Genomic DNA, 57,671 nt, shown 5'->3' on the forward strand with positions numbered 1-57,671 from the left:
TGCTGTGGTTTTAATAGTTGCTAAAAACAAAATTTAAGAATAATTTAAAAGATATATTTCATTAGTAAGTGATTTTAATGGAAGTCAAAACAAAACCTGTTGAACTGATTGAATTATTTTACGATTTGATTTTTGTATATGCAATATCAAAGTTAACAGCATTAATTTCAGAACCGATAAATGGTGTAATTCCACCATATAACTTTTTTGCTTATTTGATTACTTCATTTGTGATTCTGCAGGCATGGCTTTATTTTACAAACTATGTGAACAGATATGGGCAGTGGAAGTGGTATGACTATGCTTTTGCCTGCGTAAACATGATTTCAGTAATTTATATGGCAAATACGATTTCCAATGATTGGGCTACAATGGCGTTTCCATTTGACCTTTCAATGCTGGTGCTGTTATTGACTGTTGTGGCATTGTATTCCATTCAGGCTCAAAAAGAGCATTCAATGGATGGTGCGGCAGGTAATTCAATAACAATACTGTCAGTGGTTTGTACAATTTATGTAATAGCCATTTTATGCACTCTTTTTAATTTGACAGATTATGTTATCTGGATAAATGTCGTTGCGGTTTTAACCGGTGCCTTTTTACCATTCTTTATCAGAGGCAAGTTTGACAAAAGTATTATCAGTTTCCCGCATCTGGTTGAGAGATTTGAACTGTTGACAATCATAACATTCGGTGAAGCGATTGTCGGCCTTACACATTTCTTTGACACATCAAACTTCAATCTGGTTCCAATATTAGTGTTCTTTATAATTTTAACAATGTTCGGCTCATATGTTATTCAGATTCATCGTTTGATGGAACATCAAAGAGTGGAACGGTCACTGAGACTAATGTTCAGCCATTACTTTATTGTAATCAGCATTAATCTGGTCACTGTGGCTTTGGAGCTCGTACACTCCGGTGAAGTAAACCATTTATTTGCAAGCGGATTGATGATTGTATCGCTGGTTATTTTCTACTTGTCAATAATGGCAAATAAGGAATATTATAAGCAAAATATCAAATTAACAAAAAGAGATGTACTGATGATGATAGGAACCACAATTGTGGGAATTGTCGTTATTTTGATATTCATTTCAAATTTATACGCTTTCTTAATCGGAAGCTTAATCATTACATTCGGCAATTTTGAAGTATTGCTTGTGAAGTATAAAATGTTTTTAAGGAACTGAATAACAGTTAATTATATTTAATTACAAATATTGTTTTAAGGTGATAGTTTGAATAAAGATAGGATAATGGCTTTAAGTGACGGTATTGTTGCAATTGCGGCAACAATAATGGTTTTGGAATTGGCGGTTCCTCAAACAATTTCTATTGATTTCCTATTATCTCAAGTACCTATTTTTTACTCATATGTGGTCAGTTTTTCATTAATCTATTTGGCTTGGAGATCACATCACAATGCATTTGAAAAAGCGGATTTAATTGACGGTAAAGTATTTTTGGCTAATGGAATCTGGTTATTTTTCATTACATTGATTCCATTTACAACAGCGCTTGTAGGTAATGGGTCAGATGTAACATTAGCTGAAGCCATTTATGTTATTTCATTGATTTTATGGACTGCATCATTTCAATTTTTAGATATTGCAATAACAAAAGCAAACCCCCAAGCACCGAAAGATGAAGTACGTGACAATAAATCAAGGTTGCTTCTTTTTGGAGGTTATTTCATAGCTTTAATCGTTGCATTCATCATTCCTGAACTGACTACTATAATTATTGGGGTGGATGTTTTAATAATGGCTGCAAATCTTTTTTTGAATGTAAAAAGCGGTTGAATATGGGGATTTAAATGAAATACATTAAATTAGGAAACTCTGATTTGAAAGTCAGCAGAATATGTATGGGTTGTATGGGTTTTGGAGATCCTGAAAATGGAATGCACACATGGACCTTGCCTGAAACAGAATCAATAGAAATAATTACAAACGGACTCGACAATGGAATTAACTTCTTTGATACTGCTATCGGTTATCAGAATGGAACTTCGGAGCAATATGTTGGAAAAGCAATAAGGGAGAACGCTTCACGTGAGGATATTGTTGTCGCAACAAAGTTTTTGCCACGCTCACAGGAGGATATTGAAAACAATGTATCTGGAAGACAGCATATCCACAATATGGTTGAAAAAAGCCTGTCAAATCTTGGACTGGATTACATTGACCTTTATATCTATCACATGTGGGACTACAACACGCCGTTATATGACATTCTTGAAGGCCTAAACGAGGTCATTGAGGAAGGTAAAGTTAAATATATTGGAATATCAAACTGTTTTGCCTGGCAGCTTGCAAAGGCCAATGCACTTGCTGAAGCGGAAGGTTTTGCCAAATTTGTATCAATTCAAGGCCATTACAATTTGATTTTTAGAGAAGAGGAACGTGAAATGATTCCATTATGCCGAACTGACAACATTGCTGTAACACCTTACAGTGCGCTTGCTTCAGGAAGACTGTCCAGATTTCCTGGTGAGGAATCCAAAAGACTGAATGAAGACTTTTATGCAAAATTGAAATATCAAAATTCCGAACAGCAAGATTTGGAGATTATCAAAAGAGTTGATGAAATCGCTCAAAACTATGGTGTGTCAATGACTGAAGTGTCTTTGGCATGGCTGCTTACAAAAGTGACTGCACCGATTGTAGGAGCCACCAAAATGCATCATGTTGAAGGTGCAGTCAATTCCGTTGATTTGACATTAACAGATGATGACATTGGCTATTTGGAGGAACCATATGTGGCTCATGATTTGGTGGGGGTAATGGCAGACAACAAGGTTTCAGCAGGGGATAATGAGAAAGTTTGGATTAAACACACTAAAAATAGGATTTAAATCAAATTATTCTCGCATCTTTTTAATCATTTCTTTTCTGTTTATTCCCATGCCTCCATAAACTTGTGAACTTAATATCATGAAACTTATAATAAACAATATTGTCCCGATTAAATAGTCTATTGGGCTTGCAAGGTTAAATTTGCTTAATTGGATAATTGAGTATATTGCAGCTATTGCTAAAATCCATGCCGTGACAAGACCTGGTGTGTATGGTTTATCTAATTTGTGGATTTTAATTCCAGCTGTGTGTACGAACGCTTCAAAAACGGATAATACGATTGTCATCATGAAGAAAAATACAAAGTTATCAAATATGTATCCCAACCCCAGATAAACTAACCAGAATATAAATACTGCTAAATTGGCTCTTCCCACATCAACATCATTGATATTTATTTCCAGTTTCTTCAACATTAAATCAAAAAAACCGCCCGGCCAATATTTTTCTTCGATTTCATGCAGAATCGCTAATATTGCAAATAGATTTACCAATTTCCTTACAATGGAAATGCCGTCCCAATTCAAAAAGTCATAAACTGTTAAAATAGCAATCAAAACAATGAAAATGTGCAGGTTATATTTTTTGATAAACTCAATCATGAAGAACACCTATCTTAAAAACTTAAATAATTATTTAATTGTCATTCTTTAAATTATTTTTTTTCATTTTTTCGAAAAGTTGTTTAGTAAATAGCATATACTCATGACTTACAGATAGATATTTATGAAAGCAACCGCATTACTTGAAGAAATAAGGGGAAACCTAAAGGATTACCCTATTGAATACCTGAGAAACAAGGTCACAGACGACAGATACAAGGATCCCATAACAAAAAGCCTGGCCAAATACAATTCACAAGCATGGGATGAAATATTTACCCTGAACATTACAGACGACTTTGAAATAGCGGACGGAGTGGTTGAAAACCTCAAAAATGACATTGACTTTTACTTTGACACTTATGCAGGAGGAGATGAGGAGACTAGGGAATTTACAAAATATATTTCACTTTATCTAGCACTCATTGCAAAAAGACCTCTACACCCTGTTGGAGACAATCCGACAAAAGACCAGGTGTTCATGCAAAATGGTGAGTACAAATGCAAATCCCGAATAATGAGTATTAAAGAGGAAAATTCAATGTGCAGATATTGTGTCTGCAAAAACGCAGGTTTAGCTTTCGGATTCTAGGAGAAGCATAATGACAGATGAATACCTTGAAATGTACGCTGAACTTTCAAATCTCATCATAGATGACAATATCCCCACTGGCAGTGATGTTTTGGAAATCCTTAAAAAGTATTCATCAACAATTTCAGTCTTTGACATGATGGATTTCACCTCACATGTAATCGAAGAAAACAAATACGTCCAGGAAAGCTATCGTGAGGATAGCCAAAAATCCTATATCGAATCATTCTTGTTTCGAATAAAAGACATTTTAAACGACAATAACAATTATCCTCAAAACATTGATAGGGAATCATTTGGCGAAGCAGTTGAAGTTTTAAAAACCCATTATGAAACAGGAATACAGGAGACCAAAACCAAAGCCCCATTGATTTTTGAGATAGCTTCAATATATGCAACATTTATTTTACGGGAACCCATACATCCTGTGGGCACGCCGTTTCCGGGATCTTTGAAAGTCAAAAAGGAAAACGGCGAATTCCTATGTCCTGTAAAAGAAGCCAATATAGACACTCCGAATGCAGTATGCAATATCTGTCTTGCTGAACAGTTGGAATTTTAAGGAAATATTTTTTCATCATGACTAACATTAACTATTGCAATTTAAAGCTTTTTTTCCTTGAACTGCAATATATGCTTCGAGAGCAAAAGTACTAAATATTTTGTACATTTATTGGAGAATATTAAAAAATAGAATTTTAAAAATTGAATAAGGACAAATTTGTTAAACAAATTTTGACACATCCTCATTCAATATTCATATCTATTGGTCGGCATTATGCCTGCCAAACATCCTAAGATGTTATATGATATTATGAATTTCAAACTATATAAAAGTTTCATTCATCACTTATTATCAAATTAAAACAATATTTCATTCTAAAAACAATTTTATATTCTTAAAACAATCTTTATTTTAAAAAATAATAAATTATAAATAGTTTTAAGATAAAATATCAAATTCTAAAACACTAATATAATAACTCATATCTTTTGGTGTTTTTATGAAGTGGAAAGAGCATTCAATTAAAAACACTCCAATTAAAGTTGGGGGAATTGGCATCCTGCTTGTTGAAAATATGGTGCTTGCTGTCTCTTATTTATTCCTAGCAAGTTACTATCTATTGTTGACCATTAACTTGTTAATGTAAAACAATCTATGATGTCGAATTGGAAGCCTAGTTGGATTTCATCCGAAATTTTCTAATTTGATAAACTGACAATTTAAATGACGATTAGCTTTAATATGTGTTTCATAGCTTCCTTTTTTACACATGCTCAAAAAAACAGTTATTAATCACACTTTTAAAGCACCAAAATATTTTGATAAGATTTATATGAACTGATACTAAATATTATAATCTAAGAGCTAAAAGTAGTAAATATTTTGTATAGTATACGGGCAAAATAAAATCTATATTATTTTCAAGTTATTTGACTTATTAATCATTAATATTATGTTTATTTTTTATTAACTTGATATATATTATTTAATTAGATTATTAAGTGTAATTTGTTGATATTTTTAAAAATTAAGTCTTTTTTTAGGAATAATTTTTGTCTTTTTTTCTAAAGAGTATTATATTTTGTATAGTTTTTTCAGGATATTGACTTTAAATTCTTTGAAAAATTATCCATGAAAAACATTAATTAACTATTCATATTCTATGTTTCCAATATAATCATGGACTAATAATTTGAAAAAAAGGGGGATTAAGAGTAAATACACTATAATCCATATTTAAATTTGATTCTGTATTCCTGGTTGACTGATTCTGTTTGGATGTATTCTCCTTTGATTAGTTCTGAAATCTCAGCTAAATCCTCATCTGAAATCTTTTCATCATCAGATAACGGCAGGAAGAAAGTAATCTCATCATCTACAATCAAATAGTTTAAAAGCTTAGCTTCCCTTTTCTGGTATTTGCCGATAATCTCTTCAATCTTTTCTTCAATATCATTGTCTAAATTTGCCATTCTATTCACTTTTTATTGATTTTGCAAGTTCAACTCCTTTCTGGAATGCTTTTGCGTAAATGTCTTCATCTGGTACGAACACTGCATCCAATGTATCGAATATTGTAAAGCCTGCACTTTCCAAATCTCTTTGGAGTTTAGCAATAGCTCCACCGCCCCATCCTTTGGATGAAAATACAAGTGCATTCTTTTCGCTGGTTGTGCCCTTGAAGTTTAGGCAGTCAAGCCAGTACATCAGGTTCCCGATTCTTGGGAAAGGCTTATTCATCATTGTCGGAGCACCTAAGGCAATTGCTTTTGAATCAAGAATGTCTGTTACCACTTCTGATTCATAGTCGCTTTCCATATGATACATTACAGCTTCAACGCCTTCACTCATTATTCCTTCGGCTATCTGGTAAGCCAGTTTTTCTGTTGAGTGATGCATTGTATCATAGACAATTGTGATTTTGTCTTCACAAACACCGCTTGCCCAGTTTGAATATGCTTTAACAATCTTTGATGGGTCTTTCCAGATTTGACCGTGACAAGGTGCAATCATTTTAATTTGTTCTACAATTCCTGCATCGGTCAGCTCCTGAAATTTCATCCTGAGCATCGGTGCACCTAAAACCACCAGATTGGCGAAGAATTTTTTAGCAGCTTTCAAAATGAAGTCTTCAGAGTAATCTTCTGCATATCTTTTGGATAAGCACAGGTGCTGTCCGAATGCATCATTTGAGAATAGTATTCCTTCTTCAGCATACATTACAAACATGCTGTCCGGCCAGTGAAGCATAGGTGCTGAAACTATATTCAATGTTTTACCGCCCAAATCAATGCTGTCACCAGTTTTCACAGTTGTAATTTCAACATCAGAGTAAGTGTGGTATTGCTTTTCCAAAAAGTCGGCTCCTTTTGGAGATGCATAAACTTCAGCTTCAGGATATTTGTCAATGGTTTCTTTAAGTCCTATTGAGTGATCAAGTTCTGTGTGGCATTGAATGAATACATCTATTTTGTTTTCACGATTTTCTTTAGCGAATGCATCTTCAATTCTTGCATTCAATTGATTTATCATGCCGTCTGAGTAGACATTGTCAATCAATGCAACTTTTTCATCACCAAATACGAGATAACAGTTGTATGTTGTTCCAGGTATTGCAAAACCGTGGAAACTTCTTGTGTTCCAATGAAGTGCACCAACCCAGTACACGCCATCGGCTATTTTTACGGATTCCGCTTTCATAATATATCACATCATATTTTTCATTTTCATAAATTGTCTTAAAAAATGATCGTTAAAGTTTTTACATATTGCAGAGTACTTGTTGTTTACTCCGATTGCCGTTTGGGGGATGACTGAATTGTATTCACCGTTGAACTGTGCGAAGGTTCCTATAAGTTCCTTTTCATCACTTATTAACATTTTCATCATTGGCAAATCTGTTTTTATGATTTTAAGGTTAGGCAGTTTAGCTTTTTTAAATGTTTCAACGATTTCTATTTTTTCATCCTCCACATAGCAAATTGGGTTTGCAAGGATTTTGATATCAATATTGTTGGGATTATTTCTAATTGCTTTTATCATTGCTTGTGATTCTTCATTAAGAAGAAAACCGGCACGTAATGTTATGGATTTTTGAGTCTTTTTAATAAGGTCCACTTCTTTTTCAATAATCTTTTCAGGAGTATGTATTAGCCATACTGGGGCCTGCACTTCAGCTATCTCGTCAGTGTAAATGTTTTCCAGTTTATTTTCAGTTGTTTCTAACTCTTTGATTAGTTTTTCTTTTTGTTTTTTAAATATCACAGATGGTTCAACTACTGTGTATTTCAAAGGTCTTCCTCTCTTGATTTCAACAAAACCCTTTTCTTCAAGACCTTTTAATATATCATAAATTCTTGAACGGGGTAAATCGGAAACTTTTGCAATTTCATCCGCCTGGCCGGTGATTATTTTGTTCAAACCGATGTAAGCTTGTGATTCATATCTGCTTAAACCTAGCTTTTTGAGAGAATTTATCATTTTTTCCATTTGACGACTTCCATACTAATTAACTATGATTAAAATTTCAAGATTATTTTATTAATAAATTTTGTAACTAATCATACAAATTTAGTGACATTTATTATATGTGCATTAATTCAATAGAAAAATTTCAAAAAGACAAACTGAAGATTAACAATAATACAATATTTCAATAACGTGTTTTTCCATTAACATAATGTTGATAATTCAATAGCTGCTTTTTTAGATTTGATTTAATTGGATGGTTTTGACATTAACGACCAGGATATTGGAAATCATGTCTGGTTTTAAACTACAGTATATATGCAGTTGTTTCAGAATGTAAGTTTTGAACAACTAATGCTGATGTTAATGTTAAAAAGGGAGGTTATGTTTCCATTTGGATTATATGTTATCTGATTCTTAATGTAAAATTTAGATTTTATTATCCTTCAATTTTTTAGAATCAGTTATAATACTTAAAATACATAATATATATTAAAGTGGTTTTTTATGATTGATTTAAATTCAGGCGATGAAAGAATACCTTTCACACCGGTAGCCCTATATATTGATTATATTAGCATTCAATACACCAAGTATTTAAAAGACAATTATCCTGAAATTACTCCTCGTGATTTCACATATTTGAGTACCATTCATCATAATCCCGGTTTAACTCAAAGGGAATTGTCTGAAATATTATTTGTTTCAGAAGCTAACGTTGCTCAAATAATTAAACGGCTTGAGAAAAACGAATTGGTACATCGTGGCAGTGATGAAAATAATAAGTCTAAAAAGATTCTCAATGTTACTGATAAAGCTAAATTAATTATTTCTTCACTATTAAAAGAAATGTATGAATTTGATTCTAAATTTTTTGAGGATTACAGTGATGAAGAGGCAGAAAAATTCAAGAAGATGATTCATGCATATTACGATTGGGCTAACTTATTCGTTAATTTTAAATAGTATAGTTCAGATATTCAATTATGCACTTAAGAATCTTAAGTAATTTAACTAAGGTGAAAATTATGTCTGATAAAGAAAAAACAATTGAAGCACTACAGTTAATTGTAACCGAATTGTCCGCAAATTCATTCGGACACAGGATTCAATCTAAAATATTTGCAGGTCTAGGTTTCCAAGCATTAGGAGACAAATATGCAACTCATGCAACTGAAGAAATGGATTTCGTAGAACAGTTCATGGACCGTATTCTTGATTTAGGTGGAGAAATCAAACAGGAAGCACAGGATGCACAACCAATCTACACTGATATCATAGAGTTCATAGAACATGACTACAATGTATCTGTTGAAGGAATTAAATTATTAAACGAAATGATGGATTCCGGAATATTTGATGCAACAACCTATGACTTAATGAAAGTATATCTCAAGGATGAAGAAGATGATATGGGCTGGAGCGAACAACAATTAGACTTAATTAAAATGATTGGAAAAGAAAATTACTTGACCCAATTATTAATCAATGGCGTATCTGCCGAATAAACACTTAAAGGGATTGCTGAATCCCTCTTTTTATATTATTTCTACAAACTATTTTTCATATTCATGTTTCCAATAGTAATTGAACTATTGTTTACTTATTATCAAAATGTTTTCGTGATTTGTGATTTATATTGTTATTTTGAAATTTGATATGTCGTTATAATTAGTAAATTTATTATTTTTCAGATAACTTTATATTCTCTGAAAATATAATATTAATTAAATGAAATTAAAGGAGTCTGAAGATAATGGATAATATAATTGCAACAACAACTTTATATAAAAATTATCAGTTAGCCATCCCTAAAGCTATACGTAATAAACTAACAGATTTAACTATTGACGATACAATCATTGATTGGTCTATTAATGAGAATAATGAAATTGTAATCAAACCAAGAAAAAAAGTAAGTCTGGATGATGTATTGGGAATTATTGAAGATGATGATCCGAGAGATGCTGTTGAACTAAAAAGGAGTTTATACAAATGAAAAAAATTTTATTGGACTCATCATTCATCATTGCAATATTCAGAAAAAATGATCCTCTACATCAAAGAGCAATAGAAAACAAAGAAGTTCTAGATAATGATTGTTATATCTCAAATGGGATAGTATCTGAAGTAATAACGATATTGGGCCAAAAAACAAAGGATATTACGTTAGTTAGACTAGCATATAACTATATGAAAGATAATTTCACAATAATCGATGAATCCAGCATTAACATGTACAATGATAATGTATTTGCAATTTTTGAAAAATACAATAAAAACAAATTTAAATTGGGATTTATAGATTGTTCGGAAGTTGTCATATATGAATATTATAACTTAGATTATGTTGCAAGCTTTGATGGGGAATTCAAAATATTTGATGAAATTAAATTACTTGACTTAAAATAAGAAAAAATTTAATTATTGGCGGATTTACATAAAATACGATAATCTTATAAATTTAAACTGATATGTTATATGTGAATGGACATGTCTTTTGATTCAAAGAGTGGTAATAATGAATTTTTATTAAAATTTATTCTTTTTTTTATTTGAATTTACCGCCAAAATACTCGTTGTTCTTGTATAAACAATATTATTATTTCCACTTTAAAAACACCAAATATTATTGATAAGATTTATATGGACTGATACTAAATATTATGTTGTAAGAGCGAAAAGTAGTAAATATTTGTATAGTATACGGGCAAAATCCCTTTTAAGAATTTATTTTAAATTTAAATTAATGTTTGGTCAACATAAGATAGATTACGGATAATATGTTTGATTTTGATGGAATAGAAATTGATGAAGGATTACTGGAAAGAACAAATCCTATATTTAACACTGCCAAGATGACTCTTTTTCAATTAGCAGCAGCAGGTAATGATGATGCCAATGATGTAGTTGAAAGGTTGGGCCTTACACTGGAAAATACTCAGAATAGTGATACAGTTAATGTCGATGATGCTGACCTTTTCTGTAACGGCGTTGTTATGGAAGTAAGATATTTTACTAATGGAAAACTCGCAATGGAATCTGGTTTTACAGAGGTTGACTTGCCGTGCGGTTTTACACCTCGAGCCCTTGAATTTGCAAAAAGCGGCAAGAAATTTGTTGGAATGGATCTTCCCGCAACAATTAATGAAGTTGAACCTGTTATCATGTCACTTCTAGAAGAAGATCAAAAAAACCTTGTTAATTTCGAAGGTGTTGATGCAACCAATTATCAATCACTTAAGTCTGCATTTGATAAGATTGAAGGGAAGGTATGTATAACAACAGAAGGACTTCTGATGTATCTTACAGATTCTGAGATGGATGCAATGTGTGACAATATTAAACGGATTCTTGCAGAGCATGGAGGATGCTGGATTACTCTTGACCCTGAGATGTCTCTTCTCTACCTTTTGATAGTGAAAGCATTCTATGGGGAGCGAACAAGAGAGATTATGTGGCAGTCCAAGTATAGAATTGATGATAAATCTGATGTAAATGCCATAGAGAATACAATAACCGTTAGCGTCCGGGGAAACGTTCGGGAAAATATGATGAATGCAATAAATTATATTAAATCCAAGGGATTTAAGTTGGAGAGACTTCCATATGCAGACCATGTACCTGAATTTAAAAGTTTGGATAATGCAGACCCTAAGATTGCAGCTCAGATTAAGGAAGGATTTAAGAAAATATGCATATGGAAAATTACAGTTGATGAATCTATTGATATTTTCGATGCAAAGACAGAGTCATTTAATGCGGATGCATCAATTGATGGCAATAGGCTTAATTTAATCTTGTCCGGAAATTTAGATACATTAAGCGCACCTAAGCTTCTTGCTAATTATGAGAAGATTAAAAAAGATAATGCTGTAAACAGTGTGGTCATTGATTGTTCTAAACTGGAATATGTATCATCTGCAGGGCTACGCGTTCTTCTTATTATGCAAAATGACTGTGATGATGGAGTTATAATGAAGTCATGTAATAAAAAGGTCACTGAAAATTTATCAAATCATGATATAATGATAGTGTAAGAGATAGGTAATAAATATTTTGTATAGTATTTTTAGTATATTGCCATTATATTTGAGTAAATTCTTTGAAAAATTATTTAGAACACATTCATTATCTATTCTATGTTTCCAATTGTATTGCACAATTCCATATTTTGGATATTGGAAAAATTTTTTTATATTTATAAATAAAAAAAGAGAAATCCATTAGGATTTCTTAATTTAAGCAATTATTCACCCAATTTATAAAGCTGCTGGTTGAGTCACCATTTCTTTCAGCTTGAGTGTGGCCTTGTCCCCAAACTGTTGAAAACTCAACATTATCAGAGCCTGCTTTTTGATTCACTGCCAAATAAAGATTCACATCAACACATTGTGAGGTATCTCCCTGTTCAATACCGGTGCTAATTCTCCAGTATTTGGCAACATCAGATGAACCTGCACCGTCATAATAATCACATAAATAAAACATTGGATTGTACATGTCAACCCTTGTTTTCATAGTATTGTTTAAACTGTCTATCTGTGCTAAATCATCCTTGTATTCACTTGCATAATTTGATGAATAGTCGATGTACTTGGAGTATTTATCACTGTTATTGTTAAGCAAGTCAGATAATATTTGATCAAAGTGGGATGAACCGTTGGCATCAAGACCAAATAATCCGTTTTCAGCCTGTGAACGATTCAAGTCATCAAAAGCGGCAACGGATTTTGATGGATTTTTGCAATGTTTCACAAATGCCTCAAGACTTGTAATCTTTGCAGTGTTTGTATTTGAATCATATTCAATCCAGGTATCATTGCCGTTCAGTGAATCAATATAGTCCTGTGCTGTCTGATAAGTTTGTGAGCTATCTGAACTGTCACTGCTTTGAACATCACCGGTTGGCATGGACCCGCTATCGCCAGGTGCTTCACCAGAAGGCATACTTCCAGAATCGCTTGGAGCATCACCGGAAGGCATTGCTCCCATATCTCCGCCGGATGATGGAGTGTATGGGAAAGTTGTATCTGATAGGAAGTTATTCAATGATTCTTCTGTTACTTCCATCATGTAATCATAGTAGCTTCCAGAGGTATAAATGCCTGAATCGCTTTGTTCAAGTTTTAAGGTGTTTCCATTTGGATCTTTCAGGCCCAATTCATTTATGTATGTTGCATATTCTGTTGCAAGGTCATCACTTAACGCACCTGTAAATGTTGAGTTTTCCCGTAAGTATTGTCCCATATTCCATTCATAAGCTTCATCAGCAGTGTCAAGGTTTGTTATAGGACACCAGCACATTGCTCCTTCAATGGCATTTGACAATATGTTTCCATCCTTATCCACCATTGCAGCTCCTATATTTTCTAAATAAGGATTGTATAGTTCGCTGTTTCCTGATGCACCCATTATTGCGGATTGTGCTCCTCCGCCACTATGGCCAAAGGTAAAGACTTTCTCTGCATCTCCAGGTAACACATCTCCGTTAAATTTATAGTAAGTAGTTGCGGCTTTCAAGTCAGTGACTCCATCTGGCGCTTCTGCATTGTCCCTTCCTCTACAGCCGACATCCAGATAAATAAATCCTGCATCAGCATAATCTTTCACTCTATCTCCACTAAAACTGGTTGGCGCAGCACATGAAGAGTAACCAGGAGTATTCACAGGCATTACAATCGGTGCTGAACTTGCAGTGTAATTTCCAATTTTGCCTGCATCATTTATTGTGCAGGTATAAGTTCCATTTGAGTTTTTCTCTCCATTGAAGTACTTTCCAGGAATGTAAATTCCACAGGATTCATAATTTGTATCTTCAGGGTTAGTACAATAAACCAATCCTATTTGATAGTAAATATCATTTGTTTCATCATAATTCCATTTATTCATATTAATTGAGAGTTTTTCAGAAAGTGCTGATTCGTTATATGAAATTCCATCACCTTTTTGTGGGGAATTACTTCCAAACATTAAAAAACCCCCAACAACAATTAAAAGAATTAAAATAATGATGAGAATTTTATGCATATTTTTCATAATATCACCATTATGCATAACATTTATAATTGAAAGTAAATAATGCTTTTTAAAAAATTTCAAAGAGTTGATTTGTATTTGGTATTGATATTTTAATCAAAATAAATTCATTAATTTCATATATTGTGCTGTATTTAAATATCACTACATTAAATATATGCTGTAAGAGCTAAAAGTAGTAAATATTTTGTATAGTATACGGGCAAAATCATTTGTACATAATTTGGGCATTATTTTACTTATTAATCATTTAATATTAAGTTTTTTTATTCATTAACTTAATATAACTTCTTTTATGATTTTGTTAAGTGTAATATGTTTATATTTTTAAAAAATAAGTCTTTTTTTAAGGAATAAATTTTGTCTTTTTTTTTAAAGAGCATTATATTTTATATGCTTTTTTTCAGTATATTGACTTCACATTCTGAGTAAATTCTTTGAAAATTATTTAGAACATCTTCATTAAATATTTCCTGTTTTTATATGATTTAATATACATCAATGTTATGGGATTATAATTTGAGATATGTGGTCGTTAATGTTTTTTAAAAAGTAGTGGGATTATCTTTGTTTTAGATGGCATTGATGCCACATTATCTTTAAATATGAATTTTCATTTAGATTAATCCATGAAAATGAATGTTAATAATGAAACTGTTAGGATGACCACATTTTTGGCCGCTTTGTTTGCCGTATGTTCTGGTCTTGCAATTGGAAATCTGTATTGGGCTCAGCCATTGCTGGTTGAGATTACAAACGCCTTTGGACTTTCACCCGCCAGCGGTGGACTGCTTGTAACAGCAACTCAAATAGGGTATGCATTGGGAATTTTATTTATTGTACCTTTAGGAGATTTTGTTCGAAGAAAAAGACTGATTGCTATCGTAATGGTCTTGTCCATTGTTACTTTGGTTGCATGTGCATTGTCTCCTTCATTTGTAATATTGGCGCTTTCACTGTTCAGCATGGGTATTGTAACAATTTCCGGTCAGGTCATATTGCCTTTGGCAGGTGATTTGAGCAGTCCTGAAGAGCGCGGACATATTGTTGGAATTGTGGCTTCCGGAATAACAACTGGAATTCTCTTTTCAAGATTTGTAAGCGGTATTCTTGCAGGAATGTGGGGCTGGAGATCAGTATATCTGATTGCAGCCATATTGAATTTGATTATGGCTCTTGTGATGATTTATGTTCTGCCGGACATTCCAAGAAAAAACAAGCTGGAATCATACAGTGGTCTTATAGTCAGTGTATTTACAACTTTTAAAAGACATGGCACTTTATATAGGATTTTACTTCACAGCGGATTATTGTTCGGTTTGGTTTTCAACATATTCTGGACTTCACTGACATTTTTATTGTCCGGTGAACCATTCAATTACAATACTTTCCAGATTGGTCTTGTCAGTCTCGCAGGCCTTGTTGCAGCAGTATGCGGACTGTACTTCGGCAAACTGCAGGATAATGGTTTGGGCGTGCCGGCTTTAGGAGTATTTGTAGTCATGATTATCGCAACAATGATTTGCGGTCTGATGTTTTCAGATTCCATAATTGCAATTGTCGTCATTGCAGCTGTATTTTCAATAGGTGTTCAGGGAATAACTGTCCTGTCCCAGGCAAGATTATTTGCGTTATCTAATGAGGAGAGAAGCAGGTTGAATACTGTTTTTGTTGTTAACAATTTCATTTTCGGCGCCATTGGAAGTGCATTGGCTTCATTTTTATGGTCACTTGGCGGATGGTCATATGTAATGATGGGAGCGATTTTAATTTCAGTAATTGCGCTAGTTGTGTGGGTCTCATCAAGAAAAGCATTTCATGAAGTTGATAGTGGAGTTTAAATATTGAATTGATCCGAGTGGAGGTATTTGCAATGAAAAATATTTTAGTTTTAAACGGTTCACCAAGAAAAAAAGGTAAAACAAACAAGCTTGTAAATGCATTTTTGAAAGGTGCTGAGAATAATCATATTGATCATTTTCATTTGTATGATATGGAGATTAGGGGATGCAGAGGCTGTGAATCATGCAGGCAGAACGATACAAATAATCCATGTGTACAGAAAGATGATATGAATCAGATATATGATTCATTTAACCGTGCAGACGTTATAGTATTTGCATCACCAATATACTTTTGGACAATATCTGGGCCTTTAAAAACTGCTGTGGACAGGTTATATGCAATGCTTACAGCTAAAGGTTATGGGGAGTTTAGAAAAGAAAGCGTTTTGATAATGACTGCAGGTGGTGCTGATTACACTCAGGCACAAAAATGGTATGAAACTTTCGAAAAAAATTTGAACTGGGTCAATCTTGGAGAAATACTTGGAGCACATAAGATAAAAGAAGCAGAAGAGCTAGGAAAAACTATTCAATAAGCATAGTAAGTTTTTCTAATGTATTATTAATCGGGTGGCATTGATGCCACAATAATCTTTTATATGCTTAATTTAAAGTTATTAGTATAAAATGGAGGTAATTAACATGCCAGTAATTAGTTTTGATATTGTAGAATTGGAAAAAGAACAGAAAGAAATTTTAGCAAAAGAATTTTCAGAGTCAGCTTCAAGGGTAACAGGTTTACCTATTGAAATGATTTATGTCCTGTTCAATGAAAGAAAAATGGATAATGTAGGTGTTGGCGGAGTTCTTTTAAGTAATCAAGAATAAGATTATTATTCTTGATTCAAATCCAATATTTCAAGATACATTTCTTTCAATTCTTCTTTTTCATGATCGTTGTAGTGTTCGTTGTTTTTATCGTTGTTTAATGCGAACAATAATAGTTCGTAGAATACTTTGTTTAGTGAGTGTCCCTTTTCTGTCAGATGGTATGTGATTTCATCATTTTCATCAAGTCTTTTGATAAGGCCGTTGTTTTCCATGGTTTTTAAGCATCTTGTCAGTGATTTATTGTCAAGTGTTTTTCTGTTTGTCTGGAATTCGTTGAAGTGTGTTTTTCCTAAAAACAGGTCTCTTAGTATATGCAGTGTCCATTTGTTGCTTATGTCCTTGATTGCATCTTCAACAGGATTTCTCTCGTATTTTTTTTCATAATACTTTAACTTTTTAGCATCCATATTTATATGTTGGATATTGTAGTTTTTTAATTTTTCTTGTTTGATGAATTAAAAAAAGAGGTGTTATGTTTCCATTAACATATGGTTGATAATTCATTATCTACTTTTTTTTAGTTTTGATTTAATGAGCGGGCATTAACATTAACGACCACTCTTTTTAAATTCAATCGAGGTTTTCCGATGAGATATATACAGATCTTCGCAAAAGAAATTTTGAATGGCTGAATTAATTGTTAATGTCATGAATAATTTTTTATTGTTTTATGTTTAAAGCCAATATTGTTTAATTTTGAAAAATTGTTGTCATTTTAAAGCAAAATTACTTAAATGTGTAAGTATAATGTATTTCTGTTCTAATCTGTGTTGTCGATTATGTTAGATAATCCTTGAAATTAATAATGTTTCGATTGTATTCGAAATTATGTTGATATTGATGATTTTGTAGAGTATGTGGCAAATCTATTGTACATAAATTAGTCATTATTTAACTTATTAATCATTAATATTAAGTTTTTTCTTCATTAACTTAATATAACTTTTTAATGATATTATAAAGTGCAATATATTGCTATTTTTAAAAAAAGAGTCTTTTTTAGGAATTAATTGGGTCTTTTTTGACAGATGTTTATATTTTGTATACTTTTTTTTAGCATATTGATTTACATTTGAGTAATTTTTTTGAAAAATTATTGAGAAAACTTTCATTAATTATTTCATATTCATGTTTTCCAATTGATTTTGGAGTAAGTTTACACCTTGGCTTTGAAAGAGTCGTTTTGAAAGAGTCAGTATATTTATTAATTATAAGAATATAAATTATAAATTAAATGATAATTTAAATTCGAGATATATATATAATTTATATATGTTCAAATAAGTGAGTCTGAGAATAGGCTTAAAAAACTTTTTGATAATAAAATATTTATTTTCTTATTTACATTCACTATTAGAGCAATATGTTGTTATGTATATGGATATTTGACTATTGCAGGATGGTTTATAGTCCCTGATATCGGACTGGGCCCTGTTTTTGCTTTGATGTTTGGTCCGGTTGGAGCATTAGGTCATTCACTTGCCATGTTCTTTTTCGAACTTAGCATAGGTGGTGATTTACCTTCCTCAATTACTGACTTTTTAATCACGTTTTTCATTTCCATTATTGCATATAAACTGTGGTATACTAAATTCAATAGAAAATCAGTGAGCACCCCTAAATTTGATTCAACAGAAAATATTTTGAAATTCATAAAAATAATATTCATTATTTCTGTTTGTTACTGGTGTTTTGTTAATATCGCACTTAAAGCATACCCTCCATTGGGCTATCTGTATCCATTAACAACAGCAATTAATGTATTTTCATATTTTTTAGACATGTTTAACTTTGGAATAATCTTCGGTTTATTGCTCATCAGTCTCTTTAATATATTAAAAATCCCATTACAAACTCCAAAAAATGTAATTAATGGAATTGAAATTAAATACGACTATTTCGCAGTAATGTTTATATTTATGCTCTTTTATACTATTATAATTTTAGCCACATCTTTTGACAATACTCTTGTGAACATGATCTTTCTTTTAATATTCCTAATCACTGCAACATTATTTGTTTTAAATAAACTTGATACAAATATTGAAAGCAAATGGACTAATTATTCAATCATCGAACAGATAATCATGATATTTTTAGCGATATTGGTTATAGTGACATATGTAAACTTCGATACAATTACATTATTAATTCAACATCTTACTGGACGGTGGGTTGCGGATATCAATTTTGCATATATGATTGCTATTGCTTATGGAAGCGTATTAGTTTTAATCTTTTTAATATACCACATTATCAATATCGAAAAAATTCTAACAAATCCAATCTATGATTTAATAAGTGCTTTAAAGGCATATAAGAAAAATAAAGAAGTGGAAGAAAATACTGAACTAAGCAAAAGATTGGGAAGATATGGCAAAAGAGACGATGAAATATCCAAATTAGTTAATTCTTTTGTCAAAATGATGAAATCTATTGAAAATCATTTATCTGAAATTAAAAAAGCAACTATTGAAAAAGAAAGAATTGAAACTGAGTTCAATGTTGCAAATAATATCCAAACACATATGTTAAAAACAGATTTTGATGAATTTTCTAAAGATAAGCCCTTTGAAATTTCTGCGTTTATGAATCCTGCAAAAGAAGTTGGTGGGGACTTTTATGACTATTTTGACATAGACGATGAACATATAGGATTTGTAATTGGGGATGTCAGCGGAAAAGGAATCCCTGCAACATTATTTATGGTTAAGACCATGTATCTGATTAGAAATCACAGTAAATCCCACGATAATCTTAAGGAATTTTATGAAACTGTCAATGATTTATCCTGTCAAAGGAATGAAGAAAATTTATTTATCACATCATGGTTTGGAAAATTAAATATAAAGACCGGAAAACTAAGTTTTGTAAATTCAGGTCATGAAAAACCATTGATTAAAGAAAAAAACAAAAATTTTGAATATTTGGATACCAATCCCAATTCTGTTTTGGGACTAATGGATGGAATGACATATGACGATCAGGAATTAAGTTTAAACCCAGGAGATTCAATATTTTTATATACTGATGGAATTACAAATGCAAATAATAACTATGAGGGATTCTTTGGTAGTGACCGTTTAAAAGAAACTATAAATAAATATGAAAATGAAAATCCAAATGTAATACTCGAAAAAATTAAGAATGAAGTATATGAATACTGCAATAATGAAACTCAATTTGATGATATGGCAATGTTAATAATCAGATATAATGGATGTGAGAATAATGGAAAATAAAATGGAACTTTTTAAATCAAGGAAATTTATTGTATTATTCTCAATTGTTTTAACTACAATTCTTTTTGGGCTCTCCAGAATTTTCCCCCAATTGGGTGACGTTCATATAATAATGCTCCCAGTTTTAAGTTTAATTTTAGGGCCTTTTGCAATTTTAGGATTTGCACTGATGGAATTTATTTATTTGATGATATCCCATCCAGAATCCATTTTATTAAATTTATTAATTGTATTCATCTTTTTTATCAGCAATTTTGCGATATGGAAATTGTGGTACTCAATTATGAATAAAAATGGATTGGAAAGTCCGAATTTTCCAGGATTATATAATTTAATTAAATTATTCATCATATTCTCACTATATGCCATAATGATATTGATTTTCTTTGATTTTATCAGTGCAGGAGTAATAAACTATGAGTTTAAATTTGATTTTATTTCAACAATATTCAGTTTCTTTATTGTTATAATATTCACATATGTTATTAATTACTTCGAAATACCAATGTATATTCCAAGAATACAATTTAAACAGTTTTTACCTAAAAAAAATATATCCTATTTTTTTAATATTGTTCTTCACTATAGGATTAATTCAAACATTTTTCCTAGATTCCAATTATGACATATTAATGTTAGTCATCACAATATTTCTTATAATCTATTTATTAAAACCATATGATGGTGATATTTTCAAAATTAAACACAATACTGTACCAAACGTATTTTCAAAAGTAAATATTTCCATAGTATTGATAATCTTGATTATCTCAATTATTACAGTAATTATGGATTACATTTTGGGTTTGGGCTACAGTGAAAGTTATTTAAATATCGCCAGAACTACCATGTTTTTATTTATCATAATATCAATTCCACTAGTGTTTTACTTATATTACTTAGAAAAAAATGTAACAGAACCATTGAATAAGGTATCTGAAATCATAACTGAAGGTATTACAACAATTGAAGACCATTCAAAACATGTGGAAAAATTGGAAAAAATCAAGGTAAATAACGAAATAAGAATACTGATTGATTCATTGCGAGACATGGAATATGATGTAGTAAAACATGCACAAAACTTGAGAAAGGTAACCTCTGAAAAAGAAAGATATGAAACTGAACTGAAATTGGCCAGCGACATTCAAAATTCAATGATTCCAAAAGATTTTGAAGAATTCCATGATAAATTTAGTGAAAACAGAGATAAGTTTGAACTTTGGGGAATAATGAAAGCTGCCCGTCAGGTAGGGGGAGACTTTTACGATTATTTCCAAATAGATGAAGACAATATAGGATTTGTAATTGGAGATGTCAGCGGAAAAGGAATATCAGCCGCATTAATAATGGTTAAAGCAATGACATTAATTCAGGATTATACAAAGCAGTATAATGATTTATCAAAAGCATTTTATAAAACAAATAATGATCTTTATGAAGAGAATGTGGATGATCATTTTGTTACCTGCTGGCTTGGAAAAATTAATATGAAAAGCAACGAATTGTCATTTGTTAATGCAGGCCATAATTCTCCATTAATTAAATTAAACAATAATGATTTTGAATATATGGATGTTAAACCAGGATTAGTATTGGCAGCCATGGAAGATACGGATTATAAAACCCATACTATCTCATTTAAAAAAGATGACACAATATTTTTATATACTGATGGTGTGACAGAAGCCAATGAGGATTATAAAGAATTTTATGGTGAGGAAAGACTAAAAAATATTATAAATAAACACAAAAACGATAATGTTAATAATATAATAGAATCCATAAAAGAGGACATTAAAGAATTCTGCAATTATGAAGAACAATTTGACGACACAACAATGTTTATTATCAGAGCAAAATAAGAGGATGGGTTTTATTTAATCAAAATAAAAATCATTCCCTAATAGTTTAAAATTAAAGCTCACGGCCGTGAATTTCATTCCGTATTCATGGATTTTTTAGATTTGATGTCAACATTTGTATTTCTTTAAGAAAGTAGTTATATGAATATTGTTTCATTTTTAAACACTTTGATAAAAGATTAAATAGAAATTTAATATAATATTTAAATATCATGATAAAAGAAGTTGAAGATAAATGGGTTATGGTACTTGGATGCCTATTGTTATTTTGAGTTCAATTTATAGCCAACATGGTTACGGTAGCACTTCCCACAATAGCATCGGATTTACATTTGACTGTTGAAATGTTAAATGCTATAAATTTAGTTTTTTTAATAACGTCCGTATCTTTGATGTTACCATTAGGAAAATATGTTTCGAAATATGGGATTGGAAGATATCTTAAATATGGTATTGTATTAATGACAGTTGGCCTGTTGCTTTCAGCTTTCTCAACCGATATTAATGCCCTTTTACTTTCCCGAATTCTTCAAGGAGTTGCAACTGCAATCATTAATGGGGCAATGTATGTCATTGTTGCAATACAGCTCCCTTCAGACAAGTTAGGTTATGCCTTAGGAATAATGGGGTCCTGCGGATATATGGGATTATGCCTATCAAATACCGTATCAGGATTGGTTGTATATTATCTATCTTGGAGGGCGGTTTTCCTGATATTAATTCCAGTTTATATTGCCACATTATTGATATTAATCAAATTGGATAAGGAGTGGCGGACTGAGGATGTAAAAGAAATAGATAACATTGGCTCTCTTCTTTATGCTCTTTTTATGGGACTGTTCTTGTATGGTATTGTCAGATTAGATAATAATAATATTTTCATTTTAATTATCTCTTTTATTATTTTAATCATGTTTTTAAGAGTTGAAAAGAATAAAGAACATCCAGTATACAATTTAGGACTTTTAAAAAATTTTAAATATGTCTTGGGTAATTATTCGCATTTGTAATGTATTTCATGACATTCATAGCATCATATATTCTGAATTTCTATTTACAAAATGCTTTAGGATATGATGCTCGTTTTACAGGACTATTTTTACTTGCAACACCTCTTGCAGTAGTATTTGTTTCATATTTTGCCGGAAAACTGTCTGATAAAAGAGATGAACGTACGATTTCAGCAATTGCTTTAACATTCATTTTAATCAATGTTGTAATATTGTTTTTCATGGATTCTGTCCCAATTTATGTTCTGTTACTTGCATGTGTCCTCCAGGGAATTGGTCATGGATTGTTCTCATCACCTAACAATCGTTTTGTATTAACAATTGTCGATCAAAAAGAATTGTCAGATGCATCAACAATGCTGTCCACAAGCAAGGATGTTGGAAAAAGCATGAGTCTTTCACTATTTTCCATAATTTGTGGTTTTATTTTGGGAACATCAAAAGCCCTTGAAAAGAATATTCCTTCATTCATAACTTCATCTAAAATTATGCTCGGAATGGTTATATTTTTAGGAATATCTTCAATAATATCATTGGCTTTAAGTAAACTTAAAGACAAACCAGTGTAGTTCTGGTTTAAGTTAAATCTCTTTGGCTTAAAGAAACCGAAAAATTCTTGCACAAATGTTAAAAGTAGTATATGATGTTAGAATTTTTCTAAAATTCTTGCATATACTGCTTTTAAGTCATCATCTGATTTTTCATATATTCTTTTTAGAATCAATTCGGGAGTACTTTTTGCAAGGAAATTCATTTTAGGTGTTCTATCGACAATTAAATTGTAATTTTCATCTAATCCTTTAGCTTCAATACCATCTACACGAATGTCGGTGTAGTTCATCAGCTCTCTTGCCATGTGGGTTACGATAATTCCATAGGAATTGGATTCTTTAATCATATCTATGAATGTGGATATGATTTTAACTGCAGCATCAAGTTCTGTTATTCCTTCAAGTTCATCTAAAAGTACTAACTTTTCACTATTTGTGGTGACGATTGGTATGAACACATTTAAGAATGATTCGAATGCTCCTGCATCAAGTGATCTTTTTTTAGAGAAATGATAAATTTCATCAAATAACTTTATTTCTGCTTTGGTGGCACTTACCGGAAGTCCCATTTGAGCCATTATTGAAATCTGTGTCAGTGTTTCAAGAAGGGTTGTTTTACCTCCGCTGTTTGCTCCGGTTAAAAGTGCTATGTTTTCATCTTTTGTCAGCTGGTAATCAACACTTTGAACATAGTCTTTATCTCTTTTAAGTGCCAGTTCTAAGTGCAGTGCTCCGTTAAGTTTTATTTCATCTGTGAAATCTGGTCTGCATAAATCGTATTCGTATGCAAAACTGCCCAAACTGAATTCATAATCAAATTTAATTGCATCTTCAACTTCTGCAATTGCTCTATTTTTAATTGAGTTTAACTCGATAGCAGCACTTTTTTTAATATCAAAAATATCATTTTCTTTTTTAGAAGACTGTTCAAGGGTCACTCTTTGGATTTCTGTTTCATCAATTTGTATAGGGTATGTTCGCAAAAACGGATCAAAACTTAATCCTGTCTTTTCACGAATAATTTCTTTTCGTTTACTGATAATGTCGTCAAATATTTTACTTATCTTTGGAGGGAAGTTATTGTTTAATAGGTTCAGGATTTCATCTCCTTCAAGGTCAACCTTCTTAATTGATTTTTCCAACTCATCATCCATATCATCTTTTAGAGAATTCACAAGTTCTTCAATATTCACTTCCCTTTTATCAATGATGTTCAGCTCATCAATGATTGGAATAATTTCACCTAAAACACTTTCCTTGTTTCTGATTTTTTGTATTTCATGAACTCTTAAAAACAAATCTTTGTTTTGTATGAAAAAATTAATTATTTTTTCAGGAACAATTTCATAGTCATTTTCCTCAATATTAATCATTACAAGGTTAGGCATACCTTCAAAATCAAGAATTCCCTGTGAATAAACATAAAATACCAAATCATAATTCATCATTTCTTCCTGAAGCAATGGTGAATCGCTGGCAGTAATTATTGGATAATATTGATTTAGTCCCAAGTCTGTTAGGTATGCATTGTCTTCTTCTCTTTCCACCAAAATGGCTTTACTTGGATCATATTCTGGTTTGGCTTGTTCAACTTCTTTAAGATTTTTCATCAGTCCTCTTAACTTAATTATTGGAAGTTGTGAGACATGCTCTTTAGCATTCATTACAAAATCAAGCTGTGAGTTAATTTTTTCAACATCTTTTGAAGGAGAAAGCAGTAAAATCCTATTTTTGGAATATGTTGTGTTTGAATATGACAATATCTTATTTATGATGTCTTCATAAATTTCCATTGCTCTGTCGCTTTTGATAAATTCATATTCCGGATTGTTCAATAGTTGATTCATTATTTCAATAGCTTTTCTTTGGCTTATACCTTCAATATTTGCTATTTTTTCCACATCAACATTATCAACTATTTTTTGGAGTTCTTCTTCTCCGCCAACGCTGTTGATAATTTTTTCAGAGATTTTATCTCCTATTCCTTTTATATTCTGCAATGTTATTTTTTCCCCTTTCATATTTACCAAACCCTTTTTGTAAATATAGTATTTATTTTAATATATATTCGATATTGCCGAGAGAGCATTTGAAAAGTAATCTTAATAGTTGGCAGTTGTATTTTTAGGACTGATTTTTAAAAGTTCTTTTTCATCAATTGTACCTTTAAGAGCATTTTTATAAATATCAATCATTTTGATGTAGGTGTCATTTTTATATCGTCCGTCAATTGCAAAATTAGTGTATCCCAGTTCTTTTAGGTGATTAATTTGGGATAATAATGAAAGTTCGCTGTCGCTGAATATGATTAGTTCCTCTTCGGATATACTTTTGTGAACTGCAAATCTGTTGTTTTTCCAATCAATTAAGTAGTTTTTATATTTGCTTTTAAGTTCGCTACCATAAAGAAGTGGATATCTTGTTTTCATAAGTTCAACAGATCCTTGAACTATCAATTCAACTTTTTCAGGATTTCTGCAGTGTTTTATGATGTTTTCATAGTCAGTTTTGCGAAGTTCCGGAGATACTGTTAATATTGTGTAATTTTCAAGGCTATTTATTGACACGTTGTTGGTAATATTCATGGAATGGGGTCCGTATTCTGAATTGAAATTATTGCTCATAACGGGAATGGAATAGTTCATCTTGTTTAATATTCCTTTTACCTTATTTAATACTCTTATTAATTTGTCATGGGCAATATCCGGCCATTTCCATATTAATTCATAGTCTTTTTCATATGAAATCTCATAAGCTTTTTTAATAAAGTTAATCATGTAATTAATGTTGTAGTTGGGTCTATTTGAAATATCTAATGTGTCATCTTTGGGAGGAATTTCCAGATAAACCCTTTTAACACCACTGATATTTTTTAAATGATTCAAATTATTTGTATAAAAGGAAATGTTGATGTCATTGTCTTTTGATGTGTTTTCAAATTTCTTTAAAGTAATTTTTTTGGCTTTATTTTTGTGGGATGAAATGACTTCATTTTCCAAACTTTCAAATAAATTCCGTCTAAGCTCATTAATTTTACTTATTGGAATGAATAGTGTTCCGTCATAGTTAATGTTGATTTGTGTAATCTGAAATGGATAATTATCCACTTTTGAAAGTTGTTTTTTAATTGTATCTGAATCTACGGTTCGTTTAATAGGTTTTTCAAAAGGAGTATTTCCTCTCACTTCACACTCAATTGTTTTATGGTTGTTAAGTGTTAGCCGACCTTTAAGATTTGGAAACTTGTTTTTTAGAGAAAACGTTAAAATCAGTTTGGATTTAATGTAACTTGTTGATTTAGTTTCAATTTCTTTAACTTTTTTATTCAAGTTATTTTTCTTTGTTAGGTATACTGCAGATTCATTTAAATTAAAATCAGCTTTTTTGTTTTGCCAGACTTTTTTAATAATTAACACTTTATTTTTACGAGTCAAATCCCTAACTGGTTTGTTTTTACCGTTTTTGAAGTGATTGACTGTAGTTATTATAGGGTCCTGGGATATTTCAAATCCATAATCCTTATCATTTTTTACAATCAGTAACCCGTCGCCCCTTTCGGGAATGGTGTTAACTGAATCGTCTATTCTAATTGCAAGTTGATTTTTCTTACTTTCAACAACTTTTCCAATTTTTAGACCGATGTGGCCTGGGCGTATGCTTCTTTTTGAAGTGTTATTAAATTGCCCTTGGCTGAAACCTCTGTTGAAAACTAGGTTAATTTCTTCTGTGCGGATTTCCTTTCCGCTTTTTAGTTTATTCAAAGCTTTTCGGTAATTGCTCACTACAATAGCCAGGTATTCTTTTGACCTCATTCTACCTTCAATTTTAATGCAGCTGACATTTAACTCTGATATTTCTTTCAGTTGGTCAAATAAGCTCAAATCGCAAGGGGATAAATAGTAATCTTCTTTATCAATGCCATGAATTTTGTATTTTTGCCTGCATGGTTGGGCACAGGTTCCTCTGTTTCCACTACGCCCTCCCTTAAAGCTGCTCATCAGGCATTGGCCGGAATAAGAATAGCATAGTGCGCCATGAGCAAATATTTCAAGTTCCATATTTGTTTTAAGATTTTTAATCTCTTCTTTTCTCATCTCACGTGGAAGAACAACTCTTTTAATCCCTTTACTTTCAAGATAATTTAATTTCAATTGGTTTTCACAGGTCATCTGTGTTGAAGCGTGAATTTTTAAGTTGGGCAAATGTTCGTTAATCAGCTCAACTAATCCCAAATCCTGAACTAAAACGGCATCTGCTCCGATTGCATATAGCTTTGAAAGATAATTTATCACGTTTTCAAGTTCATTCTCTTTAATTAGGGTATTGACGGTGACATAAACCTTAACATTGTGCATGTGGGCAATGTTTACTGCTTCGGCAATTTCATCTAATGTGAAGTTTTCAGCAAACTTTCTTGCCCCATAATTTTTTCCGGATAAGTAAACTGAGCTGGCCCCTGCATTAATTGCCACTTTGAGATGATCCATTGAGCCAACGGGAGCAAGCAATTCAGGAATTCTCATGCAATCTTCCCTCTATATAATTGCCTTTGTTAATGTAGGATTGTGAGAAATCCATAATCTGATATTTGTATTTTGTTAATTCTTCATCATCTTTGTTTTGAAGACTTTCATTATAGATTGACACGATTTGTGATGTATATTTTTCATTTGAGTATCTGCAGTCCAAAATCAATGAATCAAGACCAAATCCTTTAATTTCATTTATCTCTTCAATTAAGCATAAACAGTCTTTGTTGATTATGTGGCTTTGCCGAGTATAGTCGAAAAATACTTTATATTTGAATTTTTTCCTTTTTTTATCTTCTAAAGTTGCATAATCCGCATCATTGGAAATTATGAAGTCTTTTCCATCATTTAAGTTTGTAAAGTCATCTTTACTGACGATAACTTCCAGATTTCCGTTGACAATCATTTCCAAATCAATATTTCTGTCATGATTTTTATTTATCAGCTCTTGAATTTCACTGCCGGAAAGCTCAGAGGACAATATCAATGATTTAAATCCGGCCTCATTGAGGTTCCGTACGCAAAAGCTGTTCCAAACATTCAGATTGTGGTTTCCATAAATCGGACAGTCGAATATTTCATCCATTCCTGGGAAATCTCCCATGACTGAAATTATGATTCCTTCACCTTCAAGTTCCTTAACGATTTTATTGCATCTGATGGCTTCGTCTTCACTTATAAATGAATTTAAAACCCAAACAAGTTCTGTTGGTGATGCTCTTAAGCTTGCATTTTTCAAGGTCTCTTTAATGTTTGCGAAGTAATCATCAGGGTTATTATAGTGGCAGTTTCCATCAAAATAAATTCTTTTAAGATCAAAACCAGACAGCGCCTTAATCTGAGCAATATCATCAATAAACACAGATAATTTAGGTGTTTTCTGTTTATTTTTTGGTTTTATATTATTATAATCCTCGAAAAATTTAGTCAAATCTTTTCTAACTTTTTTAACGGATTTTTTTGTAGGAGTATAATGGTTGATTAACAGTTCAGTGGCAGTATCTAAAATTTCACGTCTTATCTGGTTAATCTCTCGAATTGGTATGAAAATATCATTTGGCATATTGTTGAACCGAATACTTTCAATGTAAAATGGTGTTCCTCCAGTTTTTTTAAGTTGTTTTTCTATTGTTTGCTCACTTACAGGCTTATTTTTAGCTTTTTCAAATTTGTCTAAGCATTTGTGTCTGAAATTAATCAGTTCATCATCTAAATGATATTCAACTTTTGTAAACAGATTCAGATTCTCATCCCATGTTAAAGACAGATTTATGCCGACATTGCTTTTTATTGTCTCATTTTCAAACTGCTTTAAATAATCGTGAGTGGATTTGGAATAGCTGATGAATACTTCAGTTCCAACTTTAACAAGTCGTGTTGTGTCTATAATGATTTCATTTTCGTCCTGTTTTATGATGTTTTCTAGATAAATTCCCTTAATTTTGCCGTTGTATTTAAATGCAATTCCGTCTCCAGGCTCAAGAATAATTGGAATTTCCTTATTTTTTATCTCAATAGTTACTTTAGTACCTTCTATGTTTGTTATATCTCCAATATATAAACCTTCATGGCCGGAACTCCCCCTTCCAAGTACTTCTCCGGGTTTGTCTCCCATAATGTAGCCGTTGGTAAATTGTCTGTTAAAAACAAGGTGTAAATCTTTTTTATAATCTCCAGGATTGCCGTCAATTAAGTTTCTGTAACTGTTTGTTATTGTTCCGATGTAGTCTCCTGATTTCATTCTGCCTTCAAGTTTCAATGATTTTACTCCTGCATCTGAAATTGCCTGCAGATTGTTGTAGGTGGCCAAATCGTGTGTTGATAGGAGATATCCGTTTCCTATATTGTATCCTCTGTATTTTAAACGATACTCTCTTCTGCATGGTTGGGCGCATGCTCCTCGGTTTCCGCTTCTGCCGCTATTGTATGAAGACATGTAACATTTTCCACTAACGCAATAACATAGTGCTCCATGGCCGAACGCTTCAAGATCCATGTCGATGCTGTCGGCTTCAAGTCTGTCATGAGTTTTCTTGATTTCTTCAATATTTACTTCACGAGGCAGCACCACTCGTTTAATATTATTCTTTGATGCCCATTTGATTGAGGGGTAATTGTTCAATCCCATTTGTGTCGATGCATGGACTTCCAAATCCGGAATAAATGTCTTTAAAAGCCAGATTAATCCCAAGTCCTGGACAATAACTGCATCCGCTCCAATCTGGTATAATTTAAAAAGATATTTCATGACATCAACGATTTCAAAATTATTGACTAATGTGTTTACGGTCACATGAACTTTAGATCCGTTTAAGTGAGCATAATTAACTGCTTTTTCAATTTCTTCTAAAGTGAAATTTTTAGCGTAGGCTCTTGCTCCGTAATTCTGCCCAGCAAGATAAACTGCATCTGCTCCTGCGTTAATTGCAATTACTAAAACATCATAGGAACCTGCAGGAGCTAATAATTCTTCTAAAACCATATTATTAATACACCTTGTTTAGATTTATTCATTTAATACTTTATACTTAATTATATATTAAAGTAAAACATATTCTATTTTATGTATATTGTTTTTGAAGGAATTGACGGTGCCGGAAAATCCACACAGATTCAAATGTTGAAAGAATGGTTGGAAGCCAATGGATTTAGTGTAGAAACACTTGTTGAGCCGACTGATTCTGAAGTGGGACAGTTAATTAGACGTATTTTACAAAGGCCTGATGCTACATCAGATAGGGTTCAAAAAACTTTAGGGCTTCTTTTTGCAGCAGATAGGATGCTTATAATGGATAAACTTGAGGATGAATCTAAAGTAATCATTTCGGACAGGTCATTTATCTCTTCTCTTGCTTATCAGGAACCTGCCGACTGGATAGAAGTCTTAAATAAATATGCAAAAAAGCCGGATTTGCTGTTACTTTTAGATTTGGATGTTAAAACATCTGTTGCAAGAACCTCTGGTGAAGACACTTTCGAAAATGAGGAATTTTTAGCAGGTGTTAAAGAAAATTATTTAAAATTGGCAGATAACTTTACCTGTGAGATAATTGATGCCAATAATGGTGTAAATAAAGTATCTTCAGATATTAAAAAAGCAGTTGCACCGTATCTTGGAATCTGTCCGGATTGCATTAGGTAATTTTTGTAAAAAATAAGTTTTGGAGAATGATTATTCTCCTTCTAATTCTTTCAGTCTTTTTCTGATTTCATTTTCTAAAAAGTCTCTAACTTTTACCAGCTCGTCATATTCTCCAATAATTTTAGGTCCGAATTCAGTCTGTTCCAATTTAATGTCGAATTTTTCAAAAGCGTGAGCCAGCATAGCTTCTCCAACACCATTTGGTATGCCCATTTCAAATTCTTGTTTTTCTTCATCCATTTAATTTTCCTCCATGTACTCTCTTACAGGAGCAAAGAATTCAATTAAGAAATCTTTAATTCCATTTTTCAAATCCATTGGGTGTAAATTTCCTTCACTAAAGTCTTTGATTAACTCGTCATGTGTCAATTCGATGTCGCCACCAAATTTTTCAGGCCTTTTGATAAGTAAAGTATCTTGATTTGGGAAAACAAAAGTTTCAGCTATTTCAATCATTGGATTGCCTTCAATTTCGCCTTGAGGACAGTAACTTTTGTTGATTTTTTTAGTAATTTCTTTAACTGAATCGTCTACTGCAATATAGTTTCCTTTACTTGAAGACATTTTAGCATCTCCGTCAAGACCATGTAATAATGGGGTGTGGATACAAACAGGAACATTTTCACCAATTTTTTCTAGATTTTCACGTGCCAGCATTTGGATTTTTCTCTGTTCCATTCCTCCAAGTGCTATGTCCACCTCTAAAGCAGCCATATCTACAGTTTGCATGATTGGGTAAATTACGCTAGCCACTTTTGGATTATCATCTGCACGACTTACTTGATCCATACTTCTTCTTGCTCTTTTTAAAGTAGTCATTGTAGCTAACTGATAAACTTTATCTGTGTAATCTGGTTTCAATTGGAAAGAAGAGCCTAAAACATATTCAGTTGTTTCATCTAAGCCTAACGCCTGGAAACATTTTTTGTTATATTCTGCAGTTTCAGCTATTTCTTCAACTGTTCCTTTTCCATTTAAAAATGCATGATAATCTGCAAGCAAGATTTTAATTTTAAAACCTAATTTCTGCAATTGTTTTAACTTTTGAACAGTAACTGCATGGCCTAAATGGATTTTTCCTGAAGGTTCATAACCTGTATAAGCTATAGGTTGTTCTTTTTTAAGAATCTCTTTTAACTCTTCGGTATCTATAACTTCAAGGGTTCCTTCTTCGATTAACTGAATTTTTTCTTCAATATTCATTATATCACTTAATTCAATAAATAAATGTAATTATCAATTTTAATAAGTTTTATTTCATCTCCAATGTTGTAGTCTGCAAATTCGTCTTTCATTTCCAAATCAACTGCAGAATAATCACCTGGATCTAAGATTTGTATGATGCTTGGGGATTTTGAAATAATTGTTGTAGTTTCTATTTCATCTGCCTTTTTGACAAGTTCAATATCATCCATATTTTTCATAGGGATGTTGTGCTTTTTATTTGTTGAAATATCGACTCCAACAAAGCTGTTTTTACTGATGCTGTGTACTTGGATAATCTTATCTGCGTATTTGATAAAATCATTAGTTTCAAATTCGGGAATTCTTACAGAAATCCAGATTCTGTAAAGTCCTTTTCCGGTGGATTTATCTTCACTGATAAGTCTTGGAGATTCTTTTATAATTCCTCCAAACTCTTCCTTAAGGCTTTCAGCTACCTTTTTTCCGGATTTAAAAGAACCTATATAATAATCGTATCCTTCTTTAAGTTTAGCTATTTGAGGACAATATGCCAGTTTATCATTTTTGGATTGTTTTATTAATGTTCTCTCAACCACTTCGTCAGCTTTGGCATATTCTTCGGGTTTTATCTCTCTTTTATCAGCTCTAAATTGAACTACAGTTTCATAATATCCAGATTGCATTTTGCTGCAACTTGGACAAACGGTCTTTTGGATTTTAACTTCACAGTCATGGGTTTCTTCAATTTGCACTCCATGAACTTCGCCTGTAACTTCAACAAAACAGTTAGCTAATGTTCCTTTAATTTGATCAATTTCTAAATTAATGATTTCATTTGAAACTTCATCAGCTATGCTTATATTTCTCTCAAGTGCTCTGTAGATTATTTCTTCTTCGGGAATATTCTCTTCAGACCATTTTCCCTCTTCAAGTTTACTGTTGCAGTGGCTGCATATCTGAACTTCGATGCGTTTTGGAAGTTCAATCATTTGAAATTCCTTTAAAAAACAGTCAATACAAATATCTCCGACCATTTCCTTATCGGTACTTCCGCACTCTGGACAAAACATAATATCTGTAAAAATAAATAAAAAAGTAGAATTATAAGGATTTTAAAGGTGCTGTTGCACCGCATGCAGCACATTTGAGTAAGAATATTCTACCTTCTCTGATAATTCTTGTATCCGGTCTGTTGCATTCGTGGCAAATTACATATTTGTCAACATAATCTTCAATTCTTTCATTGATTAGGTAGTGTGTAAATTTACCTTGTAAAATTGCTCTTTGACCTTCAATGTTTCCTGCAGTACCTAACTCTCTCATTAAGAATTTTAATAAGTGTTGAGGGTCTCTGTTTAAACCTTCTGCAACGTCTTTAAAGTTTTTAATGAAAGTTCTATTACCTTGGATATCTGAATAAGCTTTAGGAATTTTGAATCTTTTGTGTTCAAATACTTCAGGAGGTAATTGGTCAATTGCTCTTTCTAATAAATCTTCATATTTATCCATGATGTATCTCCTAAAAAATTAATATAAGTATAATATATTAAATTTGATTTTAATCATTTATTAATGTATTGTTGTTTTTTAATAGTGTAGAACTATTTTCTATAATTTTTCTAAAAAAATAATAGTTTGGAAATCTTAAGCACGCTTAAGATATCCTGTGGCAGGAATATAAATTAATCCTTTTTGGTTTAGGTTTCTAACGAATTCTTCAACTTTTTCTTCACTCATATCGTACTTTTCAGCCATGTTTGTGATTAAAACGTTGAGTGGAGCTTGGTCTCCGAATTCTTCTTCAAGAATTCCAATTTCTTCCATTACTCTCTGCATTTTTTCTCTCTCGGAAGTTGGAGTTCTTCCTTCCATAACTTCGATATCCATCTCACCGGTTTCAGGGTCTACTCCCACTTCTTTAAGACATGCCATCTGCAACCTTACGGCTTTTTCAGCGTCTTCTCTGTCAACTGTATCTTTAAGTTTAATTTTAGCGCTTGCTTCAGATAAACGAATAATAGCTTCAAGTTGCCTTGCAGTAATTGGAACGGGAGCTTGTTCTTCCTTATTGCTGTTTCTTGTACTTACATAGAATTCTCTTAAAACTTCATTTGCTTCATCAGTTAAAACAGGGTTAACATTTTTACGAGCGTATGCAATGTATTTTCTAAGCAATTCCGGTTCAATTTCATAATCTACAGTGTTGGATTGGTGTATTTTCAAAATGTGCTCTGCTAATTTTGAATCTCCTTCAACACTAGGTTTATCTTCAACAACGAAAATCAAATCAAAACGGGATAGAATTGGTGAAGGCAAATCAATCTGTTCTGCAAGTACTTTGAATCTGTCAAATCTTCCGAATTTCGGGTTTGCCGCTGCAAGAACAGAACATCTGGAATTCAATGTAGCCATAATTCCTGCTTTTGCGATACTTACAGTTTGCTGTTCCAATGCTTCGTGAAGTGCGGAACGGTCTTCTGATCTCATTTTGTCGAGCTCGTCAACACAAACATTACCTTGATCTCCAAGCACTAAAGCACCTGCTTCAAGAGACCATCCTCCAAGTTCATCTCTAACTGCAGCTGCTGTTAATCCGGCTCCTGTTGTACCTTTACCACTTGTGTAAATACTTCTTGGAGCCAATTTTGAAACATATTTTAACATTTGGGATTTACCGATACCAGGATCTCCTACAATAAGAATATGAATATCTCCCCTTAGTCTGGTTTCATCTTCAAGTTGTTTTGCAGCCCCTCCAAAGAGCTGTAGAGCAATAGCTTCTTTTACATCTCGGTATCCTCTAATTGAAGGTGCTGTTGATTTGATAATTTTATCGTAAATGTGAGGGTCTTTGGATAATTCGATGATTTTTTCTTCATCTTCTTCGGAAAGTTGCAATTCTTCGAATTCTTGCTCTAATGCTTCAATATGATTAACATAAATATAATTCTTAAACTTACCGCTTCTCTCTTCTCTAAAAGTTTTCAATGTTCCGGTAATTCTGACTTTATCTCCAGGATTTAGTTTATCTACCAAATCATCTTCCAGGACCATTAACATTTGTTTCGGTTCAGTTCCTCCGGATAAGTTTTCCAAAGGTTCCTGCATTCTTGCTGTTTGAGTATCAATATATTTTGATTCCTCTTGAAGCAGTCTAAATGATCTTCCACCACATTCACTACATAATGAAGGTTCAATAATTCTATTTCCAGAACTTTGCTCCACTTCATGCAATCTCATACATCCTCTACATTCAAAAACACCGGTTTCAATACGTGGTCTTATTTCATCAGTTTTTCTCACGATACCGTCTGCTGCAACAAAAGTTCCAATATATTTACTCAATAATGTTTTTAAAGGAATTACATTGGATAAATTTTCAAAACGAATGTTAATATCAGCATCTTTAACAAGAGGGTCGATATTTTTAATAGCTATTTGTGCAGCTTCAATAACTTCTTCCGGTTTTTCAATTAACAAATCCGCCAAATCAGGATCAAATATTTCTAACTGATTGTAATCAACAGTAAGTGATCTCTCATCGGGATATGTTTCTAATATTTCGAATACCTCATCTTTAGAGGATGTTGCGAAAAATTCTTCGAATTTTCTAATTGATGTTTGAGATTTAGTAGTGGAATTCATTATCTATATTATTAATATTTCATAGTTTAAAAATTGTTGCATTATAGCATTTGATAAGTAAAGAATATATATTAAAATTAATAAATTTAATAGTTACATAAAAATTATTTTGTTAAACTTGGGATTATTATGAGGAAATCAAGATTAAACTTATTTAAATCTACTTCTATGTTAATTTCTGTTGTTGGAATCATAATGATAATATCAACAATCATAGTTGTAGCTTATGTAGGATATAGTATGGTTTCATCAGGCATTACAAATGAAATATCCTCTGGCACTCAATACGATGAGCTTGCTGAGTTAAAAGCATCATATAGTAATCTGTCAGTTAAATTTGATAGTATTAAAGCTACCTATTATGCAGGCGGTTCAGACGATATTAAAACATATAATGATGCAAAAATAGAGCTGTCAAGAGCGGATTCTGCCATTCAGAATGTTCAAAGTGCTTTGGATGCGGACAAACCATCTAATGAAGTGGACAGTAGGATTCAATTTGCTAAAGAAAAGCTTGAGAATGCTAATGCTGCATACAATAGACTCTAATTTTCTTTCTTTTTATTTTTTTTAGGTTTATATCCAAGTCCCACCACATACATTTCAGAACTTTTTTTACGTGATGATGCGGGTTTTGTAGTTTTAACCTGTCTGAATTTGCCTTTCAGGGAATCCAGCATAGGTTTATATTCAGGGCCCTGAAATACTTTCATGACCAGATTGCCTTTTTCTTCCAGGATGTTTTCGGCAATTTCAATAACTACATTAATTAAATCGATGGATCTTAATTGGTCGATATTTTTAATGCCGCAAAGTGACGGTGATGCATCTGACATTACAACTTTTGCTTTCCCGCCAATGATTTCCATGATTTTTTCCTGAACTTCAGGAGTTGTAAAATCCCCTCTGATTCCATAATAATTTTCTTCAGGAAATCTTTTAAACCTGTTTAAGTCAACTCCAACGACAATGCCGTCTTCACCTACCTTTTCTAAGGCTACCTGGGACCATCCTCCTGGAGCAGCTCCAAGGTCAACTACAGTATTTCCCTGTTTTATGATTTTAAATTTCTTATCTAACTGTTTAAGTTTATATGATGCTCGTGAGCGATAATCTTCCTGTTTAGCTTTCTTGTAATAAGGGTCTTTGTGCTTTTCCATTTGCCATTTACTTCCCATTTCAATCCCTCTTGTATAATTCAAAATTAAGCGCACTGCATACTGGTGCTCCGATTTTAACGATTTCCACATCAACCTCTTTGTTGTTTACTTCAAGTAACATTACAGTTCTGTCTGCAAGTCTTGGCACAATAGGACTTCCTGGGTTAATCAATAAAACCCCGTCTTTTTTTTCTATTTTTGGTTGGTGTGAATGTCCACTGACTAGAATATCAACATCAAGTTCTTTTGCCAGATACACTAATTGCTGGGTATCTGCTCTCGGATATACTTCTCCATGAATAATTCCGATTTTTAACCCTTCAGCTTCAACTATTTTTGCTTTAGGGAGATTAATTCCGTTTGCTCTATCCATATTTCCCTGAACTGCCATTACTGGTGCGATTTGTTCTAATTCATCAATAACCTCAAGAGAGGTCAAATCCCCTGCATGCAGTATTAAATCAACGTCACTGAATGCGTCCAATACATTTTCAGGCAGTTGTTTTGCTCTGTCTGGAATGTGGGTGTCTGAAATTAATCCGATTAACATTTTTATCTTTTCCTTAATTATTCAATATTAATAATATTTGTTGTCTTATTAAATAAAAACTCTTATAAATTCAGAAAAATATATATTATATTATCATTTCTTTTAGGAGAAGATATAATGGGAGAAGTTAAAAAGGAAGACATTTTGGACATTTTGGCTAAATATGACAAAAGTGAAATCACTCTAGCTACTCTTGGAAGCCACACTTCTTTGCATATTCTGCAAGGTGCTAAAGAAGAAGGATTTAGAACAGCTATTGTTTGTGAAAAAGGACGTGAAGTTCCATATCAGCGTTTTGATGTGGCCGATGAATACATCATCGTTGATGAATTTAAAGACATTGTTAATGAAGACGTGCAGCAAAAATTAAGAGACATGAATGCTATTGTAATACCTCATGGTTCTTTTGTTGCATATGCAGGACTTGATAATGTTGAAGATAAATTTAATGTTCCTATGTTCGGAAATAGGGATGTACTTAGATGGGAAGCTGAAAGAGACAAAGAAAGAGCATTACTTGTCGAAGGTGGCGTTAGAATACCATTTAAATATGATGGTCCTGATGAAATTGACAGGCCTGTAATGGTTAAGTTCCCAGGTGCAAGAGGCGGAAGAGGTTACTTTGTTGCTTCATCTACTGAGGAATTTAATGCTAAGATTGATGCTATGAAAGCACGTGGATGGTTAGAAGATAGTGATGTTGAAGCAGCTCACATTGAAGAGTATGTTTCAGGTTGTAACTACTGTATACACTATTTCTACTCAGCACTCGATGATAAGGTTGAATTGATGGGAATGGATACCAGATATGAATCCAGTATTGATGGTTTTGTAAGAATGCCTGCAAAAGATCAGCTGGACATTGATTTAAGTCCTTCTTATGTTGTTACTGGTAACCACCCTGCAGTAATTCGTGAATCATTGCTTCCTCAAGTATTTGACATGGCGGATAAATTGACTGAAAGTGCTAAAAAATTAGTTGCACCAGGTTTAAACGGCCCATTCTGTATGCAAACTTTGGTAAATGATAATTTAGAAGTAATCTGTTTTGAAATCAGTGCAAGAACTGACGGTGGTACTAACACATTTATGGACGGTTCTCCTTACTCATACTTAACTTATGGTAAACCAATGAGTATGGGTAGAAGAATAGCACTTGAAATTAAAAACGGTATAGAAAGAGATGAATTAGAAAAAATAATAACATAATTTTGTTATTATTTTTTAAAAATTTTATCTACATATTTTGTTTTTTCTTTTGTTTTTTGAGCATCAGCTTTTTTCTGTTGCTTTTTCTTTTTTGTTTTGTTTTTGCCGATATTCTGTTTTTTCTCATATTCTTCTTTTGCTTTTTCACGGCTTCTTTTTGTCCAAGCACCGACAAAACCAACAAGCGCTCCTACAATAATAATTATTGCTGCAATAGCTATTATTCCATTTTCAGTTATGAAAAATCCGGTAGGTTGGCCGAGATATCCATCTAAAAACAAGATTATGATTGGGGTGGAAGCTACTGCACCCATTATTGTTCCCATTGTAATGTTTTCTTGCCCATATCCTGCGTATAAAAGACCTATTGCTGAAAATGGGTAAAGCCAGTCATTAAATTGCCATCCGAATAGTATAAATGCTGCAGCTATTGCTGCTCCAAATACCAACGGTTTAATTTGTATATTGGGTAAATTTGCCATATATTATATCTCCAAAAATTAATTTCTATTTTTAGAAGCGATTGCTCCTCCTATCGCTCCAGTAATTCCCATGACAATAGCATAATAAATTAAATCAAATACTATTGCTGTTAAACTAGAAAGTCCGGAAATTGTAAAGCCGGTTAAGCCTCCAAATATTCCGAATAAACTGCCTCCAAATGTTGCAATTATGATGAATAATATCGCACCGGTTATTGTACCTAATGCCCCAGCAACTGCAGCATTCCACAAACCGCCCAACATCCCATCATGGGCGATATAGCCAGTAATAAATCCTACAAGCAATAATCCGATGAATTCATAATGTGCAAAGAATGATTTCACAATCACTGCTAAAATAAAACCAATTATAACTGCTTTCCATTTGGTCATGAATAATCACCTTTAATAATCATTGTTTAACTTTATTAATATAAATATTTGTATTTCAATAGATGTCTTTTAACTTATCTTTAATCTGGTCAAGAATTGCCATATGCATTCTTTTTGTAAACTCGCCCTTATCGTTTTGATTTAACACATCAAGATAACCTTGTGAAACTAAATTAAATGCAAATGGGCTAGGTATAACTGTATTGATTGTTTTTATTTCCATTTCTTCTCTGTCAATCATTTCAATAACTTTCAGAGCATTTTTAATATCCATATAATCTTCAAGAGCTTCTCTTCTAGCTTCTTTTAAAATTGAAAAGTTATCATCCATGTCCTGCACGAATTTAAGCAATATTTTTCCTCGCACTTGCTGGCGGCCGACGGATTTGGATTCTCCTTTATAATGTCTAAGTGTCATGAGGGATCTTCCGGCACAATGTCTGAATCTTGAAGCCAATGTTTCGGTTTTATTTAGAGACCTTGTTAAAATATTTTCAAAGTTTTCCGGTGTTAATTCTTTAAACGCTTCAAGGCCTCCAATTTTACCGTCTGAGCTTAAGTAAAATCCATTATCCGAAATGGAGATTGTAACATTAATGTTGTATCTTTGAGCCACTACATATGCAACCGCACGTGACAGTGCATCATTAACTTTTCTTCCAAATAATGAATGGAATATTACAAATCGTCTGCCTCCAAATCCTTTATAGTATTCAATTAACAGTTTCTGATTGCTAGGAATCTGAGCATACTTGAATTGCTCGACAAAATATTCATAAATGGAATTTGCCGCAAAATCATCGACATACAGATATTCATGAATAAATTCCATTATCTCGTCTTTACTTCTCAAATACCTGAATTTAACGTCCATATGTGCTCTGAATCTTTGAATGTCCATTGCAAGGTCAAAAGATAATGGGAGCTGCTGTGAGAACCATGAGGGTATTGTTGGTGGTCCGCTGGCTGGAGTGACATTAATCGTCATTCCTTTTCCATAGTTAAATCTGTAGGTTCTGCCCCCTAATACGAAGGTATCTCCTTTTTTAAGCCTTTCCATAAATACTTCTTCGATTTTTCCAACGGTTTCACCATCGCATTTAACTAAAACACCTGATGAATCTGGAATTGTTCCGATATTTGTTGAATAAAGCATTCTGGCAAGTTTTCCACGTTTTCCAAATGTATTTTCCTTATAGTCTATCCATATCTTTGCATATACGTATCTCTCTTCAAGTTCAGGATATTCTCCAGCCATGTAGCTTAAAACATCTTCGTAATCGTCACGGGTGAGGTCTTTATAGCAATAACTTTTTCTTATCACGTCAAATGCATAATCAATATCCCATGGATTTTCAATACTCATTCCGTAAATATGCTGTGCAAGAACGTCTAAACAGTTTGTGGGGATTGAAATCTTATCAATTTTTCCTTCTTTTGCATTTTTAAGTAAAACAGAACATTCCACCAAATCATCACGGTCTGTAACAATGATTTTTCCTCTTGATTTTTCATGCAATTTGTGGCCGCTTCTTCCAATTCTTTGAAGTGCCCTTGCAACTGATTTTGGGGAGTTAATCAAAACAACTAAGTCAATATATCCTATGTCAATTCCAAGCTCTAATGATGTGGAGGATACGACGGCTTTTAGTTTTCCTTCTTTAAGTTTATTTTCTGTTTCCAGACGAACCTCTTTTGAAAGGGAAGAGTGATGGGCCATTATATTTTTGTCGTTATAATGTGTTGGATACATTTTCTTTAAATTATAAACAAAGCGTTCTGTTCCACTTCGGGTATTGGTAAAGATTAATGTTGTTTTGTTCTCCCAAATCAAATCATCCAATAAGTCATACATCCCAAGCTTGGTGTCTTCCTCATCAGCTAGAACGATATCGCTTACTGGACACATTACCTCCATATCGAGCTCTTTTAAGTAGTTAATATTGACTATTTTGCAGTTTCGCCCAACCCCATATTCATAACCGACTAGAAACTTGGCAACTTCCTCAAGTGGGCTGACGGTTGCTGAAAGGCCTATTCTTGTGTATTGACCAATTAAATGCTGTAATCTTTCAAGTGATAAGCTTAGATGGACTCCTCTTTTATTTTCTGCAAGTGAATGGATTTCATCAACAATAACATATTTAACGCCACTTAATTTTTCTCTAAACTTTGGGGCTACGAGCAGAATTGACAGTGTTTCGGGTGTGGTAATTAGTATATGTGGTGGTTTTTTAAGCATTTTTTGTCTTTGATATTGTGAGGTGTCTCCAGTTCTTACAGCTTTTCTGATTCCCAAATCTCTGCCAGCTATTTTTTCAATTCCTTTGAGGGGTTCTTCCAGATTTTTTTCAATATCGTTATCCAGTGCTTTTAGGGGTGAAATGTAAATGCAGTAAACTTTATCTTCAAGCTTATCTTCGCTGGCAAGGGCTGTAAGTTCGCTTATTATTGATAAAAATGCAGTTAATGTTTTACCTGAACCTGTTGGTGATGAAATCAGGATGTTATTCTGTTTGTGAATATCAATGATTGATTTTTTTTGAGCTGGTGTAAAATCTTCAAATTGAGAATCAAACCATTTTCTAACCCAAGGATGCAGGATTTTGAAAATTTGTTTTTTAGAATAGGATTTGGTTTGTTCTTCAATCATTTTTACTCCTCATTTTTATCAAATTGTAAATTTATTTTATAATTTTTTCATTTTTATGCTTTTTTATCGCAAAGGTATAATTTTACTGCCATATTTTTGATGTTTTGGAAATTTTTTACTAAATATTCTATTCACTTAATTCCATATTTTTGAATATTAATTGAATTTTTATAATTTATTTTGAATAATCATTAGAAAAATATATAATAATAGTTAAATAGTTTAGTTTTTCATATATTTATACATAGGCTTATTGCCTTAGGTGGTAAAAAACATGAAAAACTATTTTGATATTAAAGACAAAGTTGCAGTTATTACTGGTGCTTCTTCTGGTCTTGGTTGGCAAATTGCTCAAGCATACGCAAGCCAAGGTGCAAAACTAGCATTATTCGCAAGAAGAGAAGAAAGACTTCAAGAAAATGTTGCTGACATTGAAAAAGAATTCGGAACTGAAGTAATGTATGCAGTATGTGATGTTGGAGACTACGACAGTATCACTGCAGCTGTTGCAAAAGTTATGGATGCTTACGGAAGAATCGACATCTTAGTTAATGCAGCAGGTATGGGAAACAACAAAATGGTTACTGATCAATCCAATGAAGAATGGGAAAGACATATTCACATTGACTTGAGCGGTGTTTACTACATGTGTAAAGCTGTTGGAGAAATCATGATTGAACAAGAATACGGTAAAATCATTAACATCGGTTCAATCCACTCAAGAGTAATCTTCCCTGGTGGAGGAATCAGTGCATACTCCTCAGCTAAAGGTGGAGTAATGAACTTAACCAAAAACTTGGCTGTCGAATGGGCAAAATACAACATTACCGTAAATGCAATTGGTCCTGCAGTATTTGAAACAGAATTAACAGTTGATTCTATTGAAATGGATGGATTCATGGATCTTATTGCAGCATACTGTCCTGCTGGCCGTTTAGGTCAACCTGGTGAATTAGATGGTATTGCAATTTACTTAGCATCTGATGCATCCAGTTTCTGTACCGGACAACTCATCTGTATTGATGGTGGATGGACAGCAATTTAAGAGAAATTTATTTTCTCTTTTTTTCTATTTTTTTTAAATCTTTATATATTCTTAAAATCTAACTTATTACTATGTCAAATTTAAATTTTGAAGATGCTATTAATAATTTATCAAGTGATGATGTTAGCATTAGAAAAGAAGCTATAGAATCATTAGTGGGTATTACTGATGAATCTGCTATTGAGCCATTAATTAAAGCTACTACTGATGAAAATGCGCAAGTCAGATTTAAAGCAGCTGAAATCTTAGGAAGCATGGGTGATGTGGCAGTTGATAAATTAATTGAAGAATTTAAAAATGCGGATGGAAAAGATAAAAGATTTTTAGCATTTGCACTTAAAGAAACTGAAGATAATAAAGTTATTCCTTATTTTGTAGAAGCACTTGATGATGAAGACTTTGGAGTTAGAAAAGTTGCTGTACGTGCTTTAGGCGAACTTCAGGCTGAAGATGAATTGGAAAATATTGCAAAATGTCTTGAAGATGATGATTGGGGTGTTAAATTAGCCGCAGTTCAGGCATTAGGAGACCTTGCAAGTGATGAAGCAATAGATTTAATTAAAAAAGCAAGAAAATCAGAAGATGATAAGGACTTTAAAAAATCTTGTAATAAAGCGATTAAAAAAGCTGAAAAAAGACAAAAAGCTAAAGCTTCCGGCAAGTCCATTGTAAAAGTTATTCCAATGAGCACTATCAAAGAAATGGAAAAAACCAATCCTCAAAAAGCTATTAAAGAATACGAAAGATATGTTGAATCAAAACAGACTAAAGATGCACCATATAAAAGATTATGTGTTCTTTACAGGAAAGCTAATGACTATGATAATGAAGTGAGAGTCATTGAAACTGCTATTGAAGTATTTGATGGCACTAAAAAAGTAGATTACTTCACTAAAAGATTGGCAAAATTAAAATAGCTATTTTTTAATAACTTCATAGAGATCTTTCCTTTTATTTTTCAAAAGGGGAAGCTCTTCTCTTATTTTTTTTATTTCACTTAAATCAATTTCAGATATTGTTAACTCTTCTTTTAGGTCTGCTTCAGCAATTATTTCTCCCCATGGATTTGCAATAATTGAATGGCCGTAGCTATGGTAACTGGCATTTTTGTTTAAAGCTGGTGCAACACCGACACAGAAAACCTGGTTGTCGAGAGCTCTTGAGCGGAAAAGCAACTCCCAATGAGCAGGGCCGGTTGTCATATTAAACGCTCCCGGATAAAACAATATTAATGCACCATTTTCAACCATTACTCTTGCAAGTTCCGGAAAACGGATATCATAACAAATTCCAATACCAATTTTTCCAAATTCGGTTTGTGCGATTGTGAAGTCATCTCCAGCAGTCAATACGTCTGATTCTTTAAAGGTAATCTTATCTTTAACATCAATATCAAAAAGATGCATTTTGCGGTGTTTGGCGATTATTTCACCGTTTCTGTTAAAAAGATAGGATGTATTGAATAATTTTTCATTTTCTTTTTCTGGAATTGAGCCTGCCAATATATAAACATTATTTTTGTCGGCTAGTTGTGAAATTAAATTCAATGTTTTGCTGTCCGTTTCGTCTTCCTGATATTCAATAAATTTATCATTAGAATACGGGCAGTTAAACATTTCTGGAAGAACAATTAAATCAGCATTTCCATTGACACTTTTGGAAATCATTGAAGATGCCTTTTTTAAATTTTCATCTTTATCATCAACAACATTCATCTGACAAAGAGCAAGTTTGATTTTAGTCATTTTAACACTTAAAAAAATAGAAAAAGTATGATTAAATCATACTTATTTAATATCTGCGGAATTTATCACACCGTTTATTGAATCTGATGTGATTGAGTTAATAGAATCTCCACTAACTTTGAAAACATACAATTTACCGTCAGTAAACATTGAAACATATCTTGTGTAGTTTCCATCAGCATTTTCTAAAATGATGTTTGATGCGTTTCTACCATCTAGTGTAATGGTTTCTAAAAGTTCAAGGGCATCTCCATTATCTATAGCAAGGCTTATTCTATTTTGATTGATATCTTTAAGAGAACTGGCACTACTAGTTATGTTGTAATGTTCTATGATTGTATTATTTTCGTTTTTGAAAAATATTGCTGTTTCGTGATCTGAATCAGTTAAATTTACTTTTTGCCAACTTGCAGGGTATTTAAATGCAAAATCTCCAGCATTATACTCCACTATGTCGCCAGTTTGAATTGTTGGACCATTATTGTTATTTGATCCAGTGAGGAAAATTCCACAAATTACGATTAAAGTTACAAGTAATATTGCTCCAATAATAAGTTTTTTTTCTTTAATAATTTCTATTGTACTTGGTTCATTGGAAGTTTTTTTAACTTTTGGTTTTTCTTCTTGTATTTGTTCAGGGTTCTGTTCAAAGATACTTTCTCTTTTTCGAACCGCAACTTTTGGTTTTGGGAATTTATATCCACAATTTCCACAAACAGGAGCTCCGTCATAACTAGGATTTCCACATTCAGGACATTTTTTCACAGCTTAACCTCCATTGAAATTTACATTTTAAAAATTAATGTATATGTATAATAATGTTTTTATTATTATAAAAATATATTTATAAAATAGTGATATGATGGATGATAAAGAAACAATTAATGTTGATGATATAAATTATGCAGTTTATAAAATTGGAGATTGGGAAAATAATTATGAAATTAATCAAATAGGATTATCTAATGAGATTCCAGTTACTAAAAATACTCTTGACCATGTAAAATTCTCAATGGATGAAATTAGAAATACTGAGTTTTCAATTTCTGATAAAAAGGTAAACGGTTTCGTTGCAATAGCGATGCAACTTAATCCGAAGGTTCAGGAAATGGAATTGGATGAGGCTATTGCTCTTGAACAGAAAGAATTTGATAATATTGTTGAAGAATTAGATGGTCTTGATTTAATAGGTGATGACCAAACAATCCCTCTTGATGGTGAAGAATATCTTATTTATAAATTAGAAAAAGACTGTCATGTGACAACTTCAATTCCAGCTAATGATTTTACAAAAGAATTCTTTAATAATGAATTGAAAAAAATTGAAGATGCTTTAGATTAAAAAGCATCTAATGTTACTTTTTTATCTCTTTTTAATTCACGAGGAGGTTCAATTGATACAAATTCAATGCCTTCTTCTTCAATCATTTCCTGTGCATCATCCATAATTGATGGTGCAACAAGCAGTCCTCGGATTTTTTTCTTTTGAGCTTTACATTCTTTAAGATAATCGTTATCGGTATTTTCAAAGTCCTGAAGGTATCGTTTAAGTTGTTTTACTGCAGTAACTCCTGCTTTTCTGGCTTTCAACTCCAATATCATTAAATTATTGTTGCTGTCTTTTCCTAAAATGTCAATAAAACCATGTTCGACACTGTATTCTCTTGCGGTGGGTGTAAAACCCTCTTCAATCATATGCGGTTTGTCCATTATCATGTCGCCCATATCTTTTTCATAGCCTGCCTGTTCAAGCTCTTCAAAGTCTTCGATATTGGCATAATTGATGAATTGGATGTGTCTTATTTCAACAGTTAATAACTCTTTAGGAGTTCTTCTGTGACTTTCCAAAAAGAGATTTTCGTTTTTGATATATGTTCTTGTTTTTGATTTGGGTGGCTGCCAGTTAACAGGTTCTACCTTTTTTTCCTGATGGATTAAAAACGCACCATCAGGTTTAATCATTATTATGCGCTCTCCCCAGTTTAATTCACTTAATGCACGGCCTTCATAATTTACCTTACAACAGGCAAAAATTAGTATTGTTGCTCTTTTTCTTAAAGCTTCATGAACTAAATCGTATGCATCTTCACAGCTAGGTTTTTCTAAAATTTTATATTTCATCACAATAACATTGTTTAGTTTAATTTAAATATTTTGTTTTTTAGATAGTTAATTAGTTTTTAGGGAGGAATTTAAATTTTTGATGAAGAATTTTTCGATGAAAGTAGGCAAGAGTTTACAATGGATTCATTTGAATTTGCCAATGGGGAAGTATTGAAAAATGTTAAAGTAGAATATATGACTTACGGAACTCCAAAATATGATGATGATGGTTTAATTAAAAACGCCATTGTGTACTGTGCAGGCTCTTTAGGTTCTTTTGCAGGCATTAATAAAATCTTACCATTAACATTTGAAAATTGCCCATTTGATAGTGAAAAATATTTCTTTATATCTTTAACTGCTTTAGGTTCATCTGGTTCTTGTTCTCCATCTTTGACTGGTTTAAAAAATAAATTCCCGAAATATACTATTGTGGATGTTGTTAATTTCCAAAAACAATTCTTAAAAGAAAAATTTGGCATAATTCATATTTTAGGTTTAATAGGCAATTCCATGGGTGGTTTTGTTGGTCTCACGCAGGCTATTGAATACCCTGACTTTCAAGACTTTATAATTTGTGGCGTAAGCAGTTTTAAAGTTGCAGGCCATGATTTTATTTTATCAAAGTTTGTTGATGAGATTATCACTTCTGATCCGGATTATGCAAAAGGTGAACTTACCTATTCTTTAATTAGAACTTTAAGAATTGCTTGTCTTGCCGAATTTAATTTTGGACTTTCAAAAGAAGCTTTAAGAGATAAACCGAATCATGAACTGGCTATTGATTTTGAGGAATTTGGAAATGAAATGATAGAAACTGACATTTATGACTTAAAGTATTGCAATGAGGCAAGCATGAATTTTGATGTTGAAAAGGACCTTGGTAAAATTAAATCTAAGGTTTTAATTATTGCATGTAAACAGGATCCACATTTCCCTCCAGAACTTGATGCAATTCCAATGTCTAAAATGATAAAAGACTCTGAACTTATCATAATGGATTCTGAATTAGGTCATTTGTGCTTTAATGAACTTGAAAATATTTCATATGAACTAAAAGACTTTTTAAGTGGTTTTGATGATTGTTAATGTTGTTGATTATGGGAAAAGTGGCGATAAAAACTTCATTGAATATCATACAAGAGGTTTATCGTCAGAGCAGATGAATTTTCTAAATGATAATCTTGATGATGAAACAGAAATTGATGGGGATGTTTTAAAGTTAAAAATGTATTTTGATAATGATTTGTATCCTTTCCAGAGTGAGACTGCTCAATTTCGATTAGATGATTTCATAGCTCGTGAAGAAATCGAAATGAACATATTTATTTCGAGTTTTTTAGAAGATATGTGATTAATTGCATTAAACAATGTTTAACTATTTTTGATAAATACTTTATTTTATCTATTTTTTATGAATATTTTACTTGTTTGGATATGTTTATATACATTAAATATATATTATTAAATAATGCTTGGTAATGGTGAAAATCATGTTGGAGAATAAAGATTCAATTTTAGGATATGGCATGTATATTCTTGATGAATTTGAATTTGAGTCCGGTAAGGTTCTTCAGGATGTTGTAGTTGAATATACTATTGTCGGAACTCCAAAATATGATGATGATGGCAATATTTCAAATGCTATTGTTTATTGCCATAATTTCAATGGGAATTACTCTTCAATCGATGATGAGTATCAGTTTACCTGTGAAGGTGGCCCATTTGATAAAAATGATTATTGTTTTATATCAATTTCTTCATTAGGTTTTCCAGGGTCATGTTCTCCGTCCACAACTGGCCTAAAACATAATTTTCCGGAATACACCCTTAAAGATAGGGTAAACTTTAAAAGACAATTTTTAGCAGAAAAACTTAACATGCATCATGTACATGGAATTACTGGAACAGGATCTGGTGGATATGAAGTTTATACATGGGCTTGCGAGTATCCTGATGAAATGGATTTTATAATGGTGGGTAATACTTCTTTTAAGACTAATGGTTATAGATATGTTATTTCAAAGGCTATTGATAGTATCATAGAATCAACTGATGGTTTTTATGATGAGATATATAGTGAATCCCTTTCTCGTGTGATGGTTTCTATTTATAGGTTAGTATATTCCAATTACTTTTCAAAAAAGATTTTTCAGAAAATGTCTAATGATGAAATAGATGTTTTGATGGATGATTTTGTAGATGATGGTTTATTTACTGATATCTACGATTTCAAATATAGGAATGATTGTGTTTTAAATTATGATATTGAAGATAAATTAGAAAACATCAAAGTTAAAGTTTTGGTTGTAATTTCTAATGAGAACATGTATTATATTCCAAAGTATGATTCGTTCCCAATTGAAAAGTTAGTTGAAAATTCAAAAGTTATTTCATATGAATCTCAAAGAGATTATGCACATAATGAGGATTATTCTTCAGTAATTGATGATATAAGTGAATTTTTAGATGAATTCAAAAATTAATTTTTTTTTTAATAAATTTTAAATTAGTTAACAAGTATACTTTTAATGGGATGTGATTATAATTAACAATCAATTTAATTTAAATTATGGAAATCATGTTATGGAATCCTTTGAATTTGAATCCGGTCAAATTCTTGAAAATGTAAATGTTGAATATGCTACAAGCGGAGTTCCAAGGTATGATGAGGATGGAAATATTGTAAATGCAATTGTTTATTCTCCAAATCTTTATGGAGGATATTCGATTTTGGCTCAACATCATAAGTTAATTGAAAATCATGATTTTGATAAAAATGAATATTTTTTTATAAGAATTTATGCATTGGGTGTTCCGGAGTCTTGTTCTCCATCAACTACTGGTTTAAAATATAGGTTTCCAAAATACACATTTAAAGATCGTGTTAATTTTAAAAGACAGTTTTTGGCTGAAAAGTTTAAGATTAAAAAGATTGCGGGATTAATCGGTGAAGGTTTGGGTGGATTTGAAATATTTACATGGGCATGTGAATATCCTGATGAAATGGAATTCATCATTGTTTTAAATTCATCTTTTAAAAATTATGCTCAACGTTATATTTTTACTAAATGCGCTGAAAACATAATAGAATCCTGTGAAGATTTCTATTCTGATGAGTATAGTTCTTCTTTTTCAATGGTGTCAGTTTCAATATTCAGATTATTGTTTGCCGGATATCTTCCTGAAAATGTACTGGAAAATTTATCCAATGATGAAATTGATGCATTGATGGAAGATTATGTTGAAGATGGTCTATTTATGGATATCCATGATTTCAAATCACGTAATGATTGTCTTTTAGAATACGATGTTGAAGATAAATTGCCGAATATTCAGGCGAAATCATTGATTTTGGGCGTTGAAGGTTATTTGTTTTTCAATCCTCAAAAAGATTTAATTCCTTATGAGAATATTATTAAGGATTGTAAAATCAGGGTGTTCAAATCAAAAGTGGAAAATTATTATGATGAAGATGATTTCTCAGATATGGGATTGGAAATCCTTTCATTTTTAAAAGAAATAAAAAAATAAAAAGCTATTTTGATGCGTTAAGCATATGTTCAACAGCTTTTCTTGATTTGTCTGCAACTTCTTTGGGTAAAACAACTTGAGGTTCTTCATTTATGAGTGAATCTCTTACTTTTTCTAAAGTATGTAATTTCATAGTCTCACAAATTGCTCCTTCAAGCAGAGGATATAATTTTTTGCCCGGAACTTCTGATTTGATTCTGGTAATCATGTCAATTTCAGTTCCGATTACAAATTCTTCTTTGTCACTTTGTGCAATGTATTTTAACATTCCTCCGGTAGACATTACTTTATCACATGCATTTTGAACTTTTATATCGCATTCCGGATGGCAAATGATTTCAGCATTAGGATATTGTTCTCTTTTAAGTTCAACATCTTCAATATGGAATAATCTGTGAACATAACAGTGACCGTCTTTTGGAACTGGAATTATTTCTTTATCCAGTCTTTCGGCAACATGGGTTCCTAAGTTTTTATCAGGTCCGAATAATATTTTATCATGGGGTAAGCTTTCTGTTACTTTGACAGCATTGGCTGAAGTACATAAAGTATCTGCATGCTGTTTGGATTCTGCAATACTGTTGACATAAAGAATAACTCCCGCATCAGGATGTTCTTCTTTAGCTTTTAGCAATTCTTCTTCAGGTAACATGTGTGCCATAGGACATTCTGCTTCTAATGTAGGTATTACAATTTTTTTATCCGGATTTAGAATAAAAGCAGTTTCAGCCATAAAATCAACGCCACAAAAGATAACTAAATCTTTATCATCAATTTCAGAAGCTTTAATACATAATTCTAAGGAATCTCCAAGAAAATCAGCTATTTCTTGTATTTCTTTAGGTTGGTAATTGTGTGCAAGAATTATTGCATTTTTTTCATCTTTTAATTTTAAAATTTCCTCTTGGATTGAACTATTCATTATTTTCACCCATGCTGTTTATACATTTTCTAATATCATTTGTAATTTTTAATTTATATTTGTCTTTATCATTTAAATTTTTTACCCAAAATGATACTTTAACTCTGACTTCTTCAAATTTTATTTCTTTTGAAAATACTTCAGGTTTTGGATTTTTAGCCAAATCGTCATATTCGCTAATTTTTGCAATGATTTTGTTACTAAACTCCTCAACATCCACATCCAAAGGCAATCCTACAATGGTGTCAACCCTATATTTTTCAGGAGGTTTGAATTGCAGATAATAGTCGTTAGTCAATGTTGAATTGGGTACATGATTTTTCACTCCTAAATCATCAACCACTACAGTTGATCTAAGTGATATTCGCTCAACATAGCCTTTTTTGCCATTAACTTCAATAGTATCTCCAACTTTGATACTTTTTCCAAGAATTAGAATGATTCCTGAAAACAGATTTGAAATAATGTCTTTAGCCGCAAAGCTCACTGCAATACCCACAATACCTAAACTTAATAATGTTCCCGCAAGGTTGATTCCAAAGAACTGTAGAATGACCATCAATGCTATGAAATATATAATATAATTGATTATGTCTCTAATAAGATAGATTACAGTTTTGTTTTCATCGAATCGATTCATTTTATTCATGGAAAATGCGACTAGTCTTGTTATTATTGATGTTGCTAGGATTACTATTAAAATGTAGACGAGTGTCATTGCAGGATCATCAATTGTTGTTGGAATATTCATAGTATCATCTAATTTTGATTATATCAAAATCTTTAGCTAATTTTGTATTTTCAAATATTTCCTTTGCTTCTTTTAATATTATTTTCGAATACTCTTCACCATATCTTGTACTTATATGCGTTAAAATTAAGTTTTCACTGTTGGATTGATTGGCGATATATGCCGCATCAACAGATGTTGAGTGAGCATGCTCTTCTGCATTGGTATTGTCTTCTTTGCAGAATGTTGATTCATGAATAAGGTAATTGCTGTCTTTTGCAAATTCAACCATTTCCTCACAAGGTCTGGAATCTCCGGAATATGTGATTTTTATTCCTTTTCTAGGTTCGCCAAGAACCTGTTCCGGTTTGATAATTTTACCGTTGATTTCAACTTCCTCTCCATTGTGCAATTTTCCGAAATCGGGACCTACTGGAACGCCAAGTTCAATGGCTTTCTGTCTGAGAAATCTTGGTTTTTTCTTTTCTTCAATTGAATAAGCAAGATTAGGAACATTATGTCTTACTAATTGTGATTTAATAATATATTCTTCAGTTTCTTCTACAATTCCGGATTCTATTTCAATAAATTCAACTGGAAAATCAATTTTACAGTATCCCAAACTGAATATTGCGTTTTTGATTTTACTTAATCCTTTTGGCCCATAGATTGTTAGTTTTTCTTCTCTTCCAAGCAGTCCTAGAGATTGCAATAATCCTGGAAGGCCTAAAATATGGTCTCCATGGTAGTGGGATATAAATATTTTTGATATTTTCATGGGACTTACTTGGGTAGATAACATCTGTCTTTGGGCACCTTCCCCACAATCGAATAAAAATACTTCTCCAAATCCTTTAAAGGCAATTGAAGCTTGATTTCTGGTAATTGAGTGAACTGCAGACGATGTTCCTAAAAATATAATTTCCATATAATCACTTAATTTATATTATAAAATAGATATATATCTTTAATAATTATTAACTTTTAGGTGATTTTTTGGACAGAATTATAGAATATATGCTTGCTGAGGATGAAGGTTTTGGTGATGTAACTTCAAATGCAGTTGTTGAAGAAGGAAAAAATGTAAGTGCATATATTATTTCAAAAGATGATGGTGTTTTAGCAGGTATTAATATTATTCGTGATTTATTTGAAGAGTATGGGATTAATGTCTGCTTTTGGCTATCTGAAGGAAGCAAAATATCTAAAGGGGATGTGTTAATGTCTTTTAATGGTGATGCAAGAACAATTTTGCTTCTTGAGAGGACAGCACTTAATCTGGTAATGAGGATGAGTGGTGTGGCCAGTGCAGCTAATAATTATGTTAATTTAGTTAAGGATTATGATGTAAGTGTTGCAGGGACTCGTAAAACATCTCCTGCTATTGGAAAATATGATAAATATGCATTAAAAGTGGGTGGTGCTGATACTCATAGATTTGCACTTGATGATATGGTTTTAATAAAGGATAATCATATTGCGGCCTGTGGAACTCCTCTGGAGGCTTTACTTAAAGCAAAGGAAAATGTAAGTTTTTCTAAAAAAATAGAAATTGAAGTTGAAACTTTAGATGATGCTGTGGAATGTGTAAAAAACGGTGCTGATATCGTAATGCTTGATAATATGTCTCCAGCAGAAATTAGCGATGTAATTGGCGAGCTTGAAAAATTAAATATTCGTCAAAATTCATTAATTGAAGTATCTGGTGGCATTAATGAAGATAACATATTGGATTATGCTGATTTGGGCGTAGACATTATTTCAATTGGTGCTTTAACACATTCAACAAGGAGTTTGGATTTCAGTTTAAAATTAGATTCTTAATTTTAAAACTTCTTTCAACTCTTCATCGCTCATTTCGGTGATGAATGTTTCGTCGTTGCTTATTGCCTTTTTGGAAAGGTCTGTTTTTCTTTTACTTATCGCATCAATTGCTTCTTCAAGAGTTCCTTTTGTAATAAATCTATAGACCATAACATCTTTTTCCTGTCCGATTCTGTGAACTCTGTCTGTTGCCTGATTTTCAACTGCAGGATTCCACCATAAGTCATAATGAATCACATTACTTGCAGCAGTTAAATTTAAACCTGTTCCGCCAGTTTTAAGTGTCGCTACAAATATTTTATAATTTGGGTCTTCTTGGAAAGTATTTATTATCTCTGTTTTTTCTTTAAGGGTTTGTGAACCATGTAAAAACAATACATCGGTTTTAAACTTTTTGGATATGAGCTGTTGGATTAATTTGCCCATTTCAACATACTGGGTGAAAATTATGACCTTTTCATCCATGTCCAGTATATTTTCTAAAATATTTACTAAAAGTTCCATTTTTCCGGATTCTTTAATTGTGGGTTTTTTGATGTCAAGAAATTGCGCCGGATGGTTGCATGTCTGTTTTAGAGCGGTTAATATTTTTAGAATTATTCCTTTTCTCTGGATTCCTTTGGAATTTTCAATATCAAAAAAGATTTCTTCCAATATGGCATTATATAGCTTAATCTGCTTTTTGGATAATGTGCAGTACACATCATTAATTAATTTATCAGGCAGCTCTTTTTTAATATCTTCATCAGTTTTTAAACGCCTCATTACAAATGGTTTTGCTATTGTTTTAAGGTTTTTTAGGACTTCTTCATCTTCCAATTTTTCTATTGGCATCACATATCTTCGCTTAAAAACATCTTTTGTTGATAAATAGCCGGGATTTATAAAATCAAATATTGACCAGTAATCCATTAGCCTATTTTCAATAGGAGTTCCTGTTAGAGCAACTTTGGTCGATGCCCTAATGCTTTTTATGGCTTTAGTCTGCTCAGTATTTGGATTTTTAATATTTTGCGCTTCATCAATAACGCATATTTTCCAGTTTATATCCGAAAATATATCCAAATCAAGCCTGATGACTCCATAGGAAGTTAAAATAATATCATATTCCTCTAGCGGAAATGTTCTATTGGATCCATGATAAATGTAATATGTCAGTTCGGGGGTGAATTTTTTAATTTCATTTTCCCAGTTTGAAATCAATGTTGGAGGAACGATTATTAGACTGGGTTCGCTGTCGAATTTGTTTTTCTCTTTAAAATAAAGGATTGCACTTAAAATTTGTATTGTTTTTCCAAGCCCCATGTCATCTGCTAATATGCTTCCAAAATTATATTTAATATTTTGAACTAGCCATGAATAACCTATTTTTTGATATGGTCTCAGCTCTCCGGTTAGTGATTTTGGAGCCTTATAAATCTTAGCTTCATTAACCAATTTTTTAAATTTTTTGTAGTCTTGAGGGGTATTGTTTAAATCCATCTTTTCGCCAAATATTGATTCATTAATTAAATGTTATTCAATTAGTTAATTATTTTTTTCGAATAATCTGAAAAATCAACTAAAAAACAAACTTTAATAATATAGTAAAATAATATATATTAAAGATAAAGACTTATTATTTTTTTATATGGTGATGTAATGGTAAAAATAGCAAAATTAGCTTTGGAAGATGGAACAATCTTAAAAGGTGAAGCTTTCGGTTATGAAACCACTAAATTGGGAGAACTTGTTTTTTCTACAGGTATGGGTGGTTACACTGAATCCTTAACCGATCCGTCTTTTAAAGGAGAAATATTAATGTCCACTTATCCTTTGGAAGGAAATCATGGGGTAAGTGAGAAGTGGTATCAATCTGATAAAATCCAGGTTGAAGGTTTTGTTTGTCGTGAAGTCTGTCGTGAAGTTTCCAACTTCGGACCCCAAAAAACATTAGATGAATTTTTAAAAGAATTTGAAACTCCTGGAATTAGTGGAATTGATACTCGTGATTTAACACTTAAAATTCGTGAGCGAGGTTCACTTAAAGCTGCAATTACAACTGAAGATATTGCTGATGATAAACTACTTGAAATGGCTCGTTCACAACCAAATATTGAAGATAAGGATGTTGTGCCATTAGTTTCAACAAAAGAAATTAAAATATTCAATGAAGACGCAGATAAAAAAGTTGCTTTAATTGACTGTGGTGTTAAAAAGAATATTATTAACTCATTTTTAGAAAGGGATATTGGAGTTGTTTTATTCCCTTATGATACTGATTATAAAACTGTACTTGATTATGAACCAAACGGTTTGATGATTACTTCAGGTCCTGGAAACCCTGACAGGGTATCTGAAACTATTGAAACCATGAAAAAATTGTCAAACAGATTGCCAATCTTCGGTATTTGTATGGGTCAACAGTTAATTGCAAAGTCATTTGGTGCAAGGTCTTATAAAATGAAATTCGGCCACCGTGGTGAAAACCAGCCGGTTAAAGATTTAGCTACTGGTAAAGTGTTCATAACTTCACAAAACCATGGATTCACAATTGACAAAGAGTCCCTAAAAGAGACAGATTTAGTATTAACTCAAATTAACTTAAATGATGGAACTCCGGAAGGTATTTCTCATAAGGAATTGCCACTACATTGTATACAATACCATCCTGAAGCAGGTCCTGGTCCAAACGATACAAGAAGTATTTTTGATGAGTTCAATCAAATGATGGAGGATTACTGATGCCAGTTGATAAGGATATTAAAAAAGTATTAATTATTGGTTCTGGACCTATTCAAATCGGACAGGCTGCAGAGTTCGATTACTCCGGTTCTCAAGCTTGTAAATCATTAAGAGAGGAAGGTATTGAAACAGTTCTTGTTAACAGTAATCCTGCTACAATCCAGACAGACTTGGGTATGGCAGACACTGTTTATACTGAACCATTGACTCCAGAAATTGTTGCAAAAATTATAAAAGAAGAAGAAATTGATGCTATTTTACCAACTATGGGTGGACAAACCGGATTAAACATTGCAACAGGACTTGGAGATTTAGGTTTACTTGAAGGAATTAAAGTTTTAGGTTCTGATGTCCAAACAATTAAAGATGTTGAAGATAGGGATTTATTCGCTAATTTGATGGAAGATATTAATGAGGAAATTCCAAAATGTCAGGCGGTTAATAGTGTGGATGAAGCACTTGAAGCCGTAAAAGAAATTGGTTATCCTGTAATTGTAAGGCCAGCATTCACATTAGGTGGAACTGGTGGTGGAATTGCACATAATGAAGAGGAATTAATTGAAATTGCTAACCATGGTCTTGACATGAGTTTCATTAATCAGGTTCTCATCGATGAATCAGTTCTCGGATGGAAAGAAATAGAATTTGAAGTAATGAGAGATAAGGAGGATACCTGTATCATCGTC

Annotated in this window: 58 protein-coding genes (1 of these 58 running past the window's edge); 32 read left to right on the forward strand and 26 right to left on the reverse strand. The window is 32.1% G+C overall.

The features are described 5' to 3' along the window. Window positions 1-77 precede the first annotated feature (77 nt). Genes IJL02_RS03115 through IJL02_RS03125 form a run of 3 tightly spaced genes read left to right on the forward strand, consistent with a single transcriptional unit; the run spans window position 78 to window position 2,860 of the window. Window positions 78-1,193 (forward strand): low temperature requirement protein A, encoded by a 1,116-nt coding sequence (locus IJL02_RS03115; protein WP_292808918.1) that lies wholly within the window; start codon window positions 78-80, stop codon window positions 1,191-1,193. 48 nt (window positions 1,194-1,241) lie between these two features. Continuing rightward, window positions 1,242-1,805 (forward strand): TMEM175 family protein, encoded by a 564-nt coding sequence (locus IJL02_RS03120; protein WP_292808920.1) that lies wholly within the window; start codon window positions 1,242-1,244, stop codon window positions 1,803-1,805. A 14-nt stretch (window positions 1,806-1,819) separates the two neighbouring features. After that, window positions 1,820-2,860: an aldo/keto reductase gene (locus tag IJL02_RS03125; RefSeq protein WP_292808922.1), complete on the forward strand. Its 1,041-nt coding sequence runs from the start codon at window positions 1,820-1,822 to the stop codon at window positions 2,858-2,860. A gap of 6 nt (window positions 2,861-2,866) precedes the next feature. Here IJL02_RS03125 and IJL02_RS03130 read toward each other — a convergent pair whose 3' ends face one another. Beyond that, window positions 2,867-3,463, reverse strand: a complete 597-nt coding sequence (locus IJL02_RS03130; RefSeq protein ID WP_292797767.1) for an HXXEE domain-containing protein — start codon at window positions 3,461-3,463, stop codon at window positions 2,867-2,869. A 124-nt stretch (window positions 3,464-3,587) separates the two neighbouring features. Between IJL02_RS03130 and IJL02_RS03135 the strand changes: the two genes are divergently transcribed. The 3 genes from IJL02_RS03135 to IJL02_RS03145 all read left to right on the forward strand — a co-directional run bounded on the left by IJL02_RS03135 (window position 3,588) and on the right by IJL02_RS03145 (window position 5,206). Continuing rightward, on the forward strand, window positions 3,588-4,055 hold the full coding sequence (locus IJL02_RS03135; RefSeq protein ID WP_292808925.1) for a DUF2115 family protein: 468 nt from the start codon (window positions 3,588-3,590) through the stop codon (window positions 4,053-4,055). 10 nt (window positions 4,056-4,065) lie between these two features. Further along, a complete protein-coding gene (locus IJL02_RS03140; RefSeq protein ID WP_292797771.1) occupies window positions 4,066-4,617 on the forward strand; it encodes a DUF2115 family protein in 552 nt (183 codons plus the stop codon). Window positions 4,618-5,059: 442 nt separating this feature from the next. Next, a complete protein-coding gene (locus IJL02_RS03145) occupies window positions 5,060-5,206 on the forward strand; it encodes a hypothetical protein (protein ID WP_292808927.1) in 147 nt (48 codons plus the stop codon). 577 nt (window positions 5,207-5,783) lie between these two features. Here IJL02_RS03145 and IJL02_RS03150 read toward each other — a convergent pair. From IJL02_RS03150 to IJL02_RS03160, 3 genes are read right to left on the reverse strand one after another with little or no spacing between them, the layout of a single operon-like run. After that, complete coding sequence (locus IJL02_RS03150; RefSeq protein ID WP_292808930.1) at window positions 5,784-6,032, reverse strand: hypothetical protein; 249 nt, start codon at window positions 6,030-6,032, stop codon at window positions 5,784-5,786. A gap of 1 nt (window position 6,033) precedes the next feature. Next, window positions 6,034-7,260 (reverse strand): FprA family A-type flavoprotein, encoded by a 1,227-nt coding sequence (locus IJL02_RS03155; protein WP_292808932.1) that lies wholly within the window; start codon window positions 7,258-7,260, stop codon window positions 6,034-6,036. A 6-nt stretch (window positions 7,261-7,266) separates the two neighbouring features. Next, complete coding sequence (locus IJL02_RS03160) at window positions 7,267-8,049, reverse strand: TrmB family transcriptional regulator (RefSeq protein WP_292808934.1); 783 nt, start codon at window positions 8,047-8,049, stop codon at window positions 7,267-7,269. A 486-nt stretch (window positions 8,050-8,535) separates the two neighbouring features. On the opposite strand from IJL02_RS03160, the gene IJL02_RS03165 reads away from it, so the two are divergent. From IJL02_RS03165 to IJL02_RS03185, 5 genes are all read left to right on the forward strand, one after another. After that, window positions 8,536-8,994: a MarR family transcriptional regulator gene (locus IJL02_RS03165; RefSeq protein ID WP_292808937.1), complete on the forward strand. Its 459-nt coding sequence runs from the start codon at window positions 8,536-8,538 to the stop codon at window positions 8,992-8,994. 62 nt (window positions 8,995-9,056) lie between these two features. Next, entirely contained in the window at window positions 9,057-9,536 is a 480-nt protein-coding gene (locus IJL02_RS03170; RefSeq protein WP_292808939.1) for a bacterioferritin, read from the forward strand. A 248-nt stretch (window positions 9,537-9,784) separates the two neighbouring features. Continuing rightward, window positions 9,785-10,027 carry a hypothetical protein gene (locus IJL02_RS03175; RefSeq protein ID WP_292808940.1) on the forward strand — a complete coding sequence of 81 codons (243 nt, stop codon included), beginning with the start codon at window positions 9,785-9,787 and terminating at the stop codon, window positions 10,025-10,027. Further along, window positions 10,024-10,440 (forward strand): PIN domain-containing protein, encoded by a 417-nt coding sequence (locus IJL02_RS03180; protein ID WP_292808941.1) that lies wholly within the window; start codon window positions 10,024-10,026, stop codon window positions 10,438-10,440. The genes IJL02_RS03175 and IJL02_RS03180 overlap by 4 nt, the downstream gene beginning before the upstream one ends. Window positions 10,441-10,811: 371 nt before the next feature. Continuing rightward, window positions 10,812-12,068 carry an STAS domain-containing protein gene (locus tag IJL02_RS03185; RefSeq protein WP_292808943.1) on the forward strand — a complete coding sequence of 419 codons (1,257 nt, stop codon included), beginning with the start codon at window positions 10,812-10,814 and terminating at the stop codon, window positions 12,066-12,068. 196 nt (window positions 12,069-12,264) lie between these two features. On the opposite strand, the gene IJL02_RS03190 is transcribed toward IJL02_RS03185, so the two are convergent. Further along, window positions 12,265-14,067 carry a subtype A tannase gene (locus IJL02_RS03190; protein WP_292808944.1) on the reverse strand — a complete coding sequence of 601 codons (1,803 nt, stop codon included), beginning with the start codon at window positions 14,065-14,067 and terminating at the stop codon, window positions 12,265-12,267. Between the two features lie 635 nt (window positions 14,068-14,702). On the opposite strand from IJL02_RS03190, the gene IJL02_RS03195 reads away from it, so the two are divergent. The 3 genes from IJL02_RS03195 (at window position 14,703) to IJL02_RS03205 (ending at window position 16,739) form a co-directional block, all read left to right on the forward strand. Then, on the forward strand, window positions 14,703-15,908 hold the full coding sequence (locus tag IJL02_RS03195) for an MFS transporter (RefSeq protein ID WP_292808945.1): 1,206 nt from the start codon (window positions 14,703-14,705) through the stop codon (window positions 15,906-15,908). Window positions 15,909-15,940: 32 nt separating this feature from the next. Continuing rightward, a complete protein-coding gene (locus IJL02_RS03200; protein WP_292808947.1) occupies window positions 15,941-16,447 on the forward strand; it encodes a flavodoxin family protein in 507 nt (168 codons plus the stop codon). A 106-nt stretch (window positions 16,448-16,553) separates the two neighbouring features. Beyond that, a complete protein-coding gene (locus IJL02_RS03205; RefSeq protein ID WP_292808949.1) occupies window positions 16,554-16,739 on the forward strand; it encodes a tautomerase family protein in 186 nt (61 codons plus the stop codon). A 5-nt stretch (window positions 16,740-16,744) separates the two neighbouring features. Here the strand turns inward: IJL02_RS03205 and IJL02_RS03210 are convergent, their stop codons facing one another. Then, window positions 16,745-17,149, reverse strand: coding sequence for a helix-turn-helix domain-containing protein (locus IJL02_RS03210; protein WP_292808974.1), 405 nt, complete (start codon window positions 17,147-17,149; stop codon window positions 16,745-16,747). Window positions 17,150-18,127: 978 nt separating this feature from the next. Between IJL02_RS03210 and IJL02_RS03215 the strand changes: the two genes are divergently transcribed. The 5 genes from IJL02_RS03215 (at window position 18,128) to IJL02_RS03235 (ending at window position 23,428) form a co-directional block, all read left to right on the forward strand. Beyond that, a complete protein-coding gene (locus IJL02_RS03215) occupies window positions 18,128-19,984 on the forward strand; it encodes a SpoIIE family protein phosphatase (RefSeq protein WP_292808976.1) in 1,857 nt (618 codons plus the stop codon). Beyond that, window positions 19,974-20,609, forward strand: coding sequence for a hypothetical protein (locus IJL02_RS03220; RefSeq protein WP_292808977.1), 636 nt, complete (start codon window positions 19,974-19,976; stop codon window positions 20,607-20,609). The genes IJL02_RS03215 and IJL02_RS03220 overlap by 11 nt, the downstream gene beginning before the upstream one ends. A 163-nt stretch (window positions 20,610-20,772) precedes the next feature. Beyond that, entirely contained in the window at window positions 20,773-21,849 is a 1,077-nt protein-coding gene (locus IJL02_RS03225; protein WP_292808978.1) for a PP2C family protein-serine/threonine phosphatase, read from the forward strand. A 290-nt stretch (window positions 21,850-22,139) separates the two neighbouring features. Continuing rightward, the gene (locus tag IJL02_RS03230; protein WP_292808980.1) at window positions 22,140-22,859 is read left to right on the forward strand and encodes an MFS transporter; all 720 of its coding nucleotides are present in this window, start codon (window positions 22,140-22,142) and stop codon (window positions 22,857-22,859) included. Between the two features lie 8 nt (window positions 22,860-22,867). Next, window positions 22,868-23,428 carry an MFS transporter gene (locus IJL02_RS03235; protein WP_292808982.1) on the forward strand — a complete coding sequence of 187 codons (561 nt, stop codon included), beginning with the start codon at window positions 22,868-22,870 and terminating at the stop codon, window positions 23,426-23,428. A gap of 77 nt (window positions 23,429-23,505) precedes the next feature. Here the strand turns inward: IJL02_RS03235 and IJL02_RS03240 are convergent, their stop codons facing one another. The 3 genes from IJL02_RS03240 to IJL02_RS03250 form a co-directional block, all read right to left on the reverse strand. Continuing rightward, window positions 23,506-25,431: an endonuclease MutS2 gene (locus tag IJL02_RS03240; protein ID WP_394357490.1), complete on the reverse strand. Its 1,926-nt coding sequence runs from the start codon at window positions 25,429-25,431 to the stop codon at window positions 23,506-23,508. An 81-nt stretch (window positions 25,432-25,512) separates the two neighbouring features. Further along, window positions 25,513-27,933 carry a U32 family peptidase gene (locus tag IJL02_RS03245; RefSeq protein WP_292808995.1) on the reverse strand — a complete coding sequence of 807 codons (2,421 nt, stop codon included), beginning with the start codon at window positions 27,931-27,933 and terminating at the stop codon, window positions 25,513-25,515. Beyond that, the gene (locus IJL02_RS03250) at window positions 27,920-30,421 is read right to left on the reverse strand and encodes a U32 family peptidase (RefSeq protein ID WP_292808997.1); all 2,502 of its coding nucleotides are present in this window, start codon (window positions 30,419-30,421) and stop codon (window positions 27,920-27,922) included. The genes IJL02_RS03245 and IJL02_RS03250 overlap by 14 nt, the downstream gene beginning before the upstream one ends. Before the next feature lie 81 nt (window positions 30,422-30,502). Here IJL02_RS03250 and tmk point away from each other — a divergent pair, with 81 nt between their 5' ends. Continuing rightward, a complete protein-coding gene (gene tmk / locus IJL02_RS03255) occupies window positions 30,503-31,081 on the forward strand; it encodes a dTMP kinase (RefSeq protein WP_292808999.1) in 579 nt (192 codons plus the stop codon). Between the two features lie 30 nt (window positions 31,082-31,111). Here tmk and IJL02_RS03260 read toward each other — a convergent pair whose 3' ends face one another. From IJL02_RS03260 to mcm, 5 genes are all read right to left on the reverse strand, one after another. Then, window positions 31,112-31,321 carry a hypothetical protein gene (locus IJL02_RS03260; protein WP_292809001.1) on the reverse strand — a complete coding sequence of 70 codons (210 nt, stop codon included), beginning with the start codon at window positions 31,319-31,321 and terminating at the stop codon, window positions 31,112-31,114. Next, window positions 31,322-32,284, reverse strand: coding sequence for a tyrosine--tRNA ligase (locus IJL02_RS03265; protein ID WP_292809003.1), 963 nt, complete (start codon window positions 32,282-32,284; stop codon window positions 31,322-31,324). An 8-nt stretch (window positions 32,285-32,292) separates the two neighbouring features. Beyond that, window positions 32,293-33,336 (reverse strand): 60S ribosomal export protein NMD3, encoded by a 1,044-nt coding sequence (locus IJL02_RS03270; RefSeq protein WP_292809005.1) that lies wholly within the window; start codon window positions 33,334-33,336, stop codon window positions 32,293-32,295. 31 nt (window positions 33,337-33,367) lie between these two features. Further along, window positions 33,368-33,775 (reverse strand): translation initiation factor IF-2 subunit beta, encoded by a 408-nt coding sequence (locus IJL02_RS03275; RefSeq protein ID WP_067040760.1) that lies wholly within the window; start codon window positions 33,773-33,775, stop codon window positions 33,368-33,370. A 135-nt stretch (window positions 33,776-33,910) separates the two neighbouring features. Next, window positions 33,911-35,911, reverse strand: a complete 2,001-nt coding sequence (gene mcm, locus IJL02_RS03280; protein ID WP_292809007.1) for a minichromosome maintenance protein MCM — start codon at window positions 35,909-35,911, stop codon at window positions 33,911-33,913. A 129-nt stretch (window positions 35,912-36,040) separates the two neighbouring features. On the opposite strand from mcm, the gene IJL02_RS03285 reads away from it, so the two are divergent. Next, on the forward strand, window positions 36,041-36,460 hold the full coding sequence (locus tag IJL02_RS03285) for a hypothetical protein (protein WP_292809009.1): 420 nt from the start codon (window positions 36,041-36,043) through the stop codon (window positions 36,458-36,460). Here IJL02_RS03285 and IJL02_RS03290 read toward each other — a convergent pair. Both IJL02_RS03290 and IJL02_RS03295 read right to left on the reverse strand, forming a co-directional pair. Further along, window positions 36,457-37,089 carry an RlmE family RNA methyltransferase gene (locus IJL02_RS03290; RefSeq protein WP_292809012.1) on the reverse strand — a complete coding sequence of 211 codons (633 nt, stop codon included), beginning with the start codon at window positions 37,087-37,089 and terminating at the stop codon, window positions 36,457-36,459. The two genes, IJL02_RS03285 and IJL02_RS03290, sit on opposite strands and share 4 nt — an antisense overlap. Before the next feature lies 1 nt (window position 37,090). Beyond that, window positions 37,091-37,621 (reverse strand): metallophosphoesterase, encoded by a 531-nt coding sequence (locus IJL02_RS03295; RefSeq protein ID WP_292809014.1) that lies wholly within the window; start codon window positions 37,619-37,621, stop codon window positions 37,091-37,093. A 117-nt stretch (window positions 37,622-37,738) separates the two neighbouring features. Here IJL02_RS03295 and IJL02_RS03300 point away from each other — a divergent pair, with 117 nt between their 5' ends. Then, window positions 37,739-38,830 carry a formate--phosphoribosylaminoimidazolecarboxamide ligase gene (locus IJL02_RS03300; RefSeq protein WP_292809016.1) on the forward strand — a complete coding sequence of 364 codons (1,092 nt, stop codon included), beginning with the start codon at window positions 37,739-37,741 and terminating at the stop codon, window positions 38,828-38,830. Between the two features lie 8 nt (window positions 38,831-38,838). Here IJL02_RS03300 and IJL02_RS03305 read toward each other — a convergent pair whose 3' ends face one another. The 3 genes from IJL02_RS03305 to IJL02_RS03315 are packed head-to-tail and all read right to left on the reverse strand — an operon-like array spanning window position 38,839 to window position 42,358. Then, a complete protein-coding gene (locus IJL02_RS03305) occupies window positions 38,839-39,312 on the reverse strand; it encodes a hypothetical protein (protein ID WP_292809018.1) in 474 nt (157 codons plus the stop codon). Window positions 39,313-39,330: 18 nt separating this feature from the next. Beyond that, window positions 39,331-39,705 (reverse strand): DUF5518 domain-containing protein, encoded by a 375-nt coding sequence (locus IJL02_RS03310; RefSeq protein WP_292809020.1) that lies wholly within the window; start codon window positions 39,703-39,705, stop codon window positions 39,331-39,333. Window positions 39,706-39,760: 55 nt separating this feature from the next. Continuing rightward, the gene (locus IJL02_RS03315) at window positions 39,761-42,358 is read right to left on the reverse strand and encodes an ATP-dependent helicase (RefSeq protein WP_292809022.1); all 2,598 of its coding nucleotides are present in this window, start codon (window positions 42,356-42,358) and stop codon (window positions 39,761-39,763) included. A gap of 274 nt (window positions 42,359-42,632) precedes the next feature. Between IJL02_RS03315 and IJL02_RS03320 the strand changes: the two genes are divergently transcribed. Further along, complete coding sequence (locus IJL02_RS03320; RefSeq protein WP_292782421.1) at window positions 42,633-43,403, forward strand: SDR family NAD(P)-dependent oxidoreductase; 771 nt, start codon at window positions 42,633-42,635, stop codon at window positions 43,401-43,403. A gap of 71 nt (window positions 43,404-43,474) precedes the next feature. After that, window positions 43,475-44,320: a HEAT repeat domain-containing protein gene (locus IJL02_RS03325; protein WP_292809024.1), complete on the forward strand. Its 846-nt coding sequence runs from the start codon at window positions 43,475-43,477 to the stop codon at window positions 44,318-44,320. Here IJL02_RS03325 and IJL02_RS03330 read toward each other — a convergent pair whose 3' ends face one another. Next, entirely contained in the window at window positions 44,321-45,148 is an 828-nt protein-coding gene (locus IJL02_RS03330; protein ID WP_292809026.1) for a carbon-nitrogen hydrolase family protein, read from the reverse strand. Between the two features lie 42 nt (window positions 45,149-45,190). Continuing rightward, window positions 45,191-45,913 carry a PsbP-related protein gene (locus IJL02_RS03335; protein ID WP_292809028.1) on the reverse strand — a complete coding sequence of 241 codons (723 nt, stop codon included), beginning with the start codon at window positions 45,911-45,913 and terminating at the stop codon, window positions 45,191-45,193. Between the two features lie 97 nt (window positions 45,914-46,010). Between IJL02_RS03335 and IJL02_RS03340 the strand changes: the two genes are divergently transcribed. Then, window positions 46,011-46,490, forward strand: a complete 480-nt coding sequence (locus tag IJL02_RS03340; RefSeq protein ID WP_292809030.1) for a hypothetical protein — start codon at window positions 46,011-46,013, stop codon at window positions 46,488-46,490. Here IJL02_RS03340 and nucS read toward each other — a convergent pair. Further along, the gene (nucS, locus tag IJL02_RS03345; RefSeq protein ID WP_292809032.1) at window positions 46,487-47,269 is read right to left on the reverse strand and encodes an endonuclease NucS; all 783 of its coding nucleotides are present in this window, start codon (window positions 47,267-47,269) and stop codon (window positions 46,487-46,489) included. The two genes, IJL02_RS03340 and nucS, sit on opposite strands and share 4 nt — an antisense overlap. Window positions 47,270-47,389: 120 nt before the next feature. On the opposite strand from nucS, the gene IJL02_RS03350 reads away from it, so the two are divergent. The 4 genes from IJL02_RS03350 to IJL02_RS03365 all read left to right on the forward strand — a co-directional run bounded on the left by IJL02_RS03350 (window position 47,390) and on the right by IJL02_RS03365 (window position 50,785). Next, entirely contained in the window at window positions 47,390-48,340 is a 951-nt protein-coding gene (locus tag IJL02_RS03350; RefSeq protein WP_292809034.1) for an alpha/beta fold hydrolase, read from the forward strand. Further along, window positions 48,330-48,605 (forward strand): DUF5750 family protein, encoded by a 276-nt coding sequence (locus tag IJL02_RS03355; protein ID WP_292809105.1) that lies wholly within the window; start codon window positions 48,330-48,332, stop codon window positions 48,603-48,605. Before IJL02_RS03350 ends, IJL02_RS03355 begins: the two co-directional genes overlap by 11 nt. A gap of 139 nt (window positions 48,606-48,744) precedes the next feature. Beyond that, window positions 48,745-49,737 (forward strand): homoserine acetyltransferase, encoded by a 993-nt coding sequence (locus IJL02_RS03360; RefSeq protein WP_292809036.1) that lies wholly within the window; start codon window positions 48,745-48,747, stop codon window positions 49,735-49,737. A gap of 100 nt (window positions 49,738-49,837) precedes the next feature. Further along, a complete protein-coding gene (locus IJL02_RS03365) occupies window positions 49,838-50,785 on the forward strand; it encodes an alpha/beta fold hydrolase (protein ID WP_292809038.1) in 948 nt (315 codons plus the stop codon). 4 nt (window positions 50,786-50,789) lie between these two features. Here the strand turns inward: IJL02_RS03365 and nadA are convergent, their stop codons facing one another. The 3 genes from nadA to rnz are packed head-to-tail and all read right to left on the reverse strand — an operon-like array spanning window position 50,790 to window position 53,365. After that, the gene (gene nadA, locus IJL02_RS03370; RefSeq protein ID WP_292809040.1) at window positions 50,790-51,707 is read right to left on the reverse strand and encodes a quinolinate synthase NadA; all 918 of its coding nucleotides are present in this window, start codon (window positions 51,705-51,707) and stop codon (window positions 50,790-50,792) included. Beyond that, window positions 51,700-52,458, reverse strand: coding sequence for a mechanosensitive ion channel family protein (locus IJL02_RS03375; RefSeq protein ID WP_292809041.1), 759 nt, complete (start codon window positions 52,456-52,458; stop codon window positions 51,700-51,702). The genes nadA and IJL02_RS03375 overlap by 8 nt, the downstream gene beginning before the upstream one ends. Before the next feature lie 4 nt (window positions 52,459-52,462). Continuing rightward, window positions 52,463-53,365: a ribonuclease Z gene (gene rnz / locus IJL02_RS03380; RefSeq protein WP_292809043.1), complete on the reverse strand. Its 903-nt coding sequence runs from the start codon at window positions 53,363-53,365 to the stop codon at window positions 52,463-52,465. A gap of 68 nt (window positions 53,366-53,433) precedes the next feature. Between rnz and nadC the strand changes: the two genes are divergently transcribed. Next, window positions 53,434-54,261 (forward strand): carboxylating nicotinate-nucleotide diphosphorylase, encoded by an 828-nt coding sequence (gene nadC / locus IJL02_RS03385; RefSeq protein ID WP_292809045.1) that lies wholly within the window; start codon window positions 53,434-53,436, stop codon window positions 54,259-54,261. Here the strand turns inward: nadC and IJL02_RS03390 are convergent. Continuing rightward, a complete protein-coding gene (locus IJL02_RS03390; RefSeq protein ID WP_292809047.1) occupies window positions 54,250-55,743 on the reverse strand; it encodes a DEAD/DEAH box helicase in 1,494 nt (497 codons plus the stop codon). The two genes, nadC and IJL02_RS03390, sit on opposite strands and share 12 nt — an antisense overlap. 159 nt (window positions 55,744-55,902) lie before the next feature. On the opposite strand from IJL02_RS03390, the gene carA reads away from it, so the two are divergent. Both carA and carB read left to right on the forward strand, forming a co-directional pair. Then, the gene (gene carA, locus IJL02_RS03395; protein ID WP_292809048.1) at window positions 55,903-56,985 is read left to right on the forward strand and encodes a glutamine-hydrolyzing carbamoyl-phosphate synthase small subunit; all 1,083 of its coding nucleotides are present in this window, start codon (window positions 55,903-55,905) and stop codon (window positions 56,983-56,985) included. Continuing rightward, on the forward strand, window positions 56,985-57,671 hold the 5' portion of the coding sequence (gene carB / locus IJL02_RS03400; protein WP_292809049.1) for a carbamoyl-phosphate synthase large subunit. Its footprint extends 2,490 nt past the window's final position; 687 of the gene's 3,177 nt are visible here — the first part of the coding sequence; the start codon lies at window positions 56,985-56,987; its stop codon lies off the right edge, out of view. Before carA ends, carB begins: the two co-directional genes overlap by 1 nt.

The organism is Methanobrevibacter sp., assembly GCF_017427765.1.
GTDB lineage: Archaea > Methanobacteriota > Methanobacteria > Methanobacteriales > Methanobacteriaceae > Methanocatella.

Excerpts from the sequence above, each read along its gene's own strand:
- carA (WP_292809048.1), top strand. The coding sequence starts at position 55,903 with ATGGTAAAAATAGCAAAATTAGCTTTGGAAGATGGAACAATCTTAAAA.
- IJL02_RS03340 (WP_292809030.1), top strand. The coding sequence starts at position 46,011 with ATGGATGATAAAGAAACAATTAATGTTGATGATATAAATTATGCAGTT.
- IJL02_RS03150 (WP_292808930.1), bottom strand. The coding sequence starts at position 6,032 with ATGGCAAATTTAGACAATGATATTGAAGAAAAGATTGAAGAGATTATC.
- IJL02_RS03115 (WP_292808918.1), top strand. The coding sequence starts at position 78 with ATGGAAGTCAAAACAAAACCTGTTGAACTGATTGAATTATTTTACGAT.
- IJL02_RS03230 (WP_292808980.1), top strand. The coding sequence starts at position 22,140 with ATGGTTACGGTAGCACTTCCCACAATAGCATCGGATTTACATTTGACT.
- IJL02_RS03265 (WP_292809003.1), bottom strand. The coding sequence starts at position 32,284 with ATGAATATTGAAGAAAAAATTCAGTTAATCGAAGAAGGAACCCTTGAA.
- IJL02_RS03220 (WP_292808977.1), top strand. The coding sequence starts at position 19,974 with ATGGAAAATAAAATGGAACTTTTTAAATCAAGGAAATTTATTGTATTA.
- IJL02_RS03390 (WP_292809047.1), bottom strand. The coding sequence starts at position 55,743 with ATGGATTTAAACAATACCCCTCAAGACTACAAAAAATTTAAAAAATTG.
- IJL02_RS03275 (WP_067040760.1), bottom strand. The coding sequence starts at position 33,775 with ATGGATAAATATGAAGATTTATTAGAAAGAGCAATTGACCAATTACCT.
- IJL02_RS03155 (WP_292808932.1), bottom strand. The coding sequence starts at position 7,260 with ATGAAAGCGGAATCCGTAAAAATAGCCGATGGCGTGTACTGGGTTGGT.
- IJL02_RS03140 (WP_292797771.1), top strand. The coding sequence starts at position 4,066 with ATGACAGATGAATACCTTGAAATGTACGCTGAACTTTCAAATCTCATC.
- nucS (WP_292809032.1), bottom strand. The coding sequence starts at position 47,269 with ATGAAATATAAAATTTTAGAAAAACCTAGCTGTGAAGATGCATACGAT.
- IJL02_RS03170 (WP_292808939.1), top strand. The coding sequence starts at position 9,057 with ATGTCTGATAAAGAAAAAACAATTGAAGCACTACAGTTAATTGTAACC.
- IJL02_RS03295 (WP_292809014.1), bottom strand. The coding sequence starts at position 37,621 with ATGTTAATCGGATTAATTTCAGACACCCACATTCCAGACAGAGCAAAA.
- IJL02_RS03175 (WP_292808940.1), top strand. The coding sequence starts at position 9,785 with ATGGATAATATAATTGCAACAACAACTTTATATAAAAATTATCAGTTA.
- IJL02_RS03375 (WP_292809041.1), bottom strand. The coding sequence starts at position 52,458 with ATGAATATTCCAACAACAATTGATGATCCTGCAATGACACTCGTCTAC.
- IJL02_RS03210 (WP_292808974.1), bottom strand. The coding sequence starts at position 17,149 with ATGGATGCTAAAAAGTTAAAGTATTATGAAAAAAAATACGAGAGAAAT.
- IJL02_RS03185 (WP_292808943.1), top strand. The coding sequence starts at position 10,812 with ATGTTTGATTTTGATGGAATAGAAATTGATGAAGGATTACTGGAAAGA.
- IJL02_RS03225 (WP_292808978.1), top strand. The coding sequence starts at position 20,773 with ATGGATTACATTTTGGGTTTGGGCTACAGTGAAAGTTATTTAAATATC.
- IJL02_RS03355 (WP_292809105.1), top strand. The coding sequence starts at position 48,330 with ATGATTGTTAATGTTGTTGATTATGGGAAAAGTGGCGATAAAAACTTC.
- IJL02_RS03240 (WP_394357490.1), bottom strand. The coding sequence starts at position 25,431 with ATGAAAGGGGAAAAAATAACATTGCAGAATATAAAAGGAATAGGAGAT.
- IJL02_RS03305 (WP_292809018.1), bottom strand. The coding sequence starts at position 39,312 with ATGGCAAATTTACCCAATATACAAATTAAACCGTTGGTATTTGGAGCA.
- IJL02_RS03195 (WP_292808945.1), top strand. The coding sequence starts at position 14,703 with ATGAATGTTAATAATGAAACTGTTAGGATGACCACATTTTTGGCCGCT.
- IJL02_RS03360 (WP_292809036.1), top strand. The coding sequence starts at position 48,745 with ATGTTGGAGAATAAAGATTCAATTTTAGGATATGGCATGTATATTCTT.
- IJL02_RS03285 (WP_292809009.1), top strand. The coding sequence starts at position 36,041 with ATGAGGAAATCAAGATTAAACTTATTTAAATCTACTTCTATGTTAATT.
- IJL02_RS03180 (WP_292808941.1), top strand. The coding sequence starts at position 10,024 with ATGAAAAAAATTTTATTGGACTCATCATTCATCATTGCAATATTCAGA.
- IJL02_RS03160 (WP_292808934.1), bottom strand. The coding sequence starts at position 8,049 with ATGGAAAAAATGATAAATTCTCTCAAAAAGCTAGGTTTAAGCAGATAT.
- IJL02_RS03330 (WP_292809026.1), bottom strand. The coding sequence starts at position 45,148 with ATGACTAAAATCAAACTTGCTCTTTGTCAGATGAATGTTGTTGATGAT.
- IJL02_RS03260 (WP_292809001.1), bottom strand. The coding sequence starts at position 31,321 with ATGGATGAAGAAAAACAAGAATTTGAAATGGGCATACCAAATGGTGTT.
- tmk (WP_292808999.1), top strand. The coding sequence starts at position 30,503 with ATGTATATTGTTTTTGAAGGAATTGACGGTGCCGGAAAATCCACACAG.
- IJL02_RS03205 (WP_292808949.1), top strand. The coding sequence starts at position 16,554 with ATGCCAGTAATTAGTTTTGATATTGTAGAATTGGAAAAAGAACAGAAA.
- nadA (WP_292809040.1), bottom strand. The coding sequence starts at position 51,707 with ATGAATAGTTCAATCCAAGAGGAAATTTTAAAATTAAAAGATGAAAAA.
- rnz (WP_292809043.1), bottom strand. The coding sequence starts at position 53,365 with ATGGAAATTATATTTTTAGGAACATCGTCTGCAGTTCACTCAATTACC.
- IJL02_RS03145 (WP_292808927.1), top strand. The coding sequence starts at position 5,060 with ATGAAGTGGAAAGAGCATTCAATTAAAAACACTCCAATTAAAGTTGGG.
- IJL02_RS03320 (WP_292782421.1), top strand. The coding sequence starts at position 42,633 with ATGAAAAACTATTTTGATATTAAAGACAAAGTTGCAGTTATTACTGGT.
- IJL02_RS03130 (WP_292797767.1), bottom strand. The coding sequence starts at position 3,463 with ATGATTGAGTTTATCAAAAAATATAACCTGCACATTTTCATTGTTTTG.
- IJL02_RS03315 (WP_292809022.1), bottom strand. The coding sequence starts at position 42,358 with ATGATTGAAGAACAAACCAAATCCTATTCTAAAAAACAAATTTTCAAA.
- IJL02_RS03350 (WP_292809034.1), top strand. The coding sequence starts at position 47,390 with ATGGATTCATTTGAATTTGCCAATGGGGAAGTATTGAAAAATGTTAAA.
- IJL02_RS03325 (WP_292809024.1), top strand. The coding sequence starts at position 43,475 with ATGTCAAATTTAAATTTTGAAGATGCTATTAATAATTTATCAAGTGAT.
- IJL02_RS03245 (WP_292808995.1), bottom strand. The coding sequence starts at position 27,933 with ATGAGAATTCCTGAATTGCTTGCTCCCGTTGGCTCAATGGATCATCTC.
- IJL02_RS03135 (WP_292808925.1), top strand. The coding sequence starts at position 3,588 with ATGAAAGCAACCGCATTACTTGAAGAAATAAGGGGAAACCTAAAGGAT.
- IJL02_RS03190 (WP_292808944.1), bottom strand. The coding sequence starts at position 14,067 with ATGAAAAATATGCATAAAATTCTCATCATTATTTTAATTCTTTTAATT.
- IJL02_RS03365 (WP_292809038.1), top strand. The coding sequence starts at position 49,838 with ATGGAATCCTTTGAATTTGAATCCGGTCAAATTCTTGAAAATGTAAAT.
- IJL02_RS03165 (WP_292808937.1), top strand. The coding sequence starts at position 8,536 with ATGATTGATTTAAATTCAGGCGATGAAAGAATACCTTTCACACCGGTA.
- IJL02_RS03200 (WP_292808947.1), top strand. The coding sequence starts at position 15,941 with ATGAAAAATATTTTAGTTTTAAACGGTTCACCAAGAAAAAAAGGTAAA.
- IJL02_RS03250 (WP_292808997.1), bottom strand. The coding sequence starts at position 30,421 with ATGGTTTTAGAAGAATTATTAGCTCCTGCAGGTTCCTATGATGTTTTA.
- IJL02_RS03300 (WP_292809016.1), top strand. The coding sequence starts at position 37,739 with ATGGGAGAAGTTAAAAAGGAAGACATTTTGGACATTTTGGCTAAATAT.
- mcm (WP_292809007.1), bottom strand. The coding sequence starts at position 35,911 with ATGAATTCCACTACTAAATCTCAAACATCAATTAGAAAATTCGAAGAA.
- IJL02_RS03235 (WP_292808982.1), top strand. The coding sequence starts at position 22,868 with ATGACATTCATAGCATCATATATTCTGAATTTCTATTTACAAAATGCT.
- IJL02_RS03125 (WP_292808922.1), top strand. The coding sequence starts at position 1,820 with ATGAAATACATTAAATTAGGAAACTCTGATTTGAAAGTCAGCAGAATA.
- IJL02_RS03310 (WP_292809020.1), bottom strand. The coding sequence starts at position 39,705 with ATGACCAAATGGAAAGCAGTTATAATTGGTTTTATTTTAGCAGTGATT.
- IJL02_RS03290 (WP_292809012.1), bottom strand. The coding sequence starts at position 37,089 with ATGGGAAGTAAATGGCAAATGGAAAAGCACAAAGACCCTTATTACAAG.
- IJL02_RS03270 (WP_292809005.1), bottom strand. The coding sequence starts at position 33,336 with ATGTTTTGTCCAGAGTGCGGAAGTACCGATAAGGAAATGGTCGGAGAT.